General features: G+C 64.4%; 51 protein-coding genes and 1 tRNA gene (2 of these 52 cut by a window edge). 26 read left to right on the plus strand and 26 right to left on the minus strand.

The window, feature by feature from the left end:
* On the plus strand, positions 1–265 hold the 3' portion of the coding sequence (doeB, locus tag FJ418_RS03720) for a N(2)-acetyl-L-2,4-diaminobutanoate deacetylase DoeB (protein ID WP_140863671.1). The gene continues 740 nt to the left of window position 1, outside the view; the window shows 265 of its 1005 coding nt (coding positions 741–1005); its start codon lies off the left edge, out of view; its stop codon occupies positions 263–265.
* Between the two features lie 15 nt (positions 266–280).
* Here the strand turns inward: doeB and FJ418_RS03725 are convergent, their stop codons facing one another.
* From FJ418_RS03725 to cyoA, 7 genes are read right to left on the minus strand one after another with little or no spacing between them, the layout of a single operon-like run.
* Positions 281–814, minus strand: coding sequence for a response regulator transcription factor (locus tag FJ418_RS03725; protein WP_181166827.1), 534 nt, complete (start codon positions 812–814; stop codon positions 281–283).
* On the minus strand, positions 804–2156 hold the full coding sequence (locus FJ418_RS03730) for an ATP-binding protein (RefSeq protein WP_140863673.1): 1353 nt from the start codon (positions 2154–2156) through the stop codon (positions 804–806). Before FJ418_RS03730 ends, FJ418_RS03725 begins: the two co-directional genes overlap by 11 nt.
* Positions 2153–2914 carry an SURF1 family protein gene (locus tag FJ418_RS03735; RefSeq protein WP_140864067.1) on the minus strand — a complete coding sequence of 254 codons (762 nt, stop codon included), beginning with the start codon at positions 2912–2914 and terminating at the stop codon, positions 2153–2155. The genes FJ418_RS03730 and FJ418_RS03735 overlap by 4 nt, the downstream gene beginning before the upstream one ends.
* Positions 2915–2973: 59 nt before the next feature.
* Positions 2974–3348 carry a cytochrome o ubiquinol oxidase subunit IV gene (gene cyoD, locus FJ418_RS03740; protein WP_140863676.1) on the minus strand — a complete coding sequence of 125 codons (375 nt, stop codon included), beginning with the start codon at positions 3346–3348 and terminating at the stop codon, positions 2974–2976.
* On the minus strand, positions 3345–3971 hold the full coding sequence (cyoC, locus tag FJ418_RS03745) for a cytochrome o ubiquinol oxidase subunit III (RefSeq protein ID WP_140863679.1): 627 nt from the start codon (positions 3969–3971) through the stop codon (positions 3345–3347). Before cyoC ends, cyoD begins: the two co-directional genes overlap by 4 nt.
* 9 nt (positions 3972–3980) lie before the next feature.
* Positions 3981–5978, minus strand: a complete 1998-nt coding sequence (gene cyoB, locus FJ418_RS03750; protein ID WP_140863681.1) for a cytochrome o ubiquinol oxidase subunit I — start codon at positions 5976–5978, stop codon at positions 3981–3983.
* Positions 5979–5988: 10 nt separating this feature from the next.
* Positions 5989–7170 carry a ubiquinol oxidase subunit II gene (cyoA, locus tag FJ418_RS03755; RefSeq protein ID WP_140643288.1) on the minus strand — a complete coding sequence of 394 codons (1182 nt, stop codon included), beginning with the start codon at positions 7168–7170 and terminating at the stop codon, positions 5989–5991.
* Positions 7171–7393: 223 nt separating this feature from the next.
* Here cyoA and FJ418_RS03760 point away from each other — a divergent pair, with 223 nt between their 5' ends.
* On the plus strand, positions 7394–8707 hold the full coding sequence (locus FJ418_RS03760; protein ID WP_140643290.1) for an MFS transporter: 1314 nt from the start codon (positions 7394–7396) through the stop codon (positions 8705–8707).
* Between the two features lie 126 nt (positions 8708–8833).
* Here the strand turns inward: FJ418_RS03760 and FJ418_RS03765 are convergent, their stop codons facing one another.
* Positions 8834–9853 carry an NAD-dependent epimerase gene (locus FJ418_RS03765; protein WP_181166828.1) on the minus strand — a complete coding sequence of 340 codons (1020 nt, stop codon included), beginning with the start codon at positions 9851–9853 and terminating at the stop codon, positions 8834–8836.
* Between the two features lie 206 nt (positions 9854–10059).
* On the minus strand, positions 10060–10212 hold the full coding sequence (locus FJ418_RS31795) for a hypothetical protein (protein ID WP_181166829.1): 153 nt from the start codon (positions 10210–10212) through the stop codon (positions 10060–10062).
* Between the two features lie 377 nt (positions 10213–10589).
* Between FJ418_RS31795 and FJ418_RS03770 the strand changes: the two genes are divergently transcribed.
* On the plus strand, positions 10590–11030 hold the full coding sequence (locus FJ418_RS03770) for a hypothetical protein (protein ID WP_140863683.1): 441 nt from the start codon (positions 10590–10592) through the stop codon (positions 11028–11030).
* A 41-nt stretch (positions 11031–11071) separates the two neighbouring features.
* Here the strand turns inward: FJ418_RS03770 and FJ418_RS03775 are convergent, their stop codons facing one another.
* Together FJ418_RS03775 and FJ418_RS03780 are read right to left on the minus strand one after the other, a co-directional pair.
* On the minus strand, positions 11072–12214 hold the full coding sequence (locus FJ418_RS03775; protein ID WP_140863685.1) for an FAD/NAD(P)-binding oxidoreductase: 1143 nt from the start codon (positions 12212–12214) through the stop codon (positions 11072–11074).
* Positions 12215–12346: 132 nt separating this feature from the next.
* Positions 12347–13012, minus strand: a complete 666-nt coding sequence (locus FJ418_RS03780) for a peroxiredoxin (RefSeq protein WP_140863687.1) — start codon at positions 13010–13012, stop codon at positions 12347–12349.
* A 133-nt stretch (positions 13013–13145) separates the two neighbouring features.
* Between FJ418_RS03780 and FJ418_RS03785 the strand changes: the two genes are divergently transcribed.
* From FJ418_RS03785 to FJ418_RS03795, 3 genes are all read left to right on the plus strand, one after another.
* The gene (locus FJ418_RS03785; protein ID WP_140863689.1) at positions 13146–14849 is read left to right on the plus strand and encodes a BTAD domain-containing putative transcriptional regulator; all 1704 of its coding nucleotides are present in this window, start codon (positions 13146–13148) and stop codon (positions 14847–14849) included.
* Positions 14850–14887: 38 nt separating this feature from the next.
* Positions 14888–15487 (plus strand): hypothetical protein, encoded by a 600-nt coding sequence (locus FJ418_RS03790; RefSeq protein ID WP_246682931.1) that lies wholly within the window; start codon positions 14888–14890, stop codon positions 15485–15487.
* Positions 15488–15584: 97 nt separating this feature from the next.
* Positions 15585–16328 (plus strand): pseudouridine synthase, encoded by a 744-nt coding sequence (locus FJ418_RS03795; protein WP_140863691.1) that lies wholly within the window; start codon positions 15585–15587, stop codon positions 16326–16328.
* A gap of 61 nt (positions 16329–16389) precedes the next feature.
* On the opposite strand, the gene FJ418_RS03800 is transcribed toward FJ418_RS03795, so the two are convergent.
* Positions 16390–16971, minus strand: coding sequence for a histidine phosphatase family protein (locus FJ418_RS03800; protein ID WP_140863693.1), 582 nt, complete (start codon positions 16969–16971; stop codon positions 16390–16392).
* Between the two features lie 125 nt (positions 16972–17096).
* Entirely contained in the window at positions 17097–18431 is a 1335-nt protein-coding gene (locus FJ418_RS03805; RefSeq protein WP_140863695.1) for a dicarboxylate/amino acid:cation symporter, read from the minus strand.
* Positions 18432–18669: 238 nt separating this feature from the next.
* Here FJ418_RS03805 and FJ418_RS03810 point away from each other — a divergent pair, with 238 nt between their 5' ends.
* The 3 genes from FJ418_RS03810 (at position 18670) to FJ418_RS03820 (ending at position 22449) form a co-directional block, all read left to right on the plus strand.
* Positions 18670–20535, plus strand: a complete 1866-nt coding sequence (locus FJ418_RS03810; protein ID WP_140863697.1) for a sensor histidine kinase — start codon at positions 18670–18672, stop codon at positions 20533–20535.
* Positions 20532–21887: a sigma-54 dependent transcriptional regulator gene (locus FJ418_RS03815; protein ID WP_140863699.1), complete on the plus strand. Its 1356-nt coding sequence runs from the start codon at positions 20532–20534 to the stop codon at positions 21885–21887. Before FJ418_RS03810 ends, FJ418_RS03815 begins: the two co-directional genes overlap by 4 nt.
* A 217-nt stretch (positions 21888–22104) precedes the next feature.
* Positions 22105–22449, plus strand: a complete 345-nt coding sequence (locus FJ418_RS03820) for a hypothetical protein (RefSeq protein ID WP_140543813.1) — start codon at positions 22105–22107, stop codon at positions 22447–22449.
* A 4-nt stretch (positions 22450–22453) separates the two neighbouring features.
* On the opposite strand, the gene ggt is transcribed toward FJ418_RS03820, so the two are convergent.
* From ggt to FJ418_RS03835, 3 genes are all read right to left on the minus strand, one after another.
* Positions 22454–24193 (minus strand): gamma-glutamyltransferase, encoded by a 1740-nt coding sequence (gene ggt, locus FJ418_RS03825; RefSeq protein ID WP_140863701.1) that lies wholly within the window; start codon positions 24191–24193, stop codon positions 22454–22456.
* Positions 24194–24291: 98 nt separating this feature from the next.
* Complete coding sequence (rhaI, locus tag FJ418_RS03830) at positions 24292–25584, minus strand: L-rhamnose catabolism isomerase (protein WP_140863703.1); 1293 nt, start codon at positions 25582–25584, stop codon at positions 24292–24294.
* Between the two features lie 88 nt (positions 25585–25672).
* Positions 25673–27775: a bifunctional rhamnulose-1-phosphate aldolase/short-chain dehydrogenase gene (locus FJ418_RS03835; RefSeq protein ID WP_140863705.1), complete on the minus strand. Its 2103-nt coding sequence runs from the start codon at positions 27773–27775 to the stop codon at positions 25673–25675.
* A 187-nt stretch (positions 27776–27962) separates the two neighbouring features.
* Between FJ418_RS03835 and FJ418_RS03840 the strand changes: the two genes are divergently transcribed.
* From FJ418_RS03840 to FJ418_RS03870, 7 genes are all read left to right on the plus strand, one after another.
* Positions 27963–28772, plus strand: coding sequence for a DeoR/GlpR family DNA-binding transcription regulator (locus FJ418_RS03840; RefSeq protein WP_128259638.1), 810 nt, complete (start codon positions 27963–27965; stop codon positions 28770–28772).
* A 55-nt stretch (positions 28773–28827) separates the two neighbouring features.
* Positions 28828–29823, plus strand: a complete 996-nt coding sequence (gene rhaS / locus FJ418_RS03845) for a rhamnose ABC transporter substrate-binding protein (protein WP_140647400.1) — start codon at positions 28828–28830, stop codon at positions 29821–29823.
* 84 nt (positions 29824–29907) lie between these two features.
* Positions 29908–31467, plus strand: a complete 1560-nt coding sequence (locus FJ418_RS03850) for a sugar ABC transporter ATP-binding protein (protein ID WP_140863707.1) — start codon at positions 29908–29910, stop codon at positions 31465–31467.
* Complete coding sequence (locus FJ418_RS03855; RefSeq protein WP_140706291.1) at positions 31464–32441, plus strand: ABC transporter permease; 978 nt, start codon at positions 31464–31466, stop codon at positions 32439–32441. The genes FJ418_RS03850 and FJ418_RS03855 overlap by 4 nt, the downstream gene beginning before the upstream one ends.
* Positions 32438–33439, plus strand: coding sequence for an ABC transporter permease (locus FJ418_RS03860; RefSeq protein ID WP_140863711.1), 1002 nt, complete (start codon positions 32438–32440; stop codon positions 33437–33439). The genes FJ418_RS03855 and FJ418_RS03860 overlap by 4 nt, the downstream gene beginning before the upstream one ends.
* Positions 33439–33753, plus strand: coding sequence for an L-rhamnose mutarotase (gene rhaM / locus FJ418_RS03865; protein WP_210243142.1), 315 nt, complete (start codon positions 33439–33441; stop codon positions 33751–33753). The genes FJ418_RS03860 and rhaM overlap by 1 nt, the downstream gene beginning before the upstream one ends.
* The gene (locus FJ418_RS03870; RefSeq protein WP_140863716.1) at positions 33750–35099 is read left to right on the plus strand and encodes an FGGY-family carbohydrate kinase; all 1350 of its coding nucleotides are present in this window, start codon (positions 33750–33752) and stop codon (positions 35097–35099) included. The genes rhaM and FJ418_RS03870 overlap by 4 nt, the downstream gene beginning before the upstream one ends.
* Positions 35100–35113: 14 nt before the next feature.
* Here FJ418_RS03870 and FJ418_RS03875 read toward each other — a convergent pair whose 3' ends face one another.
* Both FJ418_RS03875 and galE read right to left on the minus strand, forming a co-directional pair.
* Entirely contained in the window at positions 35114–36370 is a 1257-nt protein-coding gene (locus tag FJ418_RS03875) for a D-amino acid dehydrogenase (RefSeq protein ID WP_140863719.1), read from the minus strand.
* A 183-nt stretch (positions 36371–36553) separates the two neighbouring features.
* Positions 36554–37549, minus strand: coding sequence for a UDP-glucose 4-epimerase GalE (galE, locus tag FJ418_RS03880; protein WP_140706301.1), 996 nt, complete (start codon positions 37547–37549; stop codon positions 36554–36556).
* Between the two features lie 331 nt (positions 37550–37880).
* Here galE and hemA point away from each other — a divergent pair, with 331 nt between their 5' ends.
* The gene (gene hemA / locus FJ418_RS03885) at positions 37881–39158 is read left to right on the plus strand and encodes a 5-aminolevulinate synthase (protein ID WP_140863721.1); all 1278 of its coding nucleotides are present in this window, start codon (positions 37881–37883) and stop codon (positions 39156–39158) included.
* A gap of 62 nt (positions 39159–39220) precedes the next feature.
* On the opposite strand, the gene FJ418_RS03890 is transcribed toward hemA, so the two are convergent.
* The gene (locus tag FJ418_RS03890; protein WP_140863723.1) at positions 39221–40387 is read right to left on the minus strand and encodes a pyridoxal phosphate-dependent aminotransferase; all 1167 of its coding nucleotides are present in this window, start codon (positions 40385–40387) and stop codon (positions 39221–39223) included.
* Positions 40388–40493: 106 nt separating this feature from the next.
* Positions 40494–40916: a large conductance mechanosensitive channel protein MscL gene (mscL, locus tag FJ418_RS03895; protein WP_140659383.1), complete on the minus strand. Its 423-nt coding sequence runs from the start codon at positions 40914–40916 to the stop codon at positions 40494–40496.
* Between the two features lie 237 nt (positions 40917–41153).
* On the opposite strand from mscL, the gene FJ418_RS03900 reads away from it, so the two are divergent.
* Entirely contained in the window at positions 41154–44639 is a 3486-nt protein-coding gene (locus tag FJ418_RS03900; protein ID WP_181166831.1) for a PAS-domain containing protein, read from the plus strand.
* Here the strand turns inward: FJ418_RS03900 and FJ418_RS03905 are convergent, their stop codons facing one another.
* Positions 44640–45299: a response regulator transcription factor gene (locus FJ418_RS03905; RefSeq protein WP_140864072.1), complete on the minus strand. Its 660-nt coding sequence runs from the start codon at positions 45297–45299 to the stop codon at positions 44640–44642. It lies immediately after the preceding gene.
* Between the two features lie 138 nt (positions 45300–45437).
* On the minus strand, positions 45438–45872 hold the full coding sequence (locus tag FJ418_RS03910) for a hypothetical protein (RefSeq protein ID WP_140863727.1): 435 nt from the start codon (positions 45870–45872) through the stop codon (positions 45438–45440).
* Positions 45873–45983: 111 nt separating this feature from the next.
* On the opposite strand from FJ418_RS03910, the gene FJ418_RS03915 reads away from it, so the two are divergent.
* Genes FJ418_RS03915 through FJ418_RS03925 form a run of 3 tightly spaced genes read left to right on the plus strand, consistent with a single transcriptional unit; the run spans position 45984 to position 48419 of the window.
* Positions 45984–46331 (plus strand): DUF952 domain-containing protein, encoded by a 348-nt coding sequence (locus FJ418_RS03915; RefSeq protein WP_140863729.1) that lies wholly within the window; start codon positions 45984–45986, stop codon positions 46329–46331.
* Entirely contained in the window at positions 46328–47401 is a 1074-nt protein-coding gene (locus FJ418_RS03920; protein ID WP_140863731.1) for a quinone-dependent dihydroorotate dehydrogenase, read from the plus strand. The genes FJ418_RS03915 and FJ418_RS03920 overlap by 4 nt, the downstream gene beginning before the upstream one ends.
* A 28-nt stretch (positions 47402–47429) precedes the next feature.
* Positions 47430–48419 carry a cysteine synthase family protein gene (locus tag FJ418_RS03925; protein WP_140863733.1) on the plus strand — a complete coding sequence of 330 codons (990 nt, stop codon included), beginning with the start codon at positions 47430–47432 and terminating at the stop codon, positions 48417–48419.
* Positions 48420–48429: 10 nt separating this feature from the next.
* On the opposite strand, the gene FJ418_RS03930 is transcribed toward FJ418_RS03925, so the two are convergent.
* Positions 48430–49761 carry an MATE family efflux transporter gene (locus tag FJ418_RS03930; protein WP_140659388.1) on the minus strand — a complete coding sequence of 444 codons (1332 nt, stop codon included), beginning with the start codon at positions 49759–49761 and terminating at the stop codon, positions 48430–48432.
* 180 nt (positions 49762–49941) lie between these two features.
* Here FJ418_RS03930 and FJ418_RS03935 point away from each other — a divergent pair, with 180 nt between their 5' ends.
* Complete coding sequence (locus tag FJ418_RS03935) at positions 49942–50844, plus strand: histone deacetylase (RefSeq protein WP_140863735.1); 903 nt, start codon at positions 49942–49944, stop codon at positions 50842–50844.
* 12 nt (positions 50845–50856) lie between these two features.
* On the opposite strand, the gene FJ418_RS03940 is transcribed toward FJ418_RS03935, so the two are convergent.
* Positions 50857–51126 carry a DUF6460 domain-containing protein gene (locus FJ418_RS03940; RefSeq protein WP_181166832.1) on the minus strand — a complete coding sequence of 90 codons (270 nt, stop codon included), beginning with the start codon at positions 51124–51126 and terminating at the stop codon, positions 50857–50859.
* Between the two features lie 162 nt (positions 51127–51288).
* Between FJ418_RS03940 and FJ418_RS03945 the strand changes: the two genes are divergently transcribed.
* Positions 51289–51362 (plus strand) — tRNA-Gly (locus FJ418_RS03945).
* Between the two features lie 256 nt (positions 51363–51618).
* Here FJ418_RS03945 and FJ418_RS03950 read toward each other — a convergent pair.
* Both FJ418_RS03950 and FJ418_RS03955 read right to left on the minus strand, forming a co-directional pair.
* The gene (locus tag FJ418_RS03950) at positions 51619–51954 is read right to left on the minus strand and encodes a protamine-2 (modular protein) (RefSeq protein ID WP_140647383.1); all 336 of its coding nucleotides are present in this window, start codon (positions 51952–51954) and stop codon (positions 51619–51621) included.
* Between the two features lie 103 nt (positions 51955–52057).
* Positions 52058–53047: a LysR substrate-binding domain-containing protein gene (locus FJ418_RS03955; protein WP_140659390.1), complete on the minus strand. Its 990-nt coding sequence runs from the start codon at positions 53045–53047 to the stop codon at positions 52058–52060.
* A 292-nt stretch (positions 53048–53339) separates the two neighbouring features.
* Between FJ418_RS03955 and chvE the strand changes: the two genes are divergently transcribed.
* From chvE to mmsB, 3 genes are all read left to right on the plus strand, one after another.
* Positions 53340–54410: a multiple monosaccharide ABC transporter substrate-binding protein gene (gene chvE, locus FJ418_RS03960; RefSeq protein ID WP_140647381.1), complete on the plus strand. Its 1071-nt coding sequence runs from the start codon at positions 53340–53342 to the stop codon at positions 54408–54410.
* A 198-nt stretch (positions 54411–54608) separates the two neighbouring features.
* The gene (mmsA, locus tag FJ418_RS03965) at positions 54609–56141 is read left to right on the plus strand and encodes a multiple monosaccharide ABC transporter ATP-binding protein (RefSeq protein ID WP_140647380.1); all 1533 of its coding nucleotides are present in this window, start codon (positions 54609–54611) and stop codon (positions 56139–56141) included.
* Positions 56138–56565, plus strand: the 5' end (the start) of a protein-coding gene (gene mmsB / locus FJ418_RS03970; RefSeq protein ID WP_140863736.1) for a multiple monosaccharide ABC transporter permease. 865 nt of this gene lie beyond the right edge of the window; only the first 428 of its 1293 coding nucleotides appear in the window; the start codon lies at positions 56138–56140; its stop codon lies beyond the right edge, outside the window. The genes mmsA and mmsB overlap by 4 nt, the downstream gene beginning before the upstream one ends.

Below are 56565 nucleotides of genomic sequence, written 5' to 3' on the forward strand. Positions count from 1 at the left end.
GAGCAGAACCCAGTGGCTCGACATGCCGTCGGGCGATTGCTTCGCCTTCGCCGAGGATGACGGCATGATCGAGACGATGGTCGATCTCGGCGAGCCCGTGGAGGACGGCCAGGTTGTGGCGCGCATCTATCCGGTCGGGCGCACCGGACAGGCGCCGCGGGAGATCAGGGCCAGGATGTCGGGGCTGCTCGCCGCGCGTCACTTCCCGGGCCTGGTCAAGGCGGGCGACTGCGTCTCGGTGCTGGGCGTGGCCGTTCGGGGATAATCTTGGCGCGGCGTCCTACTGCACCACGCGCTTCTCGAGCTTGCGGGCCAGCGTGCGCCGGTGCAGGCCGAGCCGGCGCGCGGTTTCGGAGATGTTGAAGCCGGTCTCAACCAGCGTTTCGTGGATGCGCTCCCATTCGAGGTTCTTGATCGAGGTGGGGCGGCTGGTGAGCGGCACCGAAACGTCGCCCTCGGCGCGGCCGAAGGCGGCTTCGATGTCATCGGTGTTGGCGGGCTTGGCCAGATAATGGCAGGCGCCGAGCTTGATCGCCTCGACAGCCGTGGCGATGCTGGCAAATCCCGTCAGCACGACGATCCGCATCGACGGATTGCGGGCGCTGAGCAGCTTGACGCATTCGAGACCCGATCCCGCTCCGAGCTTGAGATCGACGACGGCGTAGACCGGAACGGCCGTTTCCAGCGCGACGAGCAGCGCCTCGCGGTCGTGGCAGACCACGACATCATAATCGCGCTTTTCGAAGGAACGCTTGAGCGTCCGCGCGAAGGTCGCGTCGTCCTCCACGACAAACAAGGATCGATCAGATGTCACGATCGTCTCCATCGGTCAGCGCCGCCAGCGGCAGCGAAAGGGTAACGCGGGCGCCCTCGGCCATGTTGCGCGCCGAAACGTCGCCGCCGAGCTTGCGCACCACATTGAACACCAGGAAGAGCCCCAGGCCGCCGCCTGGCCGCCCCTTGCTCGACATATAGGGCTGGCCGAGCGCGGCCAGAATATCCTTGTCGAAACCCGGTCCGCGATCCTCGACGGAGAGCACCAGCTTCCCATCCTGCCGCTCGGCAGTGATGCCGACCCAATCGTGCGATGCTTCCAGCGCATTGTCGAGCACATTGAAGATCACTTGCTTCAGCGCCGTGTCGGATACGATCTGCTCGTCCGGCTCGAAACCATTGCCGTAATCCAGCTTGATAGGCTGGCGGCTGACGCGCCATTCCTCGACGAGATCGTCGAGGAACTGACGGATCGTGGTGCGGATGGTGCCCTCGCCCCGCGCCTGGCCGGAGGACATGAGGATGCCCGTGACGATGCCTTTGCAGCGCTCGATCTGCGCCTGCATCTCGGCCACGTCCTCGGAAAGCTCACGGTTGCGCTTGACGCCCTGCATCTGGCGCCAGTCGGACAGGATGACCGATATGGTCGAGAGCGGTGTGCCCAGTTCATGCGCGGCACCCGAGGCCAGCAGGCCCATGCGCACGATGTGGTCTTCCTCGGCCGAACGCTGGCGCAGGTCGGCGAGATAGGCATCGCGTTCGCGCAGGTTGCGGTTGATGCGCGTCATGAAGATCACGATCAGCCCGGCCGCGAGCACGAAGCAGATAAACATGCCGCGCAGATGCAGCGCCAGTAGGTCGCTGCCGCCATGATGCGGGATCGCGATCGGCTGGAAAACGAAGATGAGGAAGACGAAACAGGCCGAGGCGGCCACCACCAGGATCCAGGTCGACCATGGCGCCAGCAGCGCGGCACCGAGCGTGATCTGCAGCAGATAGAGCGACACGAACGGGTTCGAGGCGCCGCCGCTCAGGTAAAGCTGCGTCGTCAACGCCGCCATGTCGAAGATCAGCGCGACGAAGAGCTGCGCGTTGGAGATGCGGCGATTGCCGCGCAGGGCGAGCAGGCTGAAGATGTTGAGCCCGACGAGGAAAAGCACCACGCCGGCCATCTCGGTGAGCGGCAGCGGGATCGCGAACCAGTATTGCGTCACCAGGATGGTCAGCACCTGCCCCGCCACCGCCAGCCAGCGCAACTGGATGAGGAGCAGCAGGTTCTTCCTGTTCGTGACGTCGGCGTTCGAGGCGGCGCCTCCCTGTCCGGCGACCGGAACCGTCAGGATCGGTTTGTCGCGATGAAACCGCGCGATCGAGATGTTCATCTTGCCGCGTCCCGCTTCCGACGTCCGGCGAAGATCGGCCTGGCGAGGGCGATCGCCAGCATCACTGCCAGGGCAAACCAGGTCAAAGCATAGACCAGATGGCTGTTGCGGAAGGTGACGACGGTGAGCCCGCCGCGCGGCCAGCCAGCCGGCTCGGACGCTCCGGCATCGATGAAATACGGCGCGACATCGGTCAGGCCGCGCGCCTTTGCGATGGCGTCGACGTCGCGCGAATACCAGCGATTGGCCGCCGGATCGTTGCTGCGCAGGAAACCGCCGCGCGGTTCGCTGATGCGCAGCAGCCCGTCTACCGTCGCCGTCGTGGTGGACCCGCCACCCTCCCGCTCGAACTCGGCCTTGCGTTCCTGCGGGATGAAGCCGCGGTTGACGAGGACCGTGAAACCGCGGTCGCCGCGCATCGGCGTCAGCACCCAATAGCCGCCGCCAAGCTCGGTCACCGCCTGCACCAGCGTGTTGGCACCGCCCTCAAAGCGCCCGGTCAACCGCACATGGCGATATTCGTAGTCAGGCGCGCTCAACCTGCTCCAGTCCCGCGGACCAGGCGCATCGACGACGGGAGCATGGATGCGTTGGTCGACGCGGGCGATCAGGTCGAGCTTCCAGACCCGCCTTTCCAATTGCCAAATCCCGAGCCCGAGAAACACCAGGACGCCGAGAAGCCCAGCCAGCGCAAGCAAGAATCGCGACGCGGAGCCCTTCGAGGTGGCATGAGAGCCAGTACTTGTCCGGCCGATCATGTCCTTTGCCTCGACTTTGGCCCTCTCCACACCCGACACACTCACGCCCGAAACGGGGCTCATGGCATCTCCCGCATCTCGTGGAGCCCGGGCATCATGTTGGCGTTGAGGTGGTACATCACCCAGAGCGAGCCACTGAGCACGATGACGACGAGGATCACCGTGAAGATGAGCGCCAGCATCGACCATCCGCCTTCCGAGGCGGGGTTCATATGCAGGAAGAAGACCATGTGCACCACGATCTGCACCACCGCGAAGGCCATGACGATGATGGCCGTGGCCTGCTTGTTGTCGATGGCTCCGCTCATGACCATCCAGAACGGGATGGCGGTGAGGATCACCGACAGGACGAAGCCGATCAGGTAGCCCTTCAGCGACCCGTGCGCGGCGCCGCCATGGCTGTGGTCGTGATCGGCATGATCATGCGCGCTCATCTGAGCATCCCCATCAGATAGACGAAGGTGAAGACGCCGATCCAGACGACGTCGAGGAAGTGCCAGAACATCGAGAGGCACATCAGCCGGCGGCGGTTGGCCTCGATGAGGCCGTATCTGGCGACCTGCACCATCAGCGTCGCCATCCAGACGATGCCGAAGGTCACGTGCAGGCCGTGCGTGCCGACCAGGGTAAAGAAGGACGACAGGAAGGCGCTGCGCTGCGGCGTCGCGCCCTCATGGATCATGTGCGCGAATTCGGACAGCTCGATGGAGAGGAACGCCATGCCGAACAGCATGGTCACCACGAGCCAGGCTTGCGTCGCGCCGACGCGGCCCTTGTCCATGGTCAGCATGGCAAAGCCGTAGGTGATCGAGGACAAGAGCAGCATGGTGGTGTTGACCGCCACCAGGCCCAGATCGAACAGATCCTTCGGCGCCGGACCGGCCGCGTAATTGCCGCCGAGCACGCCATAGGCCGCGAACAGCATGGCGAAGATCAGGCAGTCGCTCATCAGATAGAGCCAGAAGCCGAGCATGGTGCTGCCGCCTTCGGCGTGCGCATGCTCCTCTTCCAGGTGGAAGACCGGTGCGGTATCGGCCGCGATCGCCGTCGATGCCATGCTCGAACCCTAGCCCTGGGCGGCGAGGAGCGTCGTCCTCGCCTCTTCCGTTTGCGTGACCTCGGCAGCCGGGATGTCGAAGTCGCGGTGGTAGTTGAAGGTGTGGCCGATCGCGGTTGCGATGAGGCAGACGAAGCTCAGCGCCGCCAGCCACCACATGTACCAGATCAGGCCGAAGCCAAGCGCGACGCTGAAGACGGCGAGGATGAGGCCGGTGCCGGTGTTCTTCGGCATGTGGATCGGCTTGAAACCGGACAGCGGGCGCCGGTAGCCGGCCTTCTTCATGTCGAACCAGGCGTCGTTGTCGCGAATGACCGGCGTGAAGGCGAAGTTGTAGGCCGGCGGCGGCGAGGAGGTCGACCATTCGAGGGTGCGGCCATCCCAGGGATCGCCGGTGTGATCGGCCAGCGCTTCGCGCTTGCGGATGGAGACGAAGATCTGGACCAGAAAGGCGGCGATGCCGCAGGCGATCAGCACGGCGCCGAAAGCGGCGATGACGAACCATATCTGCAGCGAGGGGTCGTCGAACACGCGCATGCGGCGCGTCACGCCCATCAGGCCGAGGATATAAAGCGGCATGAAGGCGAACCAGAAGCCGAGAACCCAGCACCAGAACGAGATCTTGCCCCAGAACGGATCGAGCTTGAAGCCGAAGGCCTTCGGCCACCAATAGGCGATGCCGGCGAACAGGCCGAACAGCACGCCCCCGATGATGACGTTGTGGAAATGCGCGATCAGGAACAGGCTGTTGTGCAGCACGAAGTCGGCCGGTGGCACGGCAAGCAGCACGCCGGTCATGCCGCCGACGGTGAAGGTGAGCATGAAGGCTACCGTCCACATCATCGGCAGTTCGAAGCGGATGCGGCCACGATACATGGTGAACAGCCAATTGAATATCTTCGCCCCGGTCGGGATCGAGATGATCATCGTGGTGATGCCGAAGAAGGAATTGACGCTGGCGCCGGAGCCCATGGTGAAGAAGTGGTGCAGCCAGACGAGATACGACAGGATGGTGATGACCACCGTGGCGTAGACCATGGAGGTGTAACCGAACAGGCGCTTGCCGGAGAAGGTAGAGGTGACCTCGGAGAAGACGCCGAACAACGGCAGGATGAGGATGTAGACCTCCGGGTGACCCCATATCCAGATGAGGTTCACATACATCATCGGGTTGCCGCCGAAGTCGTTGGTGAAGAAGTTGGTGCCGACATAGCGGTCGAGCGCGAGCAGCGTCAGCACCGCCGTCAGCACCGGGAAGGACGCCACGATCAGCACGTTGGTGCAGAGCGAGGTCCAGGTGAAGACGGGCATGCGCATCATCGTCATGCCGGGGGCGCGCATCTTGATAATGGTGCAGATCAGGTTGATGCCCGACAACGTCGTGCCGACGCCGGCGACCTGCAGCGCCCAGATGTAGTAATCGACGCCGACGTCGGGACTGTAGTTGATGCCCGAGAGCGGCGGATAGGCCAGCCAGCCGGTGCGGGCGAATTCGCCGACGAACAGCGAGGCCATGACCAGGATGGCGCCGCCGACCGTCATCCAGAAGCTGAAATTGTTGAGGAAGGGGAAGGAGACGTCGCGCGCGCCGATCTGCAGCGGCACGACGAAGTTCATCAGCCCGGTGACGAAAGGCATCGCCACGAAGAAGATCATGATCACGCCATGGGCGGTGAAGATCTGGTCGTAATGATGGGCGTTGAGATAGCCCTCGGAACCGTTGAAGGCGATGGCCTGCTGCAGGCGCATCATGATGGCGTCGGAAAAGCCGCGCAGCAGCATGACGAGGCCGAGCGCCATGTACATGACGCCGATCTTCTTGTGGTCGACGCTGGTGAACCACTCGCGCCACAGATAGCCCCAGAGCTTGAAATAAGTGATGGCGCCAAGAACAGCCACACCGCCGAGCGCCACCACGATGAAGGTGCCGACGACGATCGGCTCGTGCAGCGGCAGCGACTCCAGAGTGAGGCGGCCGAAGATGAATTTGGTCAGCGTCTCAGGCATCCGCCATTCCTCACAATTCGAAGCGCAGCAGGCCGAGCGACGGCGTCTCGGCGTCGGCGCGGCGGCTGCCTGCCCCTGGACTGAGCAGCCCAGCCCCGCGCAATGGCGAAAGATCGCGCACCGGCCAGTATTTCGCGTCGGCATCGCGGGCCGCGCGCGAGGCGGCGGCCGCTTCCTCCGCCGTGCAGATGCTTGCGACATAGGACGGATCGTTGCCGAACACCGCGCCGCGCCGGGCAAGCTTGTCATATTGCAGCGGCAGGGTGTTGCGCACGCCGGCGAGCCCCAGGCCGCCCTTGGCGTCGATCGACATCATCTCGTTCATGCACATCTTGCCGCGCTCGACGCACAAATTGAGGATGGCGCCGAAGAGGTCGGGATCGACGGAGGCATAATGGCGGACCGGCTCGTTCTCGCTCGGACGTTCGAGCTCGAGATAACTGTCTCGGTTGAGCGTGGCCTGCGCGCTCTTGGTCTGCGTCACCCAATCGGCGAAGGCCTGGTCGGACAGGCCGTGGAAGGCAAAGCGCATGCCGGAGAAGCCGGCGCCGCTGTAGTTGGCCGAAAAGCCGGTATAGGTTCCCGGACGGTTGATGACGGCGTGCAGCTTCGTCTCCATGCCGGGCATGGCGTAGATCTGCCCGGCAAGAGCTGGAATGTAGAAGGAGTTCATCACCGTCGAGGAGGTAATGCGGAAGTCGATCGGCTGGTTGACCGGGGCCGCCAGCTCGTTGACGGAGGCAATGCCGTAATCGGGATAGATGAAGAGCCATTTCCAATCCAGCGCGACGACCTCGACCTTGAGCGGCTTGTGGTTCTGGGTGACCGGCTGTCCTGGTTCGATCCGGTCGATGCGCCGGTAGGGATCGAGCAGATGCGTGCCGAGCCAGGTGAGCGCGCCCAGGCAGATGATGACGAGCAGGGGCGCCGCCCAGATCACCAGTTCCAGCTTGGTCGAATGGTCCCAGTCCGGCGTATAGGTCGCCGTGGTGCTGGATTGCCGGTAGCGCCAGGCAAACAGCACGGTCAGCGCCATGACGGGCACGATGATGAGCAGCATCAGCAGGGTCGAGACGACGAGCAGGTCGCGCTGCTGCACTGCCACGTCGCCCGCGGGCGCCAGCACGACCAGATCGCAGCCGCTCAGCAGCACCGCGAGCGGAAAAAGAAGCAAGGCTCCGGATCGTCTCATCAAACGCTGCCCTCGATGGCCCTGCAGCAGGATCTCTGCAGGTTGCGATGCGATATGGACCAACGGCTACTGCCGCAGGCACGGCGACAACATTGGACAATTTGTCCAATGCCCAGTCGGTATGGCTTTCGCGAAAGTGTGCACGCATAATTGGATGACGACAACATCGCATCGGGACGCCGACAATCGCGTTCCGAACTTGAGCTCGGTGGCGACGGAAACGATGGCTGAAACTTCGACTTCCGAAACGGACAGCAGGCTGATTGGCTCGCATCACGGCCAGGTCAGCGCGGGCGATATCGCGGTCGGCGTGATCATCGGCAGGACGTCGGAATTCTTCGATTTCTTCGTCTATGCGATCGCTTCCGTGATCGTGTTCCCCAAGCTGGTGTTCCCGACGCACGACCCGCTGGTCGGAACGCTCTACTCCTTCGCCATCTTCGCGCTGGCCTTCATCGCGCGCCCGTTCGGCACCGTGCTGTTCATGGCGATCGACCGCGCCTATGGCCGCGGCGCCAAGCTGACGATCGCGCTGTTCCTGCTCGGCACCTCGACGGTCGCCATGGCATTCCTGCCCTCCTATGAGGATGTCGGCGCGGTCGCCGCCTGGCTGCTGGCGCTCACCCGCTTCCTGCAGGGTCTGGCGCTCGGCGGGACATGGGACGGACTGCCCTCCCTCTTGGCGCTGAATGCGCCGCAGAACCGGCGCGGCATCTATGCGATGATCCCGCAGCTCGGCGCGCCGATCGGGCTCATCGTGGCAAGCTCGCTGTTTGCCTTCTTCGTCGCAAACCTCTCGGCCGACGACTTCTTTGCCTGGGGCTGGCGCTATCCCTTCTTCGTCGCCTTCGCCATCAACGTCGTGGCGCTGTTTGCCAGGCTGCGCATCGTGGTCACGCCCGAATTCTCGAAACTCTACGAGAGCGGCGACCTGCAGCCGACGCGCATCAGGGAGATGGTTCGGACTGAAGGACGCAACGTCGTGGTCGGCGCCTTCGCGCCGCTGGCGAGCTTTGCCCTGTTCCATATGGTGACGGTATTCCCGCTGTCGTGGGTGTTCCTGTTCACCAATGAGGGCCCGGAACGTTTCCTGGTCATCGAGGCGGTGAGCGCGCTGTTCGGCATCGCGGCCATCGTCGCATCGGGGCCGCTGGCCGACCGTGTCGGACGTCGTGCCTTGCTCGGCGGCGGCGCCGTCGCCATCGCCGCTTTCAGCGGCTTTGCCCCACAGCTTCTCAACGGCGGCACCGTCGGCGAGACGGTGTTCATGGTGCTCGGCTTCATCCTGCTGGGCTTGAGCTTCGGGCAGTCCTCGGGCGTCGTGGCATCGAGCTTCTCGCGCCAGCACCGCTATACCGGCTCGGCGGTGACATCGGACCTGGCCTGGATGTTCGGCGCCGGCTTCGCGCCGCTTGCCGCGCTGCTTCTGGCCGGCAATTTCGGCCTCATCGCCGCCGGCGCCTACCTGCTTTCGGGCGCCGCCTGCACGCTGATCGCGCTCTGGATCGACAGGCAAGCGTCCACGACCGACCGCTAAAGCGCGTCGCGCTGAAGCGGATTCAGGCGACGCGCTTTTAAGGCTTTGTTTTCATGCATGTCGTTATCGCAAAACCGCTGCACACTTTTGCGCGACACGCATTAGTAGATAGCCGCAGACGCCCAATCAGACCTGGTAGAAATCCCGGTACCATTCCACGAAGCGCGGGACGCCGATGTCGATCGGGATCCTGGGCTTGAAGCCGATCACCTCTTCGAGCGAGGTGACATCGGCGAAGGTCGCCAGAACGTCGCCCGGCTGGAGCGGCATCATGTTGCGGATCGCCTTGCGCCCAAGCGCGTCTTCCAGCACGTCGATGAGCCGGCTGAGCTCGACGGGTGAACTGTCGCCGATGTTGTGGATCCTGAACGGCGCGGTGCTCGTCGCCGGGTCCGGCGCAGCGCTTTTCCAATCGGGGTTGGGTGTCGCGGGATGCCGCATGACGCGGACCACCCCCTCGACGATGTCGTCGATATAGGTGAAATCCCGCTGCATGTTGCCATGGTTGAAAACGTCGATCGGCTGGCCGGCGAGGATGGCCTTGGTGAAGATGAACAAGGCCATGTCGGGCCGTCCCCATGGACCGTAGACGGTGAAGAAACGCAAGCCCGTCGTCGGCAGCCCGAACAGATGGCTGTAGGTGTGGGCCATCAGCTCGTTCGCCTTTTTGCTGGCGGCATAGAGGCTGAGGGGATGGTCGGCGGAATCATGCACCGAGAACGGCATGCGCGTGCTGCCGCCGTAGATCGAGCTCGACGAAGCGTAGACGAGATGGCCGACCGATGCCTGCCGGCACCCTTCCAGGATGTTGAGGAAGCCGTTGAGATTGCTTTGCGCATAGACGTGCGGATTGACCAGCGAATAGCGGACGCCCGCCTGTGCGGCGAGGTTGACGACGATCTCCGGCGCGACCGACGCAAAGACCCTCGAGATGCCATCGCGGTCGGCGAGATCGACATGCTCGAAACGAAAATTCGAGAACGCCTTCAGCCGCTCGAGCCGCGCCTGCTTCAGCGCGACGTCGTAATACTCGTTCATGGAGTCGAGGCCGACAACCTGCCGGCCTTCGGCAAGCAGCCTCTGGCAAAGGTGAAAACCTATGAAGCCGGCTGCGCCGGTGATCAGGATCGGCCTGCTCGACGTCAATGCATACCCCTAACGCTGTAGCCAGACCATTTACCGACCAATCGCCCGCGGACAGTCTGCGGATCAACGCAGCCCAGGCCGATCTTGGCGACAGGTTCGGGCACGCCTTGAATTCCTCAGGCTGGTCGAGACTTGCGCCTTTTATGGCAGGCCGGCGTCGAATTCAACGATACGCTGTCTTCTGCCATTTCCCAGGCAGCTCCCTGTCATCGCGCCGGCGGTAGAGCCAGCGGCTGCAGCGTCTTCAACATGGCGAGCAGCTGGCTCTGCTGATGGGTGCCGGTTTTCTGGAAGACGCGCTCGAGATAGGTGCGGGCGGATTTGACGGTGATGCCGCCCCGCGCGGCCGTTTCCGCCAAAGTGAGTCCGGCGGCAAGATCGGCTGCCAGCCCTGCCTCCGCCGGCGTCGAAGACCTGAGCGCTGGCCGAGTTCGACAGGCCGCTCGCCTTCTGGAGCACCGAGTTCCATCGCTCCGGGACGAAGGCCGCCTTGCATATGGTTTCGATCAGATCGATCATGGCCGTCATGGGAACGATGCGGGCCGGACGGGCCAGAAACCATCAGTATCCGACACAGGAAGCTCAATCTCAAGCCAACGCTTATATAGGGACGTGGACATGGGTCGGACCCGCCCGCGTGGAATGAGATTGCGCACACGGCCCCGATTGGGGATTTGCTTTTCTTGGTGATCCCCCTTCACTGGGGCAAACTGCCAGCGGGCTGTCAGGAGGAGAAATGAGAGCACGCGCGGCGACGGTCGGAGACTTGGAAGATGTCTTCCACGGCCTGTCCAAGCGAATGTCGGACGAGTATGTGGCGGCCGGCAAGGACAGCAAAAATGCCTATGACAATCTGATGATGAACCTGAAGGAAGGCCGGGCGCATGCGCTCGTCCAGGACGACAGGACGGTGGCGATCATCGCCTGGCACGAGCATGCGGACGCCGCCGATACGCTCTTTGCCGCGCAGGAGGATTTCTTCAACGCCTCGACGGTCCGCTTCTGCAAGCGCCACATCCGCCATGTCCAGGCGCTCGCCGGCAACCTTCCCATACATTCGCGCAGCTGGCTGGACAGGCCCGACGTAGCGAAATGGTTCCGCGTGATCGGCTATGTCGACCGCGGGCGGGAGAACGGCGCCACCCTGTTCGAGCTGCCGCCGGCCGCCAATAGCTGAAAGGCCGCGAACGATGCCTGCGCCCGCCGAGGCCCCTCTCGTCAGAGGCCGAACCAGCGCGACCTCCTGGTCGCGCCGAACATCTCCTTGTCGGCACGGAGTGTGACCGAGGGCTCATAGTAGTTGCCGGTCGGCGAGGGCCCCGAGAAGAAGTCGACCTCGACCTTGCCGATGCGCCCGCCGCCAAACTCGATATAGCAGGTCCCGAACCCATCATAGAGGGTCCCACCGCCTCTGTGGCGCAACTTTGCGACGAGGGCGCTGGCCACCGCCCGCGCGGCGCCCTCGGCGAAGACGCCGGCCTTGGGCGTGCCGGTGTTAGCGCCGTCGCCGACGGCGTAGACATTCTCGTATTTCGTTTCGAGCGTACGCGGATTGACCGGAATCCAGCCGTTTTCAGACATGCCGCTTTCGAGCACGACCGGCGGCACCCGGTGCTTGGGCACGCCAAGGAAAAGCTCGAAAGGCATTTCCGAGCCGTCGTCGAGGACGGCCACGTTTCGCGTGTTGTCGACGGAGGCGACACGGCGCCCCGGGATGAATTTGATGCCGCGCTCGGCGAAGGCGGCAAGCAAGGCGAGCGAGGTGTCGGGCGAAGGCGGCACCGGGCTGCCCAACGGCAGCACCAGCGATATCTCGCAAGCCTCGCGCACGCCTTGCCGCACCAGATAGTCATGCAGCATCAGCACGCATTCGCTGGGTGCCGGCGGGCATTTGTAGGGCGCGCCGCAGACCCCCACCATCGCCCTGCCCTTCTTGAAACCTGGCAGCATGTGGCGCAGCCGTTCCGCGCCGGGCACCGAATAGAACTCGTTGGTTCCGGAAAGACCAGGCGTTGCGTCGAAATCATATTCGGCGCCAAGTGCCACGATCAGATGGTCGGCGTCGAACACGCCGTCATCGGTGACGACACGGCGGCTTTGCGGATCGATCGCTGTGATGGTGCGCTTCAGCATGCGCACGCCGGGCTTGGCGAAGCTGGCATAAGGCAGGCGAACCGCTTCCGGCTGCTTCAGGCCGAACATGACGCCGAGCTTGGAGAAGCCGAAAATGAAGGTATCGCTCTTGTCGATCAGGGTCACGTCGATGGCGTCGCCCATCGCTTCGGAAAGCAGCGTCGTGAGTTCGAGGCCGCCGAAGCCTGCCCCAAGGACGACGATGCGCGGTTTGTTTGCCGTGTTCATCTCAGTTCCCCACCCTGTCTCTGGCGCCAAGCGCCGGTTGATCTTCATTTCCTGAAGTGGCGGCGAGGACTCCATCTCCTCGCCGTCGATGCCCTTACCGCCAAGGCCTAGCGGGCTTGCCGCTTGCACTCGTCAGGTGAGGACGGGCTGCGGCACGATGCGAATGTAGGGCTTAGGTTCCTTCCAGCCCTGCGGATAGAGCTGCCTGGCCTCGTCGTTCGACACCGAGCCAGCGATGATGACGTCGTCGCCGGGCTTCCAGTTGACGGGGGTCGCCAGGCGGTGCTTGGCCGTCAGCTGCAGGGAGTCGATGACGCGCAGCACCTCATCGAAGTTGCGGCCAGTCGTCATCGGATAGGAAATGACCAGCTTGATCTTCTTGTCGGGGCCGATGACGTAGACATTGCGCACCGTCTGGTTGTCGGCTGCGGTGCGGCCGTCGGCCGTGTTGCCGGCCGAGGCCGGCAGCATGTCGTAAAGCTGGGAGACGGCCAGCGTCGGATCGCCGATCATCGGGAAGTTGGGGGCCGTCCCCTGCGTTTCGGCGATGTCCTTTGCCCAGCCTGCATGCTTCTCGACGGGGTCGACGGAGAGGCCGATGATTTTCACGCCGCGCTTGTCGAACTCGGGCTTCAGACGCGCCATGTAGCCGAGCTCGGTCGTGCAGACCGGCGTGTAGTCCTTCGGATGCGAGAAGAGGACGCCCCAATCCTTGCCCAGCCATTCATGGAAGGAAATCGGACCCTCGGTGGTGTCGGCCATGAAGTCGGGGGCGATGTCTGCGATACGGAGTGACATGGTTGTGTTCCTTTCCGGTTGGAATTCGATTGCGGCGCTAAATTAGGAAATCTATGTTCCGCCAGCGTTCCCCGACGACGGCCGCCCGGTGACGGCTTCGGCGGCGGTGCCCTATCTTCCGGACGGTGCATGCATGCGCGTTTCGATCCACCTCCTCGGCCGGTTCGCCGTCAGCGTCGATGACAGGGTGGTCCTGGCGGCGGAGTGGCGGCGCGACCGCGCCGCGGCTTTGGTCAAGCTGCTTGCCTTGCGGCCTGGACATCGCGCCCACCGCGAGCAGATCTTGGAGACCTTCTGGCCAGACGCGGACCCCGACGCCGCCGGCGCCAGCCTGCGCAAGGCCGTCCATTTCGCGCGTCGCGCACTGGGCGGCCGCGACCTGATCGACGTGAGCAACGATATCGTGGCGCTCGCCCCGGATGTCGAACTGGCGATCGACACGGAGAGTTTCGAGACCGCCGCGAAGGCCGCCCTGCGAGGCGACGACAGCAAGGCCTTCGCACATGCCGCCGACCTCTACGGAGGCAGGCTCCTGCCCGACGATCTGTTCGTTGAATGGCTGGACGCCCCGCGCGCGCAACTGCAGCAGCGCTATAGCGACCTCCTGCGCGCCGGCAATCTTTGGCAGCGACTGATCGCGCTCGACCCGGCCGACGAGCAGGCGCAATGCGCGCTGATGCAGGCAGCACTCGATGCCGGCAACCGCGTGGAAGCGATCCGCCAATTCAATCAGCTTCGCGACAATCTGCATGCCGAACTCGGCGTCGGGCCGAGCGCCGCCACCATCGCGCTCTACGAGAAGGCCCTGGCGCTGTCCGGCACGGAGACCGTCAGCCCGGTGGAGCAGATACGCACGTCGCTCGCCTGGGGGCTGGTGCATCTGCAAAGCGGCGAATTCGACAAGGCAAGCGAAATTGCCCGGCGCACGCGTGACCTTGCACTCGGCGCCGACCTGCCGCGCGAGGTCGGCGAGTCCAGCGCCTTGCTGGGCATCGCATCGATGATGCAAGCCCGGTGGCCGCAACTGTTCCGATCCGAATTCATCGAATGGGTCCGCGCCAAACCCGCCTTCGTTCAGCATGTGTTCGACGGTCATCTGTGCCTTTCCGAATTCTGTCTGTGCAGCGCGAAGGGCCATGCCGAGGTCGCGGGACTTGCGCGGGAATTGCTCACCGTGGCCGAAGAGGCCGGATCGAGCGCGGGCCGCGGTCTCGCTTGCCTCCTGCTTGGAGAGGCCTCGCTTTTCTCGGGCGATCTCGACGGCGCCGAAGGCTTCCTCGCCGCGGCGGAACAATTGCTTCAGGAAGCGGATGCCGTGGCAGGCCGCGTGCTTGCAATCGAGCGGCTGGCCGAGATCGCGCTGGAACGCGGCCAAAGGTGGCGAGCCGGCCGTCTCATCCGCCGCGGCCTGGCGGATGCGGAACGATCCTGGCTTTCCCCACACCTGATCATTCGCATGCAGGCATTGGCCGTACGCGCCGCCTCCACGCCCAAGATGGTTGCCGAGGAAATCCTCGCCGGCGACCGGCTGCTGATCCCCGGCGCCTGCCAGCCCTGTTCGATGGCGCTGCGCACCGCGTCGGCGATAGCCCTTGCAGAAGCCGGCGACCTGGAACAGGTCGATCGCCGCCTGAACGATGCCGAGCGCATCGCCGGCATGTGGCAAGGCGGCCCCTGGGCCGCGGCGCTCTGGGAGGCGCGCGGCGTGCAGCGGCGGGCGCAGAACAAGGAAATGCGCGCGCTGGCGGCCTTCGAGGAGGCGGCAGGCCGCTACGAGGAACTCGGGCGGCCACGCGACCAGGCCCGCTGCCTCGCACGAATGAACCCCGCCGGCTGATTCCCCAATTTTGGCTCGCGCGTAGCCCAGGGCTCCGCATGAAAGGCGTCTTCCCCGGCAACGGCGACTTGCACAGAGCATTGTTTGGCGGAATTGTAGTAAACGCAGCCGGGGCAAACCGGCACGCCGGATCGGTATGGCTGCTGGAAATCGGGATGCTGCGCGTCTGCCTGGCCCTTGTCGCCATCGCTGCCCTGACGAGACCGTCAGGGGCGGAGACACGCGCCTCCCATCTTTTCGATCGTCCCGAGCTGTCGGCGGCATATTCGGGCCAATCCGATCTCGTCACCGCGTACACGACCGGCATGGCGCGCTATCGGCTTCAATATTCGGGCCATACGGACCAGGCCGGTTTGGCCGCCCCGCTCGAGCCTCGGCTGCTGCGGCCTGAATTCCAACAACGGACATGGCGTTCCTCGGATGGCAGTCTGCTGCAGGGCTTTGCCGGCAAGGGTGGCTTCCGGCTGACCGCAGGCAACTGCGTGACCCGCATCTGCATGGCCAGCGAATGCAGCGAGGCCGGCTGGCCGCTTTACGCCTGCAGCGACGGGCGCAAGCGCAAAATGTCGGTCAAAAGCTTCGTGACGGCAACATTCGACGGCATCTCCTACCGGCGGTTGAGCGCGCCGCAGGAGTGAAATCGGCGACCCGAACCGGGTTATGGAGCCGCTTGCGCCCATCTCGCCAGGCGTGGCATCGGTTGCAGCGTTTTGAGCAAGTCCGAAGACAGAGACAGTGGCACGCCAACCCGACCGACGATCAGCAACCCCAAAGGTCAGCCTCGCCCGAGCGCTTTCCAAGCTTGGCTTCTGCTCGCGCACGCAGGCCGAGCGTTTCGTTACCGAGGGGCGGGTACAGGTCGGCGGCAAGACGGTGCGCGATGCCTTGCTGCGCATCGATCCCGACCGCGACCGCATCACCGTCGACGGCGAGCGCGTCGTTGCCGAGCGCAAGGTCTATCTGATGCTCAACAAGCCGCGCGGGCTGGTCACGACCCGCGACGACCCCAAAGGCCGCGGCACCGTCTATGACTGCCTGGAAGGGCTCGACCTGCCCTTCGTGTCACCCGTTGGCCGCCTCGACAAGGCGAGCGAAGGGCTGCTTTTGATGAGCAACGACACGCGCTGGGCGAACGGTCTGCTCGACCCCGCCTCGCATGTCGCCAAGACCTATCACGTGCAGATCGCGGCCGTGCCCGACGAAGCGATGCTGGAGCGCTTTCGCCAAGGGGCGGTCGTCGACGGCGAGTTGCTCACCGCAAGCTCGATCGCGCTGTTGCGCAGCGGCGGGCGGACGGCGTGGCTGGAGATCGTGCTCGACGAGGGACGCAACCGGCAGATCCGCAGGCTGCTCGGCGCTTTCGACATCGAGGTGCTGCGGCTGATCAGGGTGGCGATCGGCGGATTGCAGCTCGGCGAGCTTGCCAAGGGCAAGGCGCGGCATTTGACCGCGGAGGAACTGGCGATGGTGGGAGTCTAGCCGAAACGTCTCAGCTTCGTCATCCACGGGCCAGAGGCACCTGGGCTGCCATCCAGCGGGGCTATTTCTGGTTCCAGTGGCGGATGACCGGCTCGGTCAGGTCGTGCTCGTAGCCGAGGATGCTGAGGCTGGCGGTGTCGAGCACGAAATGCTCGCCGCCTTCCGGCGGCAGGCCGACCCAGCGCGACGCGAACACACGCAGGAAATGCGAGCTGGAGAAGATGAGCACATTACCGGCAACCGCGCGCAGCCCGGCGATGATGGTATCGGCGCGGGCGCCGACATCGGCCGCCGTCTCGCCGCCCGGGCAGCCGTCGCGAAACAACTGCCAGCCAGGACGCTTGGACAATATCTCCTTGGTCGTCACGCCTTCGTAAGCGCCGTAATCCCATTCCTGCAGGTCCGGCTTCTTGACCGCGCGCTCGCCAAAACCGGCGAGGCGGCAGGTGTCGAAGGCGCGCTGCGACGGGCTCGACCAGACGGCCTGGAAAGTCAGGCCCTTGAGCCGGTCGGCGACGCCGCGCGCGGCCTCCTCGCCTCTCGCGGTCAGGGGGATGTCGGTGCGGCCGGTATGCCTGCCCGAGAGACTCCACTCCGTCTCGCCATGACGGACAAGATAGATCTCGGGATACGCACTGCTCATCGACCGCCCTCTCGGCTGAATGGTTCGCCGGGATTCCGGCTCGCGCAGCCTATGCGGCGGCCGATAAAAAGAACAGGCCGCGGTGATTGCCGCGACCTGTTCGGCATCGGGAGGATGCTGGTTGGCTAGGCAGGCTGCAGGCCGCCCGACAACGCGAGGTCGGCTTCTTCCGACAACTGGCCGGCCATGGCTGCGGCGAACTTGGTCTGGTCGAGCTCACCTTCCCAGCGCGCCACGACAATGGTCGCGACCGCGTTGCCGACGAAGTTGGTGAGCGCGCGGCATTCCGACATGAAGCGGTCGACGCCGAGGATCAGCGCCATGCCGGCGACCGGCACGGAGGGCACTACCGAGAGCGTCGCGGCCAGTGTGATGAAGCCGGCGCCGGTGATGCCGGCCGCACCCTTCGAGCTCAGCATGGCGACGAGCAAGAGCAGGATCTGGTCGCCGAAGGTGAGCGGCGTGTCGGTCGCCTGGGCGATGAAAAGTGCTGCCAGCGTCATGTAGATGTTGGTGCCGTCGAGGTTGAAGGAATAGCCGGTCGGGATGACCAGGCCGACCACCGAGCGGTTGCAGCCGGCGCGCTCCATCTTGGCCATCAGACCGGGAAGTGCTGCTTCCGACGACGAGGTACCGAGCACCAGGAGCAATTCTTCCTTGATGTAGCGGATCAGCGCCAGGATGGAGAAGCCGTTGTACCATGCCACAGTGCCGAGCACGACGAGCACGAAGAGCAGCGATGTCAGATAGAAGGTGCCGATCAGCATGGCGAGGTTGGCGATCGCGCCGATGCCGTATTTGCCGACGGTGAAGGCCATGGCGCCGAAGGCGCCGATGGGCGCCGCCTTCATCAGGATGGCGACGAGGCGGAAGACCGGCGAGGTCAGCGCCTGCAGGAAATCGACCACGGGGCGGCCGCGCTCGCCGACCAGCGCCAGCGCTATGCCGAACAGCACCGAGAAGAACAGCACCTGCAGGATGTCGCCCTGCGCGAAGGCGCCGGTGATGGTGTCGGGGATGATGTTCATCAGGAAGCCGACGATGGAAGAGTCATGCGCCTTCTCGGTGAAGGTCGCCACCTTCGATGGGTCGAGGGTCGCGGGATTGATGTGCATGCCGGCGCCGGGCTGGATGACGTTCGACACGACGAGGCCGACGACGAGCGCCAATGTCGAGAAGACAAGGAAATAGATCATCGCCTTGCCGGCGACGCGGCCGACCTTGTGCAGGTCGGAGACACCGGCAATGCCGGTTGCCACGGTGAGGAAGATCACCGGCGCGATCACCATCTTGACCAGCTTGATGAAGGCGTCGCCAAGCGGTTTCAGCGATGCGCCCAGTTCGGGGTAGAAATGGCCAAGCAGGATACCGGCGGCAATCGCCACCAGGACCTGTACATAGAGATGCCGGTAAAAGGGAACCTTGCCGCGTGGTTCGGCGGCAGCGATTGCTGTCTGCATGATGTCCTCCGTTTGGCCCCCGATCGAGACGCTCGACCTCCCAGGGGGCTGTTGACCTCCACAGCCTCGCGGCTGCTGCGGATGCATTTGCAACCCGCGTGCCAGATGATGTCCGGAGTCTTGTTTTATTGATTTTGTTGGATTTTTCGATCCTGCGACCACGCGTGTTGAAGAACACTAGTGCGATTATCCGCATAGGTCGAATTGCGATTTGTGCGAAATCATGCACAGATGTGGCATGCTGCAACGCCCGGCCGCTGCCCTCGCCCCAACGCCCGAACTGCTTGCCGGGCGGGCGCGGCGCACCTGGCTGCTGTTTACGGCGGTGGCGCTGCTGATCGTGCTCGCGGCGCTCTACGGCGCCGGGCTTTATGGTCGCTCGGCCGAGATCGAGACTCTAGCCGCGCAAGGGCGCACGGACGCCAACCTCAAAGTCGCGCTGCTGCGCGCGGTGCTGGAAAATCCGCGCGCGCTGCCGCTGCTCCTGTCGGAAGACCAGCAGGTGCATGATGCGCTGACCAAGCGCAACTCCGCATCGATCGACGTGCTCAACCGCAAGCTCGAAGGGCTGGTCTCGGGCACCAAGGCCTCGGTGCTCTATGTCACCGGCACGGACGGCCTGGCGATCGCCTCCAGCAATTGGCGCGAGCCGGTGAGCTTCGTCGGCAACGACTATGGTTTTCGAGCCTATTTCTCGGGCGCGATGGAAACCGGCACGGCCGAATATTTCGCGTTCGGCAATGTCAGCAAGCGTCCGGGCCTCTACATCTCGCGCCGCGTCGACGGCGTTGCGGGGCCGCTCGGCGTCGTCGTGGTCAAGATGGAGTTCGACCAGCTCGAGTCCGACTGGCGCGAGGCGAACCGGCCGGCCTATGTCAGCGATGCGCATGGCGTGGTGCTGATCACAAGCGTGCCCTCCTGGCGTTTCATGACGACGGCGCCGCTGGCCGCTCCGGTTACGGCCGACATCCGCGCCAGCCAGCAATTCGGCGATGCGCCGCTGGTGCCCTTGCCGATCACGAAACCGCAACCGCTCAGCCCCGATGTCGCGCTTGTCCAGGCCATCACGCCCGGCGGCAGCGATGCGGAATATCTGCGGCTTTCCACCGCCGTGCCGTCGACACCCTGGCGCCTCGACTATCTCCTTCCTGCCGAAGCACCGGTCGCGGCGGCGCAGCGCGAGATGCGGCTCCTGGTGCTCGGTGTCCTCGTGCCGCTCATTGCCTTTGCCGCCTATCTGTTGTGGCGCCGGCAATCCGGCCAGATGCGGATTGCCGCCGAACAGGCCGCGCGCGCCGAGCTCGAGCGCCGGGTCGTCGAGCGCACGCAGGATCTGAGCCTGGCGCGCGACCGGCTGCAGGCCGAGATCGCCGACCATCGCAGCACCGAAGCCAGGCTGCAGGTGATGCAGCAGGAACTGGTGCAGGCCAACCGGCTTGCCACGCTTGGCCAGGTCGCCGCCGGGGTCGCGCATGAGATCAACCAGCCGGTGGCGACGATCCGCGCCTATGCCGACAATGCGCGTGTCTTCCTCGAACGCAAGCAGAGCGCCTCAGCCGAGGAGAACCTTGGTGCCATCGCCGCGCTGACCGAGCGCATCGGCTCCATCACCGAAGAGCTGAAAGCTTTCGCCCGCAAGGGCCGCACCGCCGCCGAGCCGGTCGAACTGCGCGGCGTGATCGAAGGCGCCGTCGTGCTGCTCAGGAGCCGCTTCGCCGGGCAGCTGGATGCGCTGGCGATCACGCTGCCGCCGCCGACGCTGAAGGTTATGGGCAACCGGCTGCGACTGGAGCAGGTGCTGATCAACCTGTTCCAGAACGCGCTGGAGGCACTCGATGGCCGCGACGACGCGAAAGTCGAGGTTTCGGCGGCCGAGACCGGCGATGACGTTACGCTCATGGTCTCGGACAACGGCCCGGGCATTCCGCCCGCGATCCTGAAATCGCTGTTCACGCCCTTCAACACCTCCAAGGAAAAAGGCCTGGGGCTCGGGCTCGTCATCTCCAAGGACATCGTCACCGACTATGGCGGGCGGATCGAGGTTTCGAGCAGCGGCCAGGGAACACGCTTCACCATCCATCTGTCGAAAGCCGGCGCTGCATGACGAAGCACGATCCAGCCACGGTAATCCTGATCGATGACGACAGCGATCTGCTCAAGGCGACAAGACAGACGCTGGAGCTTGCCGGCTTTGCGGTGTCGGCCCATTCGGTGGCGAGCGAAGCGCTGGCGGCGCTCGACAGGAATTTCGCCGGCGTGGTGGTGTCGGATATCCGCATGCCGGAGATCGACGGGCTGCAGCTTTTCGATCGCGTGCTGCGGCTCGACCCCGATATCCCCGTCATCCTGGTCACCGGCCATGGCGATATCGCGATGGCCGTGAAGGCGATCAAGGACGGCGCCTACGACTTCATCACCAAGCCTTTCGCCGCCGACAGGCTGGCGCAGAGCGTTGCCCGGGCCGCTGAAAAACGCCGCCTGGTGATGGAAAACCGCGCCTTGCGCGAGGCGGCCGAGCAGGCGCAGGAAGGATTGCCGCTGATCGGCCAGACGCCGGCCATGGAGCGGCTGCGCCGGACATTGCGGCAGATCGCCGACACCGATGTCGACGTTCTGGTGACCGGCGAGACCGGCTCCGGCAAGGAGGTGGTGGCGAGCCTGCTGCATCGCTGGAGCCGCCGCGCCAAGGGCAATTTCGTCGCTCTAAATTGCGGGACGCTGCCGGAGACGGTCATCGAAAGCGAGTTGTTCGGACATGAGGCCGGCGCCTTCACCGGCGCGCAGAAGAAGCGCGTCGGCCGCATCGAGCATTCGAGCGGCGGCACGCTGTTCCTCGACGAGATCGAAAGCATGCCTGCCTCGACGCAAGTGCAGATGCTGCGCGTCTTGGAAATGCGCGAGGTGACGCCGCTCGGCACCAATGAGGTGCGCCCGGTCGACCTGCGCGTCGTTGCCGCCGCCAAGGTCGATCTCGGCGACGCTGGCCAGCGCGGCAATTTCCGCGAGGATCTCTATTACCGGCTCAATGTGGTGACGCTTTCGATCCCGCCGCTGCGCGAAAGGCGGGACGACGTGCCGCTGTTGTTCGGTTATTTCGCCGATCGCGCCGCCGCCCGTTTTCGGCGCGCCGTGCCGGCGATCTCCGCCGCGGTTCAGCGCCATCTCGGCGAACATGACTGGCCCGGCAATGTGCGCGAACTCGCCCACTTCGCCGAACGCTTCGTGCTCGGGCTGGACGACGTTGCCGCCGCGTCTTCCCCGGCGGCAACGGAGATCGGCACCCCCACGCCCTTGCCGGAACGGCTTGATCGCTACGAGGCCGAACTCATCCGCGAGACACTTGGCCGCAATGACGGCGACGTCCGGCGCACCATCGAGGCGCTCGGCATCCCGCGCAAGACCTTCTACGACAAGCTGCAGCGGCACGGCATCGTGCGCAGTGATTTTTCCAGGTAGATCAGGGCCAGAGATGGAGCATGATATCGTCGGAAAACCGCTTCACCCTTTTCGGCATCATGCTGCGGGAACCGCCACGCCGCTTCGCCGTTGAAACCGACCGGGAAACCGTGGCACGCCGGCATCAGCCGGGCCGCGAATCCATCGCCGTGGCGGTTTTGCCGGGTTGCGCTCGGCAGGCGTTGATGGTTTGTTGCCGCCCAGCGGAGAACGAACGATGCGCGAATCCCTCGGTCAAGACGAATATGGCTCGACCAGCCCCTTCGACCCTGACGACCTGCCCAATCTCAATGCGATGGGGCCGGCGATGGGCGGCGGCAATGATTTCGAGAAATACGCGGTCGCCGTCATCATCGTCTTCGGCGCGCTGATCATCGGCGGCCTGATGGCCGCCTCCATGTCCTTCGGCCACCGCAACGGCTTCCTGTTCGCGCTTGGCGGCGCCACGGCGGCCTGGATCTCGGGCAATGCGCTGCTGCTCGACCGGCCGCGCATCTATGCCCTCTTCGTCGCTATCGCCGCCGTGATGCTGATCGCCTCGACCATCACGCTGGTCACCTGATCAATTAATATCCCAGCGCCTCGCCGGCTGCGGCGCGGCTGTCGATGGCGCCGTTGTAGCGCGCGCCGCCGCCTTTCTCGATCTCGCTGAGGCTCTTACCGCCGACCAGAATGCCAGCGGCTTGTCCCCAGGTCTCGTCGCTCAAGTCCAGATGATAGCCCATGCCGGCAAGCAGCTTCTCCGTGTCCGGCGAAAGCCCGAACGGTTCGACATAGATGGTGTCCGGCAGCCATTGATGATGGATGCGCGGCGCGTCGATCGCCTGCTGGATGTCCATGCCGTGGTCGATGACGTTGACGATCGCCTCGAGCGTGATGGTGATGATGCGCGAGCCGCCCGGGCTGCCGATGACCATTAACGGCTTGCCGTCCTTCGTGACGATCGTCGGGCTCATAGAGGATAAGGGCGTCTTCTTCGGCTGAATGGCGTTCGCTTCGCCCTGCACCAGGCCGTAGAGGTTCGGCACGCCCGGCTTCTGGGTGAAATCGTCCATCTCGTTGTTGAGCAGGATGCCGGTGCCGTCGGCGACGACGCTGGCGCCGAAGGAGCCGTTCAGCGTGTAGGTGACGGCCACCGCGTTGCCGTCCTTGTCGATGATCGAATAATGCGTGGTTTCCTTCGACTCGCCGAAGCCCTTCGGCATCAGCTCCTTCGAGACGCCGGCGCGGAACGGGTCGATCTTGTCGCGGATGTCTTTCGCATAGGCCTTGTCGACCAGCTTCGAGACCGGATTGTCGACGAAATCAGGGTCGCCGAGCGCCGAGTTGCGGTCGACATAGGCCTGGCGCATGGCTTCCACCATGACGTGAACCGTCTCGGCCGAGCCGGCGCCGAGATAGGAGAGCGGATAGCCCTCCAGCACGTTGAGTATCTCGCAGATAATGACGCCGCCCGAGCTCGGCGGCGGCGAGGAAATGATCTCGTAGCCGCGATAGGAACAGGTCACCGGCTTCAGCTCGCGCACCGCATATTGCTCGAAATCGCCCTTGGCGAGGATGCCGCCCTTGGCGCCGCTCGCCTTGACGATGGCGTCCGCGATAGCACCCTTGTAGAAGGCGTCCGGCCCCTTTTCCGAAATCGCCGACAGCGAGGCGGCGAGGTCCGGCTGAACGAGCTTCTCGCCAATCCCGTAAGGCTTGCCATCCGGTTTCAGGAAGATGGCGGCGGCCGCCGGATCCTTTGCCAGACGATCGGCGCCGCCTGCGAACGACGCGGCATCGCCCTGGTTGAGCACGAAGCCATCCTTGGCGTAGGCAATCGCCGGCGCCATCAGATCCTGCCTGGTGAGCGTGCCGTATTTCTCGCGCGCCATCTCGAAGCCGGCGACCGAGCCCGGCACGCCGACCGCCAGATAGCCGTCGAGGCTGGCGCCTTTCACCGGATTGCCGTCCTTGTCGAGATACATGGTCTTGGTCGCGGCGAGCGGCGCGCGCTCGCGGAAATCGAGGAAGGTCGTGCGGCCGTCCTTCATGCGCACGGTCATGAACCCGCCGCCGCCGATGTTGCCGGCATTGGGATAGACGACGGCGAGCGCATAGCCGACGGCAACAGCGGCATCGACCGCATTGCCGCCCTTTTTCAGCACGTCGACGCCGATCTCGGTCGCCAGATGCTGGGCCGTCACCACCATGCCGTGCTCGCCCTTGGCCGGTTGCGGCGAGGCGGCGAGGACGATGGTCGGCGGCGCCAGGGTAATTGCGAGCGAAAGGGTGACGCCGATCAGCGTCCGACGAGTCAAGGGCATGGCGGTGCTCCTGGCGTTGGGGACGCCTAGAAAAGACCCTGCCGGCGGACCTGTCCACCGCCAATAGCGCTGGACCAGATCAATCCGATATCTGCCTGTCAGACGATGCCGCCGCCACCGCCGGCGACTGCCGGCCGCTCGGCCGCGACCTTGGCCCGGTAGCCGGCCTCGCGATAGGCCGCGACCGGATCGATCGCGCCGCCAGTGCGCAGTCTGGCCATCGCCAAGATCGGCTCGACATCGGTGCGGTAGGCGCTTTTAAGTGTCTGCGTCGCCATCAGCGCGTCGTTCTCCTCCTGGAAGCCATCCAGCGCCTTGCGGTCGACCAGCAGCGCCTGCGCATAGGCGCGCTGCACCTCAACCGCCGACAGCATCAGGCTTTCGATCGGATCGGTGACGTTGTGGCTCTGGTCGAGCATGTGCGCGGGGTTGAAGCCGTCCGCCCCGGAGAGCTCGGCATCGACCAGCTCGTTGAAGACCAGGAACAGCCGGTAAGGATCGATCGACCCGGCATCAAGGTCGTCATCGCCATATTTGGAATCGTTGAAGTGGAAACCGCCGAGCTTACCGAACTGGATCAGCCGCGACACGATCATCTCGATGTTGACGTTGGGCGCATGGTGGCCGAGATCGACCAGGCAGAAGGCCTTGTCGCCGAGCTCCCTGGCAATGATGTAGTTGGTGCCCCAATCCTGCACCACTGTCGAATAGAAGGCCGGCTCATACATCTTGTGTTCGGTGAACAGCCGCCAGTCGTCCGGCAGGCCGGCATAGATGTCGCGCATGGCGTCGAGATAGCGCTCGAAGGCCTTTGCGAAATTGACCTGGCCCGGGAAATTCGAGCCGTCGCCGATCCACACCGTCAGCGCCTTGGAGCCGAGCGTCCTGCCGATCTCGATGCATTCGAGATTGTGCTCGACCGCCTGGCGGCGCGTGCCGGCATCGGCATGCGAGAGCGAACCGAATTTGTAGGAGAGCTTCTGGTCCTTTGCGTCGGAGAAGGTGTTGGAATTCATCGCGTCGAAGCCGAGGCCGAAGCGGGACGCCGCCTGCTTCAGCCGGTTCGCATCGGCTTTGTCCCACGGGATGTGCAGCGAGACGGTCGGCGTCGCCTGCGTCAGCTGGCTGATGACGGCGCAATCCTCGATCTTGTCGAAGATGTCGCGCGGCTCGCCGGGACCCGGAAAGCGGGCGAAGCGCGTGCCGCCGGTGCCGACGCCCCAGGACGGGATAGCCACGCCGAATTTCTCGACCTTGTCGCGGATCGCGTCGATGGCGATGCCGCGCCGGTCGAGGCGCTCGCCGAGCGACGCGTAATCGCGCTCGAAGTCGGGTTTGCGCGCGGCGTTGTCCTTTTCGACGACGTCGGCCGAGATGATCTGTTCGGACACTGCACTTCCTCCCAAGAACGTGTTCGGCCGGCGCTGCCCCTCATCCGCCTGCCGGCACCTTCTCCCCGTTGAACGGGGAGAAGGAAGCTTATCGCGTAAAACTTTGCGCGTTGCCGGCGTCGACGTTGACGATATTGCCGGTCGATTTGGCCGACATGTCGGAGGCGAAGAAGTAGATTGCCTCGGCAATGTCTTCCGGGAAGACCGAGCGCTTCAGCATCGAGCGCGAGCGGTAATGCTCCTCGAGATCGTCGGTCGACATCTTGTAGGCGGCGGCGCGCTGTTCCTTCCACTCGCCGGTCCAGATTTTCGAGCCGCGCAGCACGGCGTCCGGATTGACGACATTGACCCTGATCTGGGCTTCCGCGCCCTCCAGCGCCAGGCAGCGGGCAAGATGGATCTCAGCCGCCTTGGCCGTGCAATAGGCGGACGCATTCGGCGATGCGGCGAGGCCGTTCTTGGAGGCGACGAAGACGACGTTGCCGCCGATCTTCTGGGCGCGGAACAGGCGGAAAGCCTCGCGTGAGACGAGGAAATAGCCGGTGGACAGGATGTCCATATTCTTGTTCCACAACGCCAGCGTCGTCTCCTCGATCGGTGCCGAGGAGGCCAGGCCGGCATTCGAGACCAGGATGTCGACACCGCCGAATTCGACCGCAGTTTCGGCGAAGCCGGAAAGCACTTGATCCTCGGAGGTGACATCGATGCGCACCGGACGGACGAAGTCTTTTCCGTAGGCCTTCGAGAGCTCGTCATTGGCGCTGGCCAAAGCCGCTTCGTCTATATCGGCGAGCACAACGCAAGCGCCTTCGCGCAGCAGCCGGTTGGCGGTGGCGCGGCCGATGCCGCCGGCGCCGCCGGTGACCAGCGCGATCTGGCCGGCCAGCGCCTTCGGCTTCGGCAGGCGCTGGAGCTTGGCTTCCTCGAGCTGCCAATATTCGATGTCGAAGGCTTCCTGCGCCGGCAGGCCGACATAGGACGAGACCGTCGAGGCGCCGCGCATGACGTTGATGGCGTTGACGTAGAACTCGCCGGATATGCGCGCGGTCGCCTTGTCGCCGGCGAAGGTGAACATGCCGACGCCGGGCATCAGATAGACCACGGCATTGGGATCGCGGATGGCCGGCGAGTCCGGATGCTTGCAGCCGTCGTAATAGGCCTGGTAGCCGACACGATAGGCGGCAATGTCGTCGGCGAGCCGCGCGATGACGGCGTCGATATCGGGCTTTGCCGGATCGAACTCGATGACCAGCGGCCGGATCTTGGTGCGCAGGAAGTGATCGGGACATGATGTGCCGAGCGCCGCCAGCGGCCGCAAGTCCTTGGAGTTAACGAATTCGAGCACGGCCGGTTGGTCGTCGAAATGGCCGAGCTTGTGGCTCTGTTCGGAGATCAGGCCGCGGATCCTCGGCATCAGCTTGGCGGCGATGGCGCGGCGCGCCGGCGCGTCGAGCGACTGGACGGCCTCGCCGCCGAAGATCGCCTTGCCCTCGGATTTCCGCTCGAACCAGTCGATTGCCTGGTTGATCACCGAGATCGTCGTCTCGTAGCACTCCTTCGGCGTGTCGCCCCAGGTGAAGAGGCCGTGGCTTTCCAGCACGACGCCCTTGGCCTCGGGGTTTTCGAGGCAGAATTTCTCCAGCCACAGGCCAAGCTCGAAGCCCGGCCGCTTCCAGGGCAGCCAGCCGATGGCGTCGCCGAAGATCTCCTTGGTGATCGCCTTGGAATCCTTGGCCGCGGCAACCGCGATGATGGCGTCGGGATGCATGTGGTCGACGCAAGCCTTCGGCACGTAAGCGTGCAGCGGCGTGTCGATCGAGGCCGCGCGCGGATTGAGGTTGAAGGTGCAGTGGGGCAGGTAGCCCACCATCTCGTCCTCGTGCTCGACGCCGCGATAAAGACCTTTGATGGCACGCAGCTTGTCCATGTAAAGCGTGGCGAAACCGTCAAGCTTGATCGAGGCGCTGTCGCCACCAGAGCCCTTGACCCAGAGGACTTCCACCTCCTCGCCGGTGAGCGGGTCCTTCTGCCGGACCTTGGACGAGGTGTTGCCGCCGCCGTAATTGGTGACGCGCTTGTCGGAACCCAACGTGTTCGAGCGATAGACCAGGAGCTCGGGACCGCTCATCCCTTCGGCTTTTGCATCGTCCCAAAGGTTGGCGAGGCGCGAGCCGGAGCGCTTGTCGAGCATAGGTATCCTCCCTTGGAGCGCGAACGCCGCACCCTCATTTCTCGCCGGGAATGTCTACGCAAGCGCCTCGCTTGTCAATCACAAACGATCAATATCGATCATATTGCACTGCACAATGAAAATATTTGATCGGAAATGATTGACACTGCGCGTTTTCTAAGGCCTGATGCTTGGGCAGGGAGGAACCATGCACGAGAAAGAGCGCCACAGGATCATTCTGTCCGCCGTCCAGGAAAAGCCTGTGGTGACGGTGCAGGAAATGGTCGAGCTGACGGACTCCTCCGAGGCGACGATCCGGCGCGACATCGCGGCCCTCCATGTCCAGAAACGCTTGCGCCGGGTGCGCGGCGGCGCCGAGGCGATCTCGCCGCCGCAGTTCATCGGCCTTGCCGGCCGGCCCTTCTCGGTCAACGAAACGCTGAACGCCGCGCAAAAGCGGGCGATCGCGCGGGAAGCGGTGAACCTGTGCACGGACGGCGAGCCGATCATCATCAATGGCGGCACCACAACCTTCCAGATGGTGCATTTCCTGACCGGCCGCCGGATGCCGATCTTCACCAACTCCTTCCCGATCGCGGAGCATCTGCTCAAGCACTCGAAGAACACGGTGATGCTGTCGGGCGGCACGATCTACCGCGAGCAGAACATCATCCTGTCGCCTTTCGACAATGACGTGACGCGCAACTTCTATGCGCGGCGCATGTTCATGGGTGCGCAGGGGCTGGGGCCGCTCGGACTGATGGAAGGCGATCCGCTGCTGATCCAGGCGGAACAGAAGCTGATCGACCAGGCCGATGAATTGGTGGTGCTGGTCGATTCCTCGAAATTCCGCATGCGCTCCAGCCTGATCCTGTGCGGGCTGTCGCGCATCGCGACCGTGATCACCGACGACGGTATCGAGGATCGCGAGGCCAAGATGCTGGAAACGGCGGGCGTGGCGCTGATCGTCGCCCGCAGACAGTCAAGCGACAAGGAAGAATCTTCACTGCAGGCCTGAGGGAAACTCGCGCCCGCAGCGGCGATGGAATGCAACGCTCAAGGGAGGATATTCGATGAGCTTTTTGAAGAAACTGCTGGTTACGGCGGCCTTTTCCGCCGCCATGTTCGTGAATGCCGCCTATGCCGAGAACGTCAAGATCGCGCTGGTGGTGAAGTCGCTCGGCAACGGCTTCTTCGACGCCGCCAACAAGGGCGCCGAGGAAGCAGCCAAGGAACTGGGCGATGTCGACGTCATCTACACCGGCCCGACCAAGGCGACGGCCGAAGCGCAGATCGAAGTGATCAATTCGCTGATCGCGCAGAAGGTCAACGCGATCGCCGTTTCGGCCAATGACGCCGACGCGCTGGTGCCTGTGCTGAAGAAGGCGATGGAGCGCGGCATCACCGTCATCTCGTGGGATTCCGGCGTCGCCAAGGAAGGCCGCCAGCTCCACCTCAACCCGTCCGACACCGGCCTGATCGGCGAGACGATCATCAAGCTTGCCGCCGACTACCTGCCGGAAGGCGGCGACGTCGCGATCCTCTCGGCGTCCTCGACGGCGACCAACCAGAATGCCTGGATCGAGGCGGCCAAGAAGGTGCTGCCGGAGAAGTTCCCGAAGATCAAGCTGGTCGCCACCGTCTATGGCGATGACGACTCGGCCAAGAGCACCGATGAAGCCAAGGGCCTCTTGAAGTCTTATCCGAACCTCAAGGCAATCATCGCGCCGACCACCGTCGGCGTCGTCGCCGCCGCGCAGGTCGTCACCGACGAGAACCTGATCGGCAAGGTCAACGTCACCGGCCTGGCGCTGCCGTCCGAGTTCAAGAAGTTCATCGACAACGGCGCTTCGCAGGCCGTTGCTCTCTGGAACCCGATCGATCTCGGCTACTCGGCGATCTACCTCGCCCATGACCTGGCGGTGAAGAAGGAAGAAGCCAAGCCCGGCGCTACGCTGTCGATCGGCCGCGTCGGCAAGGTCACGCTCGACGACACCAACTCGGCCGCGATGGCTCCGCCCTTCCAGTTCGACAAGACCAACATCGAGAAGTTCTCCAAAATCTACTGATTCCGGTCGACTTCAAGTTCCTGCGGCGGGACAATTGTCCCGCCGCATCTTCAAACGGACCTTCTCTCGGGGCCTGATACGGATATGGACACGACAGCCCAGCGCAAAATAGAGACGGAGCGGCCCGGGCCTTCAGGCCCGGCCCAAAGCGCCTCTCCTCGCCTGACGCTCTCAGGCATCTCGAAAAGCTTCCCGGGCGTGCGTGCCCTGCATAATGTCAGCCTGTCGCTCTATCCTGGACAGGTGACGGCGCTGATCGGCGAGAACGGCGCCGGCAAGTCGACATTGGTCAAGATCATGACCGGCATCTACCAGCCCGATTCAGGCGAGATCGGCATCGACGGCCAGGCCACGACGCTGCCCAGCGCGCATGCCGCCTTCGGCCACGGCATCACCGCCATCCATCAGGAAACCGTGCTGTTCGACGATCTTTCGGTCGCCGAAAACATCTTCCTCGGCCATGCGCCGCGCACCCGCTTCGGCACCATCGACTGGCGCACCATGCGCAAGAACGCGCGCGAGGTGCTGGAGACGATGCGCGCCGGCCATATCGATGCCGACGCGCGTCTCAAGGACCTCGGCATCGCCAACAAGCATCTGGTAGCCGTCGCCCGCGCCATGTCGATCGATGCGCGCATCGTCATCATGGACGAACCGACCGCAGCGCTTTCGATGAAGGAGATCGAGGAGCTTTTCCTGCTGATCGAATTCCTGAAAAGCGATGGCAAGGCGGTGCTGTTCATCAGCCACAAGTTCGATGAGATCTACCGCATCGCCGATCGCTACACCGTCTTCCGCGACGGCGAGATGGTGGGCGAAGGCCTGCTCAAGGACGCCAGCCAGAACGAGATCGTACGCATGATGGTCGGCCGCAATGTCGACCACATCTTTCCGCAGCGCGAGCCGAAGATCGGCGCGCCGGTGCTGTCCGTCTCCGGCCTGTCGCATCCGACCGAGTTCGACGATATCGGCTTCGAATTGCGCAAGGGCGAGATCCTCGGCTTCTACGGGCTGGTCGGGGCCGGGCGCAGCGAGGTGATGCAGGCGATCGCCGGCATCACCCGCACGAGCCGGGGCGCGATTTCACTCGACGGCCGGACGATCGCACCGAAATCGGCTGCGGATTCGATCGAGGCCGGCATCGTCTATGTGCCCGAAGAACGCGGCAAGCAGGGCGTGGTCATCGGCCTGCCGATCTTCCAGAACGTGTCGCTGCCGTCGCTGGCGCGTACCTCCAAATCCGGCGTGCTGCGGCTGGCGGAAGAGTTCGCACTCGCCCGCTCCTACACCGAGCGGCTCGACCTGCGCGCCTCTTCGCTCAGCCAGGATGTCGGCACCCTTTCCGGCGGCAACCAGCAAAAGGTGGTCATCGCCAAATGGCTGGCCACCGCGCCCAAGGTGATCATCCTCGACGAGCCGACCAAGGGCATCGACATCGGCTCCAAGGCCGCCGTGCACGGCTTCATGGCCGAGCTGGTCGCGCAAGGCCTGTCGGTGATCATGGTGTCGTCCGAGCTGCCCGAAATCCTCGGCATGTCGGACCGCGTCGTGGTCATGCGCGAAGGCCGTATCGCGGCGACCTACGACAACAAGGGTCTCGACGCCGAAACGCTGGTTCGGACGGCAGCGGGGATCGCGGCATGAAGAGCTTCCTCAAATATCGCGAGATCTGGCTGCTTGCCGGCATCGTCGTGCTGATCGGCCTGATCTCGACGCGCTTCCCCGGCTTCGCCGACCCGGCCAATCTGCGCCAGGTGTTCAACGACACCTCGATCCTGATGATCCTGGCGCTGGGGCAGATGGTGGTGATCCTGACGCGCTCGATCGATCTGTCTATGGCCTCCAACCTCTGCTTCACCGGCATGGTGGTGGCCATGCTGAACGCCGCGCATCCGGCGATCCCGATCCCGATGCTGATCGTCATCGCGCTTCTCGTCGGCCTGGTGCTCGGCGCCATCAACGGCCTTCTGGTGTGGCGGCTGAACATCCCGTCGATCGTGGTGACGTTGGGCACGCTCACCATCTATCGGGGCGCCACCTTCGTCGTCTCCGGCGGCGCCTGGGTCAATGCCGACCAGATGAGCCCGGACTTCATCAACTTCCAGCGCGTTGCCTTCCTCGGCCTGCCGGTGCTGTCCTGGATCGCGATCGTCGTGATCGCGCTGTTCTTCCTGGTGATGACGCGGACCGCGATCGGCCGCTCGATCTACGCCATTGGCGTCAATCCGACCGCCTCGGTCTATGCCGGCATAGATGTCGGCCGCACCAAATTCATCGTCTTTTGCATTTCCGGCATGATCGGCGGGCTTGCCGGCTATCTGTGGATCTCGCGCTATGTGATCGCCTCGGTCGAGGTCGCCAACGGCTATGAGCTCAACATCATCGCCGCCTGCGTCATCGGCGGCATCTCGATCGCCGGCGGCATCGGCTCGGTCGGCGGCGCGGTGCTGGGGGCGCTGTTCCTCGGCATCATCTCCAACGCGCTGCCGGTCATCAACATCTCGCCCTTCTGGCAGATGGCGATCTCGGGCAGCGCCATCATCCTGGCCGTGGTGCTCAACGCGCGCGGCGAGCGCCGGCAGGGCCGCATCATCCTGAGAAAGGCGGAAGCGGCATGACCGACAGCCCTGCCCCGCGCCATATACCCGACCGGCTCGACAAGCCGCTGTCCTCGGCGATCTTCTCCTGGGAAGCGCTGCTGGTCGTCATCGCGGTCGCCATCTTTGCGGTCAACAGCTTCGCTTCGCCCTATTTCCTCGATCCGTGGTCGCTGTCGGACCTGACCTTCAACTTCACCGAAAAGGGGCTGATCGCTCTAGCCATGGCGCTGCTGATCATCTCCGGCGAGATCGATCTCTCGGTTGCCGCGATCGTGGCTTTAGCCTCGACGATGATGGGCATGGCGGTGCAAGCCGGTGCGGGCACCCCAGTGCTGGTGGCGATCGGCATCGTCGTCGGCCTTGGCTGCGGCTCCTTCAATGGGTTGCTGGTCACCCGCCTCGGCCTGCCTTCCATCGTCGTCACCATCGGCACGATGAGCCTGTTCCGCGGCATCGCCTTCATCATCCTCGGCGACCAGGCCTACAAAGGCTATCCGGAAAGCTTCGCCTTCTTCGGCCAAGGCTATGTCTGGTGGGTCTTCTCGTTCGAGCTGGCGCTGTTCCTGATCGCGGCGCTGATCTACTGGTTCGTCCTGCACCGCACGAGCTTCGGCCGGCGGGTCTTCGCCATCGGCAGCAATCCAGTCGCCTGCCAGTTCTCCGGCGTGCGGGTCGGTCGGATAAAATTCATCCTGTTCTGCCTGACCGGGCTGATGTCGGGCATCGCCTCGGTGCTGATCACCTCGCGGCTTGGCTCGACGCGGCCGTCGATCGCGCAGGGCTATGAACTGGAGGCGATCACCATGGTGGTGCTGGGCGGCGTCTCGATCCTCGGCGGCGCCGGCAGCATCCTGGGTGTCGTGCTCGCCGCCTTCATCATGGGGCTGGTGACGTTCGGCCTCGGACTGCTCAACGTCCCCGGCATTGTCATGTCGATCTTCATCGGCCTGCTGCTGATCATCGTCATCGCGCTGCCGATCGTCTGGCGGCGGCTGCGCGAGGGGCGCTTCGCCTGATGGAAAAATACGCATTCAAGATGAAGCTCAACCCCGGCATGAAGGCCGAATACAAGCGCCGCCATGACGAGATCTGGCCCGAGCTGGTCGCGTTGCTGAGAGAGGCCGGCGTCTCCGACTATTCGATCCATCTCGACGAGGAGACCGACATCCTGTTCGGGGTGCTGTGGCGCCGCGATGACCACGGCATGGCCGATCTTCCGAAGCACCCTATGATGCAGCGCTGGTGGGCGCATATGGCCGACGTCATGGAGACCAAACCCGACAACGAGCCGGTGGCGGCGTCGCTGGAAACCGTGTTCCATATGGCATGATCGTCGCCGTCATCGATATCGGCAAGACCAACGCCAAGGTGGCGCTGGTCGATCTCGCGACACTGAGCGAGGTCGCGCTGCGCCGTATCGCCAACGCGCCAGTGCGGCAGGCGCCCTACCCGCATCACGATGTCGAGGCGCTGTGGACGTTCATCCTGAACAGCCTGGCCGATCTCAACCGCGAACGGCGGATCGATGCGATATCGATCACCACGCATGGCGCAACCGGCGCGCTGGTCGACCGCTCAGGCGAACTGGTGCTGCCTGTGCTCGACTATGAATTCGACGGCCCGGACCAGCTTGCGGCCGACTATGACGCCGTGCGTCCGCCCTTCGCCGAAACCGGCACGCCGAGGCTGCCGATCGGCCTCAATCTCGGCGCGCAGTTTTTCTGGCAGCAGAAGCGGTTCCCAGCGGACTTCGCCAAGACCGCCGCGATGCTGATGTATCCGCAATACTGGGCGCTGCGGCTGACCGGCGTCGCCGCCAACGAGGTGACCTCGCTCGGCTGCCACACTGATCTCTGGAACCCCTCGACATCCGATTACTCGTCGCTGGTCGACCAGATGGGCTGGCGCCGGTTGATGGCGTCGGTGCGACCGGCAAAGGACCGGCTTGGTCCAATCCTGCCGGAGTTGGCGCGGCACACAGGGCTCGACCCACACACTCCGGTGTTCTGCGGGCTGCACGATTCCAACGCCTCGCTGCTGCCGCACCTTTTGTCCGACGCACCGCCCTTCTCGGTCGTCTCGACCGGTACGTGGGTGGTGTCGATGGCGGTGGGCGGCGGCAAGGTCGAACTCGACCCGGCGCGCGACACGCTGGTCAATGTCAACGCGCTTGGCGATCCGGTGCCGTCGGCGCGCTTCATGGGTGGGCGCGAGTTCTCGCTGCTGACCGAAGGCCAAAGCCAGGAGTGGAGCGAAGACGATGTCACCGCCGTTCTGGCGCGGCAGGTCTTGCTGCTGCCTTCCACCCAACAGGGCTCCGGGCCATTCCCGCATCGCGGCGCACAGTGGGTCAATGCCGAGGACTTGAGCGCCGGCCAGCGCTTCGCCGCCATCTCATTCTACCTGGCGCTGATGACCGTGACCTGCCTGGAGCTGATTGGCGGCGACGGGCCGACAACCGTCGAGGGACCGTTCGCGCAGAACCCGCTTTTCATCCGCATGCTGGCGGCAGCGACGAGACGGCCCGTCATTGCATCGGAGACCTCGACCGGCACCAGCATCGGCGCCGCGCTGCTGGCGTCGGATGGCGCTACGGTCACGAGCAAAGGCGAACGCACCGCACCGCCAATCGAGCGCGCCTGGGGCGAATACGCGTTGGCCTGGCAGCAGGCGTGAAGCTCTAAGCCGGCTCAGCGCGCCGTCCCGTAGAGCAATCCCTGCGGATCGATCTGCGGCTTGCGGCCGGCAACGACGTCGGCGAGGAACTGTCCCGAGCCGCAGGCCATGGTCCAGCCGACATGGCCGTGGCCAGTATTGAGATAGAGATTGCGGTATTTCGCCTGGCCGATAACCGGCACCGAGTTCGGCATCATCGGCCGCAGGCCTGCCCACAGCACGGCCTTCTTCTCGTCGAAGGCGCCCGGGAAAAGGTCCTTTCCGGTTTCCAGGATGGTTCTGAAATCGCCCGGCTTGAAGCTGCGGTCGAAGCCGGTGAATTCGGCCGTCGAGGACATGCGCAGGCGGTTGCCAAGCCTGGAATAGCCGATCAGCCGGTCCTCGTCGGCGCCGCCCATGGTCGGCCCCTTGCTTTCGTCTTCCAGGGGAATCGTCGCGGTGTAGCCCTTCACCGGGTAGACCGGCAGGTCGATGCCGTAGCGGCGACCGAGCAGGCCGCTCTCCGGCCCCATGGAGATGACGACGGCGTCGCCGGCGAGCGGGCCGGCCGAAGTCATGACGGCGCGCACCCGATCGCCCTCGATGTCGAGGCCCTGGACCGTCGTGCCGAACAGGAATTTGACGCCGAGCTTCTCGGCGGCATAGGCCGCGAGCCTGTCAGTGAACTGCTTGGAATCGCCAGTCTGGTCGATCGGCGAATAGATGCCGCCGGCGATCTTTTCCTTGACGCCGGCAAGGCCCGATTCCAGCTCGACCAGGCGCTCGCGGCCGACGATCTCGATCGGCAGGCCATGCTCGCCGAGATAGCGGTAATTGTCGGTGCCGGTGTCGAGGCTCTTTTGCGATCGGAAGAAGTAGAGAATGCCCTTCCTGCGTTCGTCGTAATGGATGCCGGTTTCCTCCGAGAGCGCGTTGATGCAATCGCGGGAGTGGAGTGCCAGCCTGAGCTTGATATCGGTGTTGGCGCGCAGGCGCTTCACCGTGCATTCGCGCAGGAAACGCAGGCTCCAGGCATAGAAATAGGGATCGAGGCGCAGCCTGACCTTGATGCCGAGGTCGTGGTTCCAGAGCGCGCGCAGGAAGGTCTTCAGGGCGGCGGGCGAGGCCCAGGCGGTGGCATCGCCCGGCGAGACCAGGCCGGCATTCGACTGGCTGGTGCCGCGCGCCGCCGCCTCGTGGCGCTCGATCACCGTCACCTCATGACCGTCCTTTGCCAAATAATAGGCGGCCGCCGTGCCAACCACGCCGGCGCCGAGAACCAAGACCTTCATGCCGTCCCCTCAGGATCGAACAGGGCAGCGCGCCTCCGCGCACCGCTGCATGAGGCTCAATACCGCGTCTAAAGACGCCGGACGAGCCCTTGGCCCAACAGCTCAGTTTCATTACGCAATTCCGGAGGGAAGGCTACGGCGAAGTCGCCGAACCCAACCGCTACACACTTTTCCCGGAATTGCTCAGGTTCGAACGGAGTTCTTGGTCGTCAGGATGCGTTCCCAGGCCAGCGCATCGTTGACGATCAAGTCGAGATCGTCACGCTGCGGCGTCCACCCGAGTTCGTTGCGGGCAAGCTCGGAATTGGCGACCACGGCGGCGGCGTCGCCCGGCCGGCGGTCCCCCATGCGCACATCGAAGTCATGGCCGAAGGCGCGGCGCACGCTGTCTATCACCTCAAGCACGGAATAGCCGTGGCTGTAGCCGCAATTGGCGACGAGGCTCTCGCCACCGGCGCGCAGCCGCTGCAGCGCCAGCCGGTGCGCGGCGGCGAGATCGCTGACATGGATGTAATCGCGCATGCAGGTGCCGTCCGGCGTCGGATAGTCATTGCCGAAGACCTGCATGAAGGGGCGCTTGCCGAGCGCGGTCTCGCAGGCGACCTTGATCAGATGCGTGGCGCCGGGCGTCGACTGTCCGGTGCGGCCCTTTGGATCGGCGCCGGCGACGTTGAAATAGCGCAGCGCCGTGTAGCGGATGTCGTGCGCCAGGGCGGCATCGCGCAGCATCCACTCGCTCATCAGCTTGGAAAGGCCATAGGGCGATTCCGGCGCAAGGCGGGCATCCTCGCGCACCGGCTCCAGCCCGGCGCCGCCATAGACGGCGGCGGTGGAGGAGAAGATGAAATGCGGCACGCCTTCGCGCACCGCGGTTTCGATCAGCGTGCGGGTCTTGCAGGTGTTGTTCTCGTAGTAACCGAGCGGGTCGGCGACCGATTCCGGCACGACGATCGAACCGGCGAAGTGGATGATGGCATCGACCTTGTTGTCGCGGATGATCCGGCCGACCAGGTCACGATCGGCGACATCGCCAACCACCAACCTTGCTTCCGGGGCCACCGCCCATTCGAAGCCGGTGGAAAGCCGGTCGAGCACCACGACGCTCTCGCCGGCGTCCAGCAGCTCCCAGACCATGTGGCTGCCGATATAGCCGGCACCGCCCGTCACCAAAACCGTCATCATCTACCTCGCTGATCAAGATTTATCGGAAACTGTCTCAACAGCCACCGTGCTGGAAACCCCGCCGCAAGCCCGTTAAAGCCTATGTCGTTCGCCCAAACCGCTGTGCACTTTTGGGCGATATGCATACGCCTCCCTACAGTGTTAAGTCCGTAACAGTTCCTCCCGCCCGAGGCATCGTACTGAAACAAAGCTGCTTCAAACAGCCGGGAATAGGCCACGATCCGGCATCGTTAGGAACAGGGTAAAGGCGTGGCATTTTGACCGGTTGGGTCCGGTGGACGTGGCATGGGGCAGTGACTATGATCCGCCGCAAAATTGGGAAGCCGACATGAATTACCAGCGGTTCTTCGAAGATGCGATCGACCAGCTCCACGCCGAGCGTCGCTACCGCGTTTTCGCCGACCTCGAGCGCATGGTCGGCAAGTTCCCGCGCGCCATCTGGCGTTCCAACGGCCGTGCCCAGGAAATCACCGTTTGGTGCTCCAACGACTATCTCGGCATGGGCCAGAACGAAGATGTCATCGCCGCCTTCCAGAACGCGGCCGGCCGGATGGGTTCGGGCGCCGGTGGCACCCGCAACATCTCCGGCACGTCCAACCCGCTGGTCGAGCTGGAGCATGAGCTCGCCGACCTGCACGACAAGGAAGCAGCCCTTGTCTTCACCTCGGGCTTCGTCTCCAACGAGGCCTCGATCTCGACCGTCGCGCGGCTGCTCCCCAACTGCCTGATCATCTCGGACGAGCTGAACCATGCCTCGATGATCGAAGGCGTGCGGCGCTCGGGCGCGGAAAAGAAGATCTTCCGCCACAACGACGTCGCGCATCTGGAAAGCCTGCTGCAGGCGGCCGGGCGCGAACGCGCCAAGCTGATCGTCTTCGAAAGCGTCTATTCGATGGACGGCGACATCGCGCCGATCAAACAGATCGTCGAGCTCGCCGAACGCTACAACGCCATGACCTATATCGACGAGGTCCATGCCGTCGGCATGTACGGACCGCGCGGCGGCGGCATCACCGAGCGCGAAGGCCTGGCCGACCGCATCGACATCATCCAGGGCACGCTGGCCAAGGCCTTCGGCACGCTGGGCGGCTACATCACCGGCACCAGCGCGGTGATCGACGCTGTGCGTTCCTATGCGCCGGGCTTCATCTTCACCACCGCGCTGCCGCCGGCCATTGCCGCCGCCACCACCGCCTCTATCCGCCACCTCAAACGCTCGCAGGCCGAGCGCGACGCACAGCAACGCCAGGCGGCGCGCACCAAGCAGGTGCTTGCGGCGGCCGGCTTGCCGGTGATGGAATCGGCCACCCATATCGTGCCGGTGCTGGTCGGCGACCCCGAGCTTTGCAAGATGGCCAGCGACCGCCTGCTCGGCGTGCATGGCATCTACATCCAGCCGATCAACTATCCGACGGTGCCGCGCGGCACCGAGCGGCTGCGCATCACGCCGACGCCGTTCCATTCGGACGCGCTGATCGCCGAATTGCAGGACGCGCTGGTCGAGACCTGGGATGCGCTGGGCATTCCCTACGCCAGCTCCGGCCGTCCCGCCGTCGCCAAGACCGATCGGATCATTCCCCTCCTCGTGCCGAAGTCAGGCGGCTGAAGCCGTTTGAAACGTACTCCGGCGGTCATCCGCCGCGAGTTTCAATCCGGCTTCAGTGCAGTTCACACCGTCTTCGTCCACCTCGCCAAACGATGCGCCGCTTCCTCGAGCTGATCGAGGCGGCGGTGGAAGCATAGTCTGAGGAAGGCTTCGCCGCCGGGGCCGAAGGCGGTGCCGGGCGCCAGGCCGACATTGGCGTTGTCGACGATGTCGAAGGCGGCTTTTCGGGCATCGGTGAGGCCGTCGACCCTGAAGAACAGGTAGAAGGCGCCCTGCGGCACGGTGAAACGCGCCTTGCCGGTTTCGCCCAGAATGCCGCAGACGAGATCGCGGGCGGCCCGAGCGCGCTCCACCTGTTCGGCGATGAAGCCGTCGCCCTCGTCAAGGGCGGCGACCGCGCCGCGTTGCATGAACTGGGCGACGCCCGAGGTCGAGTACTGGATCAGGTTTTCGAACACCTGCTGCAAGGCGGGATGGGTCTTGATCCAGCCGACGCGCCAGCCGGTCATCGCCCAGTTCTTGGAGAAACTGTTGACGAACAGGATGCGGTCCTCGGCCGTGGCCACGTCAAGGAAAGACGGCGCGCGGCCATGGCCGTAGTGGAACAGCGAATAGATCTCGTCGGCAATGATCCACAGGCCCTTTTGGCGGGCGAGATCGAGGATCGCCTGGAGCGTCTCCTTGTCGGCCGTCCAGCCGGTCGGGTTGGACGGCGTGTTGATGAACAACAGCTTCGTGCGCGGCGTGATCGCGGAGGCGATCTTGTCGACATCGCAGGACCAGCCATTGCCGGACTGGTCGAGGGTGACCGGCACCGGCACCGCGCCCGCCACTCCGGCGGCCGCGGCGAAATTCGGCCAGGCGGGCGAGAGATAGATCACCTCGTCGCCGCTGCCGGCGATCGCGTCGATGGCCAGCTGGATGGCATGCATGCCGGATCCGGTGACGATGAACTCTTCCTCGGCGAAGGTCCTGCCGAAATGCCTGGCGTAGTAGCGGGCGAGCGCCTGCCTGAGCGCGGGAATGCCCTTCTGCCAGGTGTAGAACGTCTCGCCGTCGGCCATTCCTTTGGCGGCGGCATCGCTGATGAAGGCCGGCGTCGGCAGATCGCCCTCACCGGCCCAGAGCGGGATCAGGCCTTCGCGCAGGCGGCCGTGATTGACGACGGCGACGATGCCGCTTTCGGGTGCGGCTCGGGCTTCGGTGCGCAAGGTCTGGATCAGGGTCATGCAAGAATCCGTCCGGTTTTTTCGTGACTGCTAGCCTCTTTTACGACAGCCGCAAACAGAAAACCCCGGCCGCAGGCGGCCGGGGTTTTGGGCGCTCGTTGCGGAGTTACCGTTTCGCGAGCAGGTCGCGGATTTCGGTCAGCAACTGTACGTCGGCCGGCGGCGGCGCAGCGGCAGGCGCGGGCTTTTCGCGCTCCAGACGCTTGCGCATATTGTTCACGGCCTTGACCATCAGGAAGATAATAAAGGCAAGGATCAGGAAGTTCAGCACCACGGTGATGAAGCTGCCATAGGCGAAGACCGCGCCCTCTTTCTTGGCATCGGCCAGCGCGGTCGAATGAACGTTCGAGGACAGTCCGAAGAAGTAATTGTTGAAGTCCAGCCCGCCGAAAATCGCGCCGACGATCGGCATGATGATGTCGTTGACCAAGGAATCGACGATCTTGCCGAAGGCGGCGCCGATGATGACGCCCACGGCCAAGTCCATCACATTGCCCTTGGAAATGAATTCCTGGAATTCTTTCAGCATTCGACCCTCCGTGACGGACCGCGCTGCCGCCTCACCAATGTCCTTCGGCGCCGGCCCCAGGCCACCATAACAAAAACCCCCAGTTGCAAAACCGGAAAATAGGCCAAAGCACCGCTTTGTGTTTACGCAAAGTCATCAAGCACATATGCGCCGAAAGCCGCGATGGACTCAGGCGCCAGGCTGTGGTTGCGTCGTGATTGCCGGAGGAGGCAAACGGCCAGGGAGGAAGTGCGGACCGTGTTAGGCTGGTTCGTCGTCATCATCGCGATCGCCTATGTGACGCTGCTTTTTGCCATCGCCAGCGTCGGCGACCGGCGTGCGGCAACCATCGGCCTGGGCCGGGCACGGCCCTTCATCTATGCGCTCAGCCTCGCCATCTATTGCACGTCCTGGACCTTTTTCGGCTCGGTCGGCCTTTCCTCCGAGCGCGGCCTCGAATTCCTCGGCATCTATACAGGCCCGGTGCTGGTCTTCGTGTTCGGCTTCCCGCTGCTCAGCCGCATGATCCGGCTGGCAAAAAGCGAGAAGATCACCTCGATCGCCGACTTCCTCGGCGCCCGCTACGGCAAGAGCTTCACCGTCGCGGCGATCGCGACGCTGATCGCGACCATCGGCGCGGTGCCCTATATCGCGCTGCAGCTGAAGGCGATCTCGGGCTCCGTCAGCCTGATGGTCGAGCACTATACCGGCTCTCCGCCCTCCTTCGATCCGTTCGTCAGCGATATCTCGCTCGTAGTGGCGATGCTTTTGGCGCTGTTCGCGGTGCTGTTCGGCACCCGCCATGCCGACGCCACGGAACATCAGGACGGCCTGGTGCTCGCGGTGGCGGTCGAGACCGTGGTCAAGCTCGCCGCCTTTCTCGCCATCGGCCTGATGGTGACGTTCCTGATCTTCGGCGGGCCCGGCGACATGTTCGCCAAGCTCGCCGGAAACGGCCAGGTGCGTCAGGCCATGAGCTACAGCACCTCTTTGGCCACCTGGCTGGTGCTGACCGGCCTGAGCGGCTTTGCCGTGCTGATGCTGCCGCGACAGTTCTACGTCACCATCGTCGAGAACCGCAGCGAGGCGGAGTTGCGCACAGCGACCTGGGTGTTCCCGCTCTATCTGGTGGCGATCAACCTCTTCGTGCTGCCGATCGCCTTTGCCGGCCTGTCGCTGGTCGGCGCCAGGACCAGCAGCGACCTTTACGTGCTGTCGCTGCCGCTGCTCAGCGGGCATGACCTGCTGGCGATGGCCGCCTTTGTCGGCGGCCTGTCGGCGGCGACCGCCATGGTGATCGTCGAGAGCGTCGCGCTGTCGATCATGATCTCCAACGATCTCGTCATCCCGCTGTTCGTGCGGCGCGTGCTCAAGACCAGTTCCTCGGAGAACGAGGACTGGTCGACGCTCATCCTCAATGTGCGCCGCGCCTCGATCTTCATCATGCTGTTCATCGCCTTCCTCTATTATCGCGAGAGCACCAACAGCGCGCGGCTGTCGTCGATCGGCCTGATGTCGTTTGCGGCGATTGCGCAATTCTCGCCCGCGCTGATCGGCGGCCTGATCTGGCGCCGCGCCAATGGCCGGGGCGCCGCGCTCGGCATGGTCGCCGGCATCGCCGTCTGGGGCTACACGCTGCTGCTCCCCTCGCTCGTCGGTCCTGCTTCCGACATCGTGGCCCACGGCCTGTTCGGCTTCGAGGCGCTGAGGCCGCAGGCGCTGTTCGGCACCGTCGGCGAGCCGCTGAACCATGGCGTGCTGTGGAGCCTCTCGGTCAACGCGCTGTTTTTTGTCCTCGGCTCTCTCTCCCGCGCATCCGTGCCGCTGGAGCGCATCCAGGCGGCGATCTTCGTGCCGCGCGAGGCCGGCCCGATGCCGAGCCTCAGGCGCTTCCGCACTGCCGTCACCGTCAACGACCTGAAGGATACGATCTCGCGCTATCTCGGCGTCGAGCGCACGGAGCGCTCGTTCCAATCCTTCGAAAGGGACGCGAAGGTCTCCCTGCACGGCACCGAACAGGCCAGCATGGATGTCATCCGCTTCTCGGAGCAACTGCTGGCAAGCGCCGTCGGCTCTTCCTCGGCACGGCTGATCCTGTCGCTGCTCTTCCGCCGCAACGACCGGGACTCCAAGGATGCCTTCAAGCTGCTCGACGACGCCACCGAGGCGCTGCAGCACAATCGCGACTTGCTTCAGATCGCGCTCGACCAGATGGAGCAAGGCATCACCGTCTTCGATCGCGATTTCCGGTTGATCTGCTGGAACCGGCAATACCGGCTGCTGTTCGAGCTACCGGACGAGATGGGCCAGGTCGGCGTCTCGCTCGACCGGATCCTGCGCCATCTCGCCGAGCGCGGCGACATTCCCGCCGACCAGCGCGTGACGACGCTCAATCGGCTGACCAGTTTCGCCGGCCCGTGGCAGATGGAGCTGAAGACCAGCGGCCGCATCCTGGAGCTGCGCTCCAACCCGATGCCCGACGGCGGCATCGTCGCCACCTATGCCGACATTTCCGGCCGCGTCGAGCAAGACCTGGCGCTGAAGCGGGCCAATGAATCGCTGGAACAGCGGGTCAAGACCCGCACCATCGAGCTCACGCGCGTCAATGAGGAGCTGGCGCAGGCGCAGATGCTGGCCGAGGAAGCCAATCTCGGCAAGACGCGCTTCCTGGCCGCCGCCGGTCACGACATCCTGCAGCCGCTCAACGCCGCCCGGCTCTATTGCTCGTCGCTGATCGAGAAGGCGGGCAAGGGACCGGCCGGCAAGGCCGCGGTCAATATCGAATCCTCGCTGGAATCGGTCGAGACCATCCTCGGCGCCGTGCTCGACATCTCGCGGCTCGACGCCGGCGCCATGAAGCCCGAGAACGCCGCCTTCACCCTCGGCGGACTGCTCGGCCAGATCGGCAATGATTTCCGCCCACTTGCCGCTGAGAAGAAGCTCGAACTCACGATCATCCCATCCTCGCTCGGCGTCATGACCGACCGCAACCTGCTGCGCCGGCTGATCCAGAACCTCGTTTCCAACGCCATCAAATACACGCGCCAGGGCCGCATCCTGGTTGGAGTGCGGCGACGCGGCGAACTGGCCGAGATCCAGGTGATCGACACCGGCATCGGCATTGCCGGCGACAAGCTCAACACGGTCTTCCACGAATTCACGCGCCTCGACGAGGGCGTGCGCGAGGCCGAAGGCCTTGGCCTGGGGCTCTCCATCGTCGACCGTATCGCCAGGGTGCTGAGGCTCGAGATCCGCATCTACTCCAACCCCGGCAGGGGCACGCGCTTTTCCGTCATCCTGCCGGTCGCGGCGGTCGCCGCGCCGCCGCACGAGGCCGGCAAGGCGCCGGCCCGCTCCGCCTCGACGCTTGCAGGGCTCAATGTGCTGTGCATCGACAATGACGCGCGCATCCTCGACGGCATGCGACTGCTGCTCGAAGGCTGGGGATGCCATGTCGAGACGGCTTCGGGCTCAGGCGATCTGCTGAAACCCGGCGCGCCGAAGCCGGACCTGGTGCTTGCCGACTATCATCTCGACGGCGGCACCGGGCTCGATGCGATCGCCACATTGCGCGCCGCCTACGGACGGGACCTTGCCTGCGTGCTGGTCACCGCCGACCGCTCCAGCGAGGTGCGCGCGGCTGCCGGCCGGCTCGACATTCCGGTGATCAACAAGCCGCTGAAGCCGGCCGTGCTGCGCTCGATGATGGCACGCATCAGGCCGCTGGCGCCGGCAGCGGAATGATCAGCCAACCGGCTGCAGCGGGTCGCCGCCGATCTTCGAAAGCTGGATGACGGCCTGGGTGCGGCTGTCGACGCCGAGCTTCTGCAGGATAGCCGAGACATGCGCCTTGATGGTGGCTTCGGAAACGCCGAGCTCATAGGCGATCTGCTTGTTGAGCAGGCCCTCCGCCAGCATGCCGAGCACCCGCGTCTGCTGTGGCGTCAGCGCCTGCAGCCGCTTGATCAGGTCGGAGATTTCCGGATCGCGCTCGACGCCCAGCTCGACGCCGGTGGGCGCGGCGATATCGCCGGCAAGCACCGCCTGCACGGCGCCGCGTATTTCTTCCATGCTCGCCGATTTGGAGATGAAGCCGGAAGCGCCGAGATCAAGCGCGCGGCGGATGGTGACGGGATCGTCATGCGCCGATACCACCACCAGCGGCACCGCCGGATGGATGCCGCGCAGCGAGATCAGGCCGGAGAGACCGCTGGCGCCCGGCATCGACAGGTCGAGCAGCACCATGTCGACATCCTCGTTGGCAACCACCAGCGCCTTGGCGCTTTCGAAATCGCCGGCCTCATGGATGGCGGCAACGTCGCCGATGCCGGCCAGCGCCTCCTTCAGCGCGCCGCGAAAAAGCGGATGGTCGTCGGCAATGACGAAAGTGTGGCCCGACGGCAAATATTCCTCCCCCGATCCCATCATCATTGTGTGCTTCTTGCGGGGACCGGACCGATTATGCGGCGACGCGGCGCGTTTTCAAGCGGCAAAAGCCGCGCGCGGGGTTTTCCCCCAGGACGGCTCGGCCGCGCGCCCCGTTCAGGTCTTCTGATTCAGCTTGGTGCCGCCGTCGCCATCGTCCTTGTCCATGTCCTTGACGATGTCCTTGAAGGTCCGGAAGAACTGCTCCATGTAGCCGAGCGACTTGTTGAAATCCTCCTGACTGGGCAGGTTGGATTCCAGCCGGGCGGAGAGCGAATTCTCGAGCTTGGCGACGCGCGCGTCGAGCGCCTTGACCGAATTGTCCAGCCGGTCGATCTCGTCCTGGTAGGCGGCGCGCTCGTCGGCGGCCATCTTGCAGACGAGCTGGCCGGAGCGCTCCTCGCAGATCGACATGGCGCCGGTTCGGGTGTCCATGCGGATATAACCGTCGGCGGACTTCTCCAAGCGGTAGTGGTCGGTCTCCTCGGAATAGGCGGAAGCGGCAACCAGCGAGCAAAGCGCCGCGGGGATCAGGATGTGGTGCAGACGCATGTTGTTCCTCCATGAGCCAGTGAAGGCGCCATATCACAGGTTTGCGCCGGAAATGGGGAAGAGTCGAGCTTGAGCCTTCCCCCTACCTTCGGTTCGGATTATAGCGCGACAATGTCTCAGATTATCTACAAGATTGCCCCCGAGGCGCTTTGGCGCGAAGCCGAGAGGAACGGGCGCTTCATCGGCGCGCCGATCGACATCGCCGACGGCTTCATCCATTTCTCCACCGCCGGCCAGGTGCGCGAGACGGCGGCCAAGCATTTCGCCGGACAGACGGACCTGCTGCTGATCGCCATCGACGGGACCAAACTGGGCGAGGCGCTGAAATACGAGGTGTCGCGCGGCGGTGCCTTGTTCCCGCATCTCTACGCCGCGCTCGCTCTCGATGCCGTTCTCTGGGTGAAACCGCTGCCGCACGGCGCCGGTGGCCACGAATTCCCGGCGCTGGAGGGCGAATGAGCGCGCTCGACCGGATCGGCCAGAAACTGCTTTTCTCCTTCGATCCGGAAACCGCTCACGGCCTGTCGATCGCGGCGCTGCGCTGCGGGCTTCCGGTTGGGGCGACGACGCCGCGCGACGCGCGGCTCAAGCTGAGCCTTTGCGGCCTCGATTTCCCGAACCCGCTCGGCATGGCCGCCGGCTACGACAAGAACGCCGAAGTGCCGGACGCGCTGCTGGGGCTTGGCTTCGGCTTTGCCGAGGTCGGCACCGTCACGCCGCTGCCGCAACAGGGCAATCCGAAGCCGCGCATCTTCCGGCTGACGGCTGACGAGGCAGTGATCAACCGACTGGGCTTCAACAATGAAGGCCACGCGGCCGCCGAAAAACGGCTTGCCGCGCGCAAGGGGCGACCGGGGATCGTCGGTGTCAACATCGGCGCCAACAAGGACAGCGCCGACCGCATCGCCGACTACGAGCGCGGCGTCGCCCGCTTCGCGCAACATGCCTCCTATCTGACGGTCAACATCTCCTCGCCCAACACGCCAGGCCTGCGCAACATGCAGGCGCGCGAGCAGCTCGGCGAATTGCTGTCGCGGGTGATGGCCGCGCGTGCGGCCGCGCCGGCGCAGCCGCCGGTTTTCCTCAAGATCGCGCCGGATCTCGTCGGGGCGGAACTGGAAGACATCGCCGCCGAGGTCGCCGAGAAGAAAATCGACGGCGTCATCGTCTCCAACACGACGCTGGCGCGGACCGGGTTGCAGAGCGCGACCGTGGCCGGTGAAGCCGGCGGCCTTTCGGGCAAGCCGCTGTTCGGGCGTTCCACCGCTGTGTTGGCCCGCATGCGCAAGCTGCTCGGACCCGACATGGCCATTATCGGTGTCGGCGGCGTCGATTCCACCGAGGCCGCATTGGAAAAGATCCGCGCCGGCGCCGACCTCGTCCAGATCTACACCGGCATGATCTATGCCGGCCCGGCGCTGCCGGGGCGCATCGTTGCCGGCATGGAGCGCTTTGCGGAGAGGGAAAACCTCAAATCCATCGGAGAGCTGCGCGACACCGGCTGCGCAAGCTGGTCCGAACGACTCTGAGAGCTCCCACCAATCAGGACGACAAACGATGGCCGAAATTCTGGACTCCGTCGTGGACTCGATCGGTGGAACGCCATTGGTCCGGCTCGACAGGCTGACGGCGCAGGCGGGCGTCGACGGCGCAATCCTCGCCAAGCTGGAATATCTCAATCCGGGCTTTTCCAAGAAGGACCGTGCGGCACTTGGAATAATCGAGGAGGCCGAGAGATCCGGCGCCATCAGGCCAGGTCAAACGGTGGTCGAGCTTACCTCCGGAAACATGGGCACGGGGCTCGCCATCATCTGCGCCGTCAGGGGTTACCCCTTCGTCGCGGTGATGTCGAAGGGCAACTCCGAAGAGCGTGCACGCATGATGACGGCGCTCGGCGCGGAAGTCATCCTCGTGGACCAGCTGCCGGGGTCGGTGCCGGGGCAGGTCTCGGGTGGCGACCTGGCGCTCGTCGAGCAGGCCGCCAAAGCGGTTGCGGCGGAACGTGGCGCGTACCGCGCCGACCAGTTCCATCGCGACGGGAACTGGCTTGCGCATTATCGCGGAACCGGACCGGAAATCTGGGACGCCAGCCATGGCGCCGTCGATGCATTCGTCGACTTCATCGGCTCGGGCGGCACATATGCCGGGGTGGCAAGGGCGCTGAAGGAGCGCAACCCTCTGATCAAGTGCTTCATCGTCGAGCCCGAAGGCGCCGCGGCCGCCGCGGGCGAGACGGTCACCCAACCCGAGCACCCCATTCAAGGCGGCGGTTATGCCATGCCGGACCTGGCATTCCTGAACAACGCGCCCGTCGATGGTTATCTTCAGATTTCCGGCGATGAAGCACGCGAGGCCACCCGCCTGCTCGCGCGCAGCGAAGGTATCTTCGGCGGCTTCTCCTCGGGAGCGAATGTGGCCGCTGCGCTGCGTCTCCTGCGCGGCGATCAATCAGGCAAGGCGATCGCTGTCGTGATTTGCGATTCCGGCCTGAAGTATCTCTCGACCGATCTCTGGGGCCGAGAAACGCCGGCGCCCAGCCGAAGCTGAACAATCGGCCCTAAAATGCCGTGCGCACCCTGAGCCTCAGCACCGCAAGCAAACTCGCTCCCCGCACCAGCAGGAAGACATGCAGCGACGCCCATAGGCCGTTGTTGCCGAAGGCCGGCGCCAGGGTGATGAGCGCGGCGCTGAAGACGAGGAACGACAACAGCATCATGTTACGCATGTCGCGCGACCAGGTAGCGCCGATGAAGACGCCGTCCATCTGGAAGGCCAGCACGCCACTCAGCGCCGTGAAGGCCGCCCAGGGCAGATAGGTGTCGGCGACCGCGCGGACTTCTGGAGACGTGGTCACCAGTGCCACCAGACTGGTGCCGACGGTCAACAGGATGAGCGTGGCGATGCCGGCAAGACAAAAACCCCAGATCAGCGTCAGCCGGACGGCCTGCCGGAACGGGGCAGGCGCATGCGCGCCGATGGCGCGACCGGCCAGTTGCTCCGCGGCGGTGGCGAAACCATCGAGGAAATAGCCGGCGATGAGGAAGAAGTTCATCAGCACGGCGTTGGCGGCGAGCGTCACGGTGCCGAATTGCGCGCCCTGCCTGGTGAACAGCGCGAAGGCGGCAAGCAGCGAGAAGGAGCGGATCATGATGTCGCGGTTGAGCGACAGCATCCGCCGGTAGGCCGGGAGGTCGAGGATGCGGCGGCGTGACGGCCGCTCCAGCTTGCGGAACCGGTTGAGCACGATGGCAAGGCCAAGCAGCATGGCCAGGAACTCGCCGGTGACGGTCGCCCAGGCGACGCCGGCAACGCCCCAGCCAAGCTCGAGGCCGAGCAGGAAGCAGAGCGCGATGTTGATGCCGTTGAGCACGGCCTGCAGCATCAGCCCGAGCCCGCCCTCGCCGCGCCCCAGCACGTAGCCCAGTATGGCGTAGTTGATGAGCGAGAAAGGCGCTGCCAGCAGCCTGATGCGGATATAGACCGACATCGCCGCGCTGACGCGCGGCTCGGCGCCCATGAACCATTGGCCGGCGACGGCAAAGAGCGGCGAAAGAGCGGCAAGTATGACGCCCGCGACGACCGCGATCAGCACGGCGCGCCACAGCACCGCCTGTTCCTCCAGCGGATCGCCGCGCCCGAATGCCTGGGCGACGAGGCCGGTGGTGCCGGAGCGCAGGAAATTGAACGTGGTGAAGACGACGTCGAAGACCAGCGATCCCGCCGCCAGGCCGCCAAGCAAGGCCGCGTCGCCGAACTGGCCGACCACCGCCGTGTCGACGATGCCGAGCAGCGGCGTCGTCAGATAGGCAAGCGTCATCGGCACGGCGATCGCCAGCACCGAGCGGTTGGTGACGGCGAAGGATCTGGCGCTGGCTTGGGTTGCGTCCATTGCTGCCTGGCTGATTGCGGCTTGATCGAGAACCTGATGTGCCTCAGTTTGCCGGCGCCACGCAACCACCATCCGCCGAACTGCCAACCGAATTTTCTGCTGGTCTTACGCAATTCCGGACGGAAAACCGTTTCACACTTTTCCTGGAATTGCTCAGAGCTGGCGCAGGCCTCCCGATCCATGCCGCTGCAGATCGTCCATCACCCCGACTATGACGCCGGCTTCGCCGTCAACCACCGCTTTCCGATGAGCAAATATCCGCTTTTGATGGAGGCCTTGCATGTGCGCGGGCTGGCCGCACCGGGCGCGCTCTCGATGCCGGAACCGGCGCCGGCCGTGCGGCTGAAGCTCGCGCACGCGGCCGAGTATGTCGATCAGGTAATCGCCTGCCAGGTGCCGGAGACAATAGAGCGCGAGATCGGCTTTCCGGTCGGTCCGCGCGTGTCGCTGAGGGCGCAGCTTGCCACCGCGGGCACGGTGCTGGCCGCCAGGCTGGCGCTGAGACACGGCATCGCCTGCAACGCGGCCGGCGGCAGCCATCATGCCAGGCGCGCGCAAGGCGCCGGCTTCTGCACCTTCAACGATGTCGCCGTCGCCTCGCTGGCGCTGCTGGCCGAAGGCGCCGTCGAAAATGTGCTGGTTGTCGACCTCGACGTGCATCAAGGCGACGGCACGGCCGACATCCTGAAGGACGAGCCTCGCGCCTTCACCTTTTCCATGCATGGCGAGCGCAATTACCCTGTGCGCAAGATCGCCTCAGACCTCGACGTCGCCTTGCCGGACGGCACCGGCGACGGCGCTTATCTCGAGCGGCTCGCCGCCATCCTGCCGGACCTATCCGGGCAAAGGCACTGGGACCTCGTCTTCTACAATGCCGGCGTGGATGTCCATGCCGAGGACAGGCTCGGCCGGCTGGCGCTCACCGACAATGGCCTCAGGGCCCGCGAAGACATGGTCATCGGCCATTTCCGTGAGCAGGGCGTGCCGTTTTGCGGCGTCATCGGCGGCGGCTACTCGACCGACGTGCCGGCGCTGGCCGCGCGGCACGCCATCCTGTTCGAGGTCGCCTCCCGATATGCGTGATGCTACGCCGAGCTATTTCCTGTAGCTGGCGATCCTGAGCAGGATGAACACAGGCACCACGATCGCCGCGCCGAGCAGGATATAGCCCAGGAAGCGGTCGATGGCGTGGAAGCCGAGATTCCACAGATCGACGAAGAACTGGCGGATGCCATAGAAGACGTCCATCGGCGACCAGCCGAAGGCATGCATGACGAGGCCGACGAGGAAGGAGACCACCAGCAGCTTCAGGAACACCCTGAGCGGCGTGTCGCCAAGAAAGCGCGTCAATGCGGACAAGGCCATTCTCCGGTTCGAGCCGCCCGATTCGGCAGCGTGGCCCAGAAATACGCATTCGCTTGTCCGCCATCAAGCGGCGCTGCTGGAGGTCCAGGGGGGTGCCTTCATTGGCAGCGCTGCTTTGCCGATTGCTTGCAGCCCGGGCCTCATGTTAACGAGGTGGCCGACGCGGGTATGATGTAATGGTAGCTTGTCAGCTTCCCAAGCTGAACGCGCGGGTTCGATTCCCGCTACCCGCTCCAGCTTGCACTGCAGGGATTTGAGTCAGACCTCACCAAGGGGCCAAATTGCGCGTCCGATTCAGGTCGGCTGCCGGCCATCGCGGGGCGGAATTGCATCGGATCGACCCTCAGGCCGAGCAGTTTGCGCGAGGGTGAATTTGGCTGTTTGTAAAGCGAGCGTTGGGGTCTTGCACACCCATGCAAGACCCCAGTCAGCGATTCACCCGGCAGGCCCGGGTACATGGTCGCTATCGACCTAGATCAGGATGATCATGCTCTAGAGCCGGAAGCCGATCCAGACGCGGCGACGCCAGCAGCGGACATGACGCCGGCCATAGCGCCAGTAGCGGCGGCAGACCCGTCTCCAAACGCGGCGACGGCGGCGGCGGTAGTACCGGTCACGGTAATACCGACGGCGGTAATACTGAGCTGGCTGCAGCAGATCGGCCTGGTCATCCTCCTCGTAGATGGCCGGATCCGGCTTGTCCAATTCATCGAGAATCCCGTTGCCTTTGGGGATGCCGGCAACCGCCTTGGCTGGTCCGGCCAGGCTTGCAAGCGCTGCCGCCCCCGCAACCCCAAGCATTCCAGTCAGAAACAACCGACGTTCCATCGAAACCTCCCGAGCTGTTGAGCATCGGCAGCCTTCCCTCACCCGCAACGGGCTCCAGCGAGCGGCCGATCGGTTTGAACGCACAAGTAGCATTCTCGTTCCATTACCCCACTTCGCGCAGGATGAAGTCGTGCAGCATTTTGGCGGCGGGCGAGAGCACGCGATTCTTGACCGTGATCAGGCTGTAGGGCCGGACCTCGATGTCGAACTCGGTCTGCACGACATCGATGGCGCCGGCCAGCCCGTCGCCGCCCTGGATGAACTTGGCGACCTGGATCGAGACCGGCGCGATGGCGTCGGACTGCGCCACCATCACCAAGGTGAGCAACAGCGAAGAGGTGTTGAGGATGCGGTCGGGCAGCGGAATGTCGCGGTTCAAGAAGTTGCTTTCCATGGCCTGGCGAAGCGGCGAGCCGCCGGACTGGAACACCCAGTCATAGCCCGCCGTCTCCTCCAGCCGCACCATCCGGCCGCTCGCCAAGGGGTGGCCGCGGCGCACGATGAGGCAGGCCTTCTCGACGCCGATGACGCGCGATTCGAAGAGCCGCGGATTGAGGTCGTCGGGGATGCGGGCGATGATGAAGTCGTGACGCGACGCGATCAGCTCGCGGGCAAGCACGTTCGAGGTCTCGACCTGCATGGTGATCTCGATGCGCGGATAGATGCGGCGGATCTCACGGATCGCCGGCACGGCCAATTCGATCGCCGGCGCCGTCACCGCGCCGAGGAAGACCGAGCCGCCCTTGCCGGCCTTGAGCTCGGAAATCTCTCGGTCGGCCTCCCGCATCTCGAGCAAAATGGAGCGGGCACGGCGGGCGAGCGCCTGGCCAAAAGGGGTCAGCGTCACGCCGCGCGGCAGCCGTTCGCACAACTTCACGTCGAGCACCGCCTCCATCTCGGCGATCATGCGCGAGGCGGCCGGCTGGGAGATGTTCATGACCTGGGCGGCGGCGCTCACCCGTCCGTGATCGTCCAGGGCGGTGATCATGCGCATATGGCGAAGACTGAGGCCGCTGCGCAGCAGCGTCTCGCCATCTCCCGGCAACTTCTCGTAACTCCCTGAAATCGCATCGGGATCGCGCAATGCCGCCATGGTTTTCGGTCTCTTGTCCGGGTTCTATCAGCTCCTTAAGCTATATCAGTTTCGATATAGCAACCAGCAAAGATCGCATTTGACAGTTATGTCAAAGGGACCCACCCTTCGCGCGTTCCGAGGCGCAACGGTCGGCAACGAGCAAATTCGTATCGATTTAAACTGCGCCGCGGGGCCGATTGGGAGGATACCGGAGATCGATAAAGCCGACAGTGGCGCGCCAGCGCACCTGTTCGGTTGCGCGGCCCGCGAAGCCCCGAGGTGTCGCGTCCATCAACCAGGGAGAGTAATCGTGAAGATCATCAAGACGCTGGCCGCCGTGGCGGCCCTTGGCATCGCCGCCATGACCTATTCGGCGCATGCCGCCGACAAGGGTCTCGTCGGCGTGCTGATGCCGACCAAGACCTCGCAGCGCTGGATCAATGACGGCGACGCCGTCAAGTCCCAGCTCGAAGCGCTCGGCTACACCGTCGACCTGCAATATGCGCAGGACGACATCCCGAACCAGCTCAGCCAGCTGGAAAACGAAATCACCAAGGGCCCGAAGGCGCTGATCATCGCTTCGATCGACGGCACCACCATGGCCGACGCGCTGCAGAAGGCCAATGACGCAGGCGTCGTCGTCGTCGCCTACGACCGGCTGATCAAGAAGACGGGCAATGTCGACTACTACACCACCTTCGACAATTTCGGCGTCGGCGTCATCCAGGCGAACTCGCTGGTCAAGGGCCTCAAGGAGCGTTTCCCGAACACCAAGCCGTGGAACGTCGAGCTGTTCGGCGGCTCGCCGGACGACAACAACGCCTTCTTCTTCTACAACGGCGCCATGTCGGTCCTGCAGCCGCTGATCGATGACGGCTCGATCAAGATCAAGTCAGGCCAGACGGGCATGGACAAGGTCGGCACGCTGCGCTGGCTCGCCGCCACTGCCCAGGCGCGCATGGACAACCTGCTTTCGGCCAACTATTCGGACGGCAGCCGCGTCGATGGCGTTCTGTCGCCCTATGACGGCCTGTCGCGCGGCATCACCGCCTCGCTGCGCGCCGTCGGCTACGGCACCGAAGCGCAGCCCTGGCCGATCGTGACCGGCCAGGACGCCGAAACCGCCTCGGTCAAGCTGATCATCTCGGGCGAGCAGTATTCGACCGTGTTCAAGGACACCCGCGAACTGGCCAAGGCCACCGTGCAGCTGGTCGACAAGGTGCTCTCCGGCGGCAAGCCGGACGGCCTCGACGAAAAGACCTACAACAACGACGTCAAGGTCGTTCCCTCGATCCTGTTGACGCCGCATGAGGTCGACAAGTCGAACTATCAGGCGCAGGTCGTCGACTCCGGCTACATCAAGGCCGACGAGCTGAAGTAATCCAGCCTCGAAGGGAGGGGTCCTGCGCAACGCAGGGCCCCTTTTCGTTCAGAGCCGACCCCGGTATTGTTTTTGCCGGCTTCCGCAGCGTCACGCGCCGATCCGCAACGCGAAGCCGCCGCAGCATGTTGATTTTGCGCACAGGCCTTTCCACGATCGATACCGATTTGGGAGCCGTGCGCCAGGGAGCAGATCCTGATGGCCTCGACGATTTTGGAGATGCGCGACATCACCAAGACGTTTCCCGGCGTGAAGGCGTTGTCGAACGTCAATCTCAGCGTCGAGGAAGGTGAGATTCACGCCATCGTCGGCGAGAACGGCGCCGGCAAGTCGACGCTGATGAAGGTGCTGTCGGGCGTCTATCCGTCCGGCACCTATGACGGCCAGATCATCTTCCGCGGCCAGGAATGCAATTTCAAAGGCATTCACGATAGCGAGCATATCGGCATCGTCATCATCCACCAGGAGCTTGCCCTGGTGCCGATGCTGTCGATCGCGGAAAACATCTTCCTCGGCAACGAGCACGCCAGCTACGGCGTCATCGACTGGGACGCCAACGAGACGCGCACCAGCGCCCTGCTCAAGAAGGTCGGCCTCAAGGAAGACCCCAAGACGCTGATCACCAACATCGGCGTCGGCAAGCAGCAGCTGGTCGAGATCGCCAAGGCGCTGAGCAAGGAAGTGAAGCTTCTGATCCTCGACGAGCCGACGGCGTCGCTCAGCGAAAAGGACAGCCAGGCGCTGCTCGACCTCCTGCTCGAGTTCAAGCGCCAGGGCATGACCTCGATCCTGATCTCGCACAAGCTCAACGAGGTGAACCGCGTCGCCGACAAGGTGACGGTGATCCGCGACGGGCGCACCATCGAGACCCTGCCGAGGAAGGACATCTCGGAAGACCGCATCATCACCTCGATGGTCGGCCGCTCGCTCGACGACCGCTACCCGCCGCGCGAGCCGAAGATCGGCGAGGTCATCTTCGAGGTCAAGGACTGGTCGGTCTACCACCCGATCCATGCCGAGCGGCAGGTGATCAAGAACATCAATATCAATGTGCGCAAGGGCGAGGTTGTCGGCATCGCCGGGCTGATGGGCGCCGGCCGTACCGAATTCGCTATGAGCCTGTTCGGCCGCACCTACGGTCGGCGCATCAGCGGCGAGGTGCTGCTCAGGGGCAAGCCGCTCGATCTTTCGACAGTGAGCAAGGCGGTGGAGAACCGCATCGCCTATGTCACCGAGGACCGCAAGACCTACGGCCTCAACCTCATCGACCACATCAAGCACAATGTGACTTTGGCCAATCTGGGCGGCGTTTCGAGCCGCGGCGTCATCGACGACATGCGCGAGATGAGCGTCGCCAACGACTATCGCAAGAAGACCAATATCCGCGCCTCCAGCGTCTACCAGCTCACCGGCAACCTTTCGGGCGGCAACCAGCAGAAGGTGGTGCTGTCCAAATGGCTGTTCGCCGATCCGGAGGTTTTGATCATGGACGAGCCGACCCGCGGCATTGACGTCGGCGCGAAGTACGAAATCTATACGATCATCGCGCGCCTCGCCGCCGAGGGCAAAGCGATCATCGTCATCTCATCGGAAATGCCTGAACTGCTCGGCATCTCCGACCGCATCTATGTCATGAATGAAGGGCGTATCGTCGGCGAAATGGCGGCAAGCGACGCAAGCCAGGAAAAAATCATGCGCGCCATCGTTCGCGGAGAAGGAAAAGCATCATGAGCACAGACAGCGCTCCCGCGCCGCAAAGCGGCGTCGCCGAGGACGTCAAGCAGGGACAGCGCATCGCCGTCTCGGCGCTGACGACGAATCTGCGCGAATACGGCCTGATCATCGCGCTGATCGTCATCATGCTGTTCTTCCAGTACACGACGTCGGGAACGCTGTTCAAACCGGTCAACCTCAGCAATCTGGTGCAGCAGAACTCGTTCATCATCGTGATGGCGCTCGGCATGCTCCTGGTCATCGTCGCCGGCTATATCGACCTCAGCGTGGGATCGGTCGCCGGTTTCATCGGCGCGCTCGCCGCGATGATGATGGTGATCTGGCCGCTCGGGATATTCTCGAATCCGCTGGTGGTTTCGATCATCTGCCTGATCGTCGGCGGCCTCATCGGCGCCGCGCAAGGCTACTGGATCGCCTATCA

This window comes from Mesorhizobium sp. B2-8-3, assembly GCF_006440815.1.
GTDB lineage: Bacteria > Pseudomonadota > Alphaproteobacteria > Rhizobiales > Rhizobiaceae > Mesorhizobium.

What these genes read in the sequence shown, in the direction of transcription:
- rhaM (WP_210243142.1), top strand. Translation starts at nt 33,439, where the DNA reads ATGGAAAAATACGCATTCAAGATGAAGCTCAACCCCGGCATGAAGGCC.
- FJ418_RS03760 (WP_140643290.1), top strand. Translation starts at nt 7,394, where the DNA reads ATGGCTGAAACTTCGACTTCCGAAACGGACAGCAGGCTGATTGGCTCG.
- cyoC (WP_140863679.1), bottom strand. Translation starts at nt 3,971, where the DNA reads ATGGCATCGACGGCGATCGCGGCCGATACCGCACCGGTCTTCCACCTG.
- FJ418_RS03870 (WP_140863716.1), top strand. Translation starts at nt 33,750, where the DNA reads ATGATCGTCGCCGTCATCGATATCGGCAAGACCAACGCCAAGGTGGCG.
- FJ418_RS03955 (WP_140659390.1), bottom strand. Translation starts at nt 53,047, where the DNA reads ATGGCGGCATTGCGCGATCCCGATGCGATTTCAGGGAGTTACGAGAAG.
- FJ418_RS03730 (WP_140863673.1), bottom strand. Translation starts at nt 2,156, where the DNA reads ATGAACATCTCGATCGCGCGGTTTCATCGCGACAAACCGATCCTGACG.
- FJ418_RS03855 (WP_140706291.1), top strand. Translation starts at nt 31,464, where the DNA reads ATGAAGAGCTTCCTCAAATATCGCGAGATCTGGCTGCTTGCCGGCATC.
- ggt (WP_140863701.1), bottom strand. Translation starts at nt 24,193, where the DNA reads ATGCCCTTGACTCGTCGGACGCTGATCGGCGTCACCCTTTCGCTCGCA.
- hemA (WP_140863721.1), top strand. Translation starts at nt 37,881, where the DNA reads ATGAATTACCAGCGGTTCTTCGAAGATGCGATCGACCAGCTCCACGCC.
- galE (WP_140706301.1), bottom strand. Translation starts at nt 37,549, where the DNA reads ATGACGGTTTTGGTGACGGGCGGTGCCGGCTATATCGGCAGCCACATG.
- FJ418_RS03790 (WP_246682931.1), top strand. Translation starts at nt 14,888, where the DNA reads ATGAAAGGCGTCTTCCCCGGCAACGGCGACTTGCACAGAGCATTGTTT.
- mscL (WP_140659383.1), bottom strand. Translation starts at nt 40,916, where the DNA reads ATGCTGAAAGAATTCCAGGAATTCATTTCCAAGGGCAATGTGATGGAC.
- FJ418_RS03860 (WP_140863711.1), top strand. Translation starts at nt 32,438, where the DNA reads ATGACCGACAGCCCTGCCCCGCGCCATATACCCGACCGGCTCGACAAG.
- FJ418_RS03805 (WP_140863695.1), bottom strand. Translation starts at nt 18,431, where the DNA reads ATGCAGACAGCAATCGCTGCCGCCGAACCACGCGGCAAGGTTCCCTTT.
- FJ418_RS03800 (WP_140863693.1), bottom strand. Translation starts at nt 16,971, where the DNA reads ATGAGCAGTGCGTATCCCGAGATCTATCTTGTCCGTCATGGCGAGACG.
- FJ418_RS03875 (WP_140863719.1), bottom strand. Translation starts at nt 36,370, where the DNA reads ATGAAGGTCTTGGTTCTCGGCGCCGGCGTGGTTGGCACGGCGGCCGCC.
- FJ418_RS03735 (WP_140864067.1), bottom strand. Translation starts at nt 2,914, where the DNA reads ATGATCGGCCGGACAAGTACTGGCTCTCATGCCACCTCGAAGGGCTCC.
- mmsA (WP_140647380.1), top strand. Translation starts at nt 54,609, where the DNA reads ATGGCCTCGACGATTTTGGAGATGCGCGACATCACCAAGACGTTTCCC.
- FJ418_RS03770 (WP_140863683.1), top strand. Translation starts at nt 10,590, where the DNA reads ATGAGAGCACGCGCGGCGACGGTCGGAGACTTGGAAGATGTCTTCCAC.
- FJ418_RS03935 (WP_140863735.1), top strand. Translation starts at nt 49,942, where the DNA reads ATGCCGCTGCAGATCGTCCATCACCCCGACTATGACGCCGGCTTCGCC.
- FJ418_RS03850 (WP_140863707.1), top strand. Translation starts at nt 29,908, where the DNA reads ATGGACACGACAGCCCAGCGCAAAATAGAGACGGAGCGGCCCGGGCCT.
- FJ418_RS03920 (WP_140863731.1), top strand. Translation starts at nt 46,328, where the DNA reads ATGAGCGCGCTCGACCGGATCGGCCAGAAACTGCTTTTCTCCTTCGAT.
- FJ418_RS03775 (WP_140863685.1), bottom strand. Translation starts at nt 12,214, where the DNA reads ATGAACACGGCAAACAAACCGCGCATCGTCGTCCTTGGGGCAGGCTTC.
- cyoB (WP_140863681.1), bottom strand. Translation starts at nt 5,978, where the DNA reads ATGCCTGAGACGCTGACCAAATTCATCTTCGGCCGCCTCACTCTGGAG.
- FJ418_RS03820 (WP_140543813.1), top strand. Translation starts at nt 22,105, where the DNA reads ATGCGCGAATCCCTCGGTCAAGACGAATATGGCTCGACCAGCCCCTTC.
- FJ418_RS03915 (WP_140863729.1), top strand. Translation starts at nt 45,984, where the DNA reads ATGTCTCAGATTATCTACAAGATTGCCCCCGAGGCGCTTTGGCGCGAA.
- cyoD (WP_140863676.1), bottom strand. Translation starts at nt 3,348, where the DNA reads ATGAGCGCGCATGATCATGCCGATCACGACCACAGCCATGGCGGCGCC.
- FJ418_RS03810 (WP_140863697.1), top strand. Translation starts at nt 18,670, where the DNA reads ATGCTGCAACGCCCGGCCGCTGCCCTCGCCCCAACGCCCGAACTGCTT.
- FJ418_RS03925 (WP_140863733.1), top strand. Translation starts at nt 47,430, where the DNA reads ATGGCCGAAATTCTGGACTCCGTCGTGGACTCGATCGGTGGAACGCCA.
- rhaS (WP_140647400.1), top strand. Translation starts at nt 28,828, where the DNA reads ATGAGCTTTTTGAAGAAACTGCTGGTTACGGCGGCCTTTTCCGCCGCC.
- FJ418_RS03780 (WP_140863687.1), bottom strand. Translation starts at nt 13,012, where the DNA reads ATGTCACTCCGTATCGCAGACATCGCCCCCGACTTCATGGCCGACACC.
- FJ418_RS03930 (WP_140659388.1), bottom strand. Translation starts at nt 49,761, where the DNA reads ATGGACGCAACCCAAGCCAGCGCCAGATCCTTCGCCGTCACCAACCGC.
- cyoA (WP_140643288.1), bottom strand. Translation starts at nt 7,170, where the DNA reads ATGAGACGATCCGGAGCCTTGCTTCTTTTTCCGCTCGCGGTGCTGCTG.
- FJ418_RS03910 (WP_140863727.1), bottom strand. Translation starts at nt 45,872, where the DNA reads ATGCGTCTGCACCACATCCTGATCCCCGCGGCGCTTTGCTCGCTGGTT.
- FJ418_RS03815 (WP_140863699.1), top strand. Translation starts at nt 20,532, where the DNA reads ATGACGAAGCACGATCCAGCCACGGTAATCCTGATCGATGACGACAGC.
- FJ418_RS03940 (WP_181166832.1), bottom strand. Translation starts at nt 51,126, where the DNA reads ATGGCCTTGTCCGCATTGACGCGCTTTCTTGGCGACACGCCGCTCAGG.
- FJ418_RS03785 (WP_140863689.1), top strand. Translation starts at nt 13,146, where the DNA reads ATGCGCGTTTCGATCCACCTCCTCGGCCGGTTCGCCGTCAGCGTCGAT.
- FJ418_RS03840 (WP_128259638.1), top strand. Translation starts at nt 27,963, where the DNA reads ATGCACGAGAAAGAGCGCCACAGGATCATTCTGTCCGCCGTCCAGGAA.
- FJ418_RS03890 (WP_140863723.1), bottom strand. Translation starts at nt 40,387, where the DNA reads ATGACCCTGATCCAGACCTTGCGCACCGAAGCCCGAGCCGCACCCGAA.
- FJ418_RS03835 (WP_140863705.1), bottom strand. Translation starts at nt 27,775, where the DNA reads ATGCTCGACAAGCGCTCCGGCTCGCGCCTCGCCAACCTTTGGGACGAT.
- FJ418_RS03950 (WP_140647383.1), bottom strand. Translation starts at nt 51,954, where the DNA reads ATGGAACGTCGGTTGTTTCTGACTGGAATGCTTGGGGTTGCGGGGGCG.